Source organism: Paraburkholderia adhaesiva (assembly GCF_021390575.1).
Classification (GTDB): domain Bacteria; phylum Pseudomonadota; class Gammaproteobacteria; order Burkholderiales; family Burkholderiaceae; genus Paraburkholderia; species Paraburkholderia adhaesiva.
In genome coordinates, this window is the sequence record NZ_JAJEJQ010000002.1 from 1,029,911 (window position 1) to 1,087,581 (window position 57,671).

Sequence of the window (57,671 nt, forward strand, 5' to 3'; positions counted from 1 at the left end):
GCTGGGCGCAGGTTGTTGTGCGATGACATGTAGGGGGACCCTGTGTTGGATGTATTGACAACCGTTTTTTTGTAGAGCGCGACATTGCGACGCACACGAATGATAGGAAGGGTCTATGTAAGAAATGTGTCGGTTTGGGCTAAGAATTGACAGGTGGGCCCTGCGCTTGGCTGTTCGCGTTGTTAGGGAAAATCCCGAGTGCACCGGCAAGCAGGGCCAACACGGGCTGGTCTCCAGCGAGACTCACCTAACGGTTTCGGGCGCAACAAAAAACGCGCTGCTCGTCGATGAAACGCTCGAAGCATTTGTGCGTGCGACGCGGTATCCGGCTGTGGCGGGAAGCCGCGGATCGAGTGCGGAGGGACGGCGCTTGTCGCGTCATGATTGGGGAACGCGCATTTGCACGAGGCGAGTCCGGATCGATTCCGCTAGCGGGTGGTAACACGGACTAACGGTGCGGGGCGACCCGGGCGTCGTTGCCGAGCCGGTTTATCCGGCGCGTGGCGAATGCGGGTGTGGCAGATCCAGGGGACTTCGGTGATTCGTTCGGATGAAGCGCTGGCAGCCGGTTTAACGTTTGCTCAGTGGGGGAGGACTGAGGCTCGTTCGCCCGCGATTGCAGAGACGCCGGGGTACGGTTATCGATGTGCTGAGTGCCTGACGCGACGCGATGGGAAGACTAGCGTAGCGCCCGCCGCGTCACGACATGCATCGAAAGGTGACTAGACGCTGCGTCAGCCGCGCCTGCCCCGTTTCTATCGCGCCGTTACGCCTTCTCGCTCGCGAGACGGATCGTCACGATCAGCGAGGCGTCGTCGAGCGCCTCCAGCGCGTGCGGCGTGCCCGCTTCGAGCAGCAGCATGTCGCCCGCGTGAATCGTCCGCGGCTCGCCGTTCACGGTGAAGCGCACCACGCCTTCCACGCATTGCACGGTGATCTCGCCCGGCGTGTGGTGTTCGGCGAGCTGCTTGCCCGCGGGCAGCACGATACGGATCACTTCAAGCTGTTTCGAGCGGATCAGCGTCGTAGACTTTGCGACCTTCAGCGCGCTGCCTAGCGGCCTGACGTCGAACGGCTCGCCGGGTGACGCATGGGGAATGGCCATAAAAATCTCTCATCCGGTGACACCGGCCGCGCGCCGGTCATGCACGATGTGCACCCCGCACCGATGGCCGGCAAGCAACGCGGCGCTCCGCACGCTCACGAAGCAAGCGTTGCTTTCAGCGTGATCTTCGCGTTGTTGGCGAATAGCTTCGACAGCGGGCAATTTTCCTTCGCAGCCGTCGCGAGCTTTTCGAAATTGGCCTGATCGATGCCCGGGATTTTCGCCGTCATGTCGAGATCGCACGCCGTGATCGCGAAGCCTTCGCCCACCTTGTCGAGCGTAACGGTCGATTTGGTTTCGATGCTGTCGGCCTTGAAACCCGCATTGGTCAGGAAGAGCGAGAACGCCATCGTGAAGCAGCCCGCATGCGCGGCGCCGATGAGTTCCTCGGGGTTGGTGCCCGGCCCGCCTTCGAAGCGCGATGCGAAGCCATACGGCGCGTCTTTGAGCACGCCGGTCTGCGTGGAGATCGTACCTTGTCCGTCTTTGATGCCACCGTGCCATCTGGCCGATGCCGTCTTCTGCATGATGTTTCTCCGCTGTATCGGGAAGGGATGCGCTTGCCGCATCGACTCAAGGCCGCGGCTGCCCGGCAAACCAGGCCGCTGCTGCATCGATCTCCGCGAGTGTCATGTTGCGCGCGATATTGCGCATCTGCTCTGAGTAGTCGTTGTGCCGGGAGCCGTCCGCAAACGCAAGCATCTGTGCCTTCGTATAGGCCGCGGGCAGACCGTCGAGCGACGGGGCGCCCGTCATGAGCTCGATACCGCCGTGGCACGAAGCGCACGCCGGAATGTTACGCAGGGGCGAGCCGTGCGCCACGATCGGGGGTGGCGCGCCGTTCACGTGCACGGGGCGCGGCAGCGACGAGTAGTAGGCCGCGAGGTCGACTATGTCCTGGTCGGAGAGGTTGCGCGCCATCGGCGACATCACCGCGCTCACGCGCACGCCACTGCGGAAGTCCTGCAGTTGCTTGTAGATCGAGGTCGCGGGTTGTCCCGCGAGATTCGGCGAATTCGCCTCGCTGATGCCCTGCGGTCCATGGCACATCGTGCAGCGCAGCGCGAGCGTCGCGCCGCGGCCGATCGAGAGTTGCGTGGGATTGTCGAGCAAGTGCGGCGTGAGCTGGACCGTGCTGACCCTGTTGCCTGGCGGGACAGCCGATTCGACCGGATGCCACTGGCGCGGCACGCCCGCGGCGCTGCAGATCGCGTTCCAGATGCCCGTGAAGTACGGATCGGTTTTCACGGAAGGCAGCCACACGAACCCAATCAACACCGACACGATGAACGCCACAATCGTCGCGCCCACCCCGGCGCGGAACCACGGATTGCGTAACGAGAACAGCGTATCGTCGTTCATCGCAGCGCTCCAATGGGGATCGCGGGTACGGACGTGTTGTTGTTCGCGATTGCCTGCGCGATCGGATAGGCGTAATTGGTGACCGTGAGTGCGATCATGAGCACGATCCACAAGGCGAAACTGTTGAGCGCGACGGGCAGTGTGTGCGGCTCATGGACCGGCGTGCTGAAGCGGTATTCCTCGAGCGCGATGTGCTCGCCGCGATGGCCTTGAAGCAGCACGATGATGAACAGGATCCCCGAAATGACCAGTATCAGCCCGCCAAACACCGAGATCACGACGAGCATGGCCTGCGGCGCGATCGCGGGATCGGTGAAGTCGAAATAGGCCATGCGGCGCGGCATGCCCATGATGCCGACGAAGTGCCACGGAATCGTCGTGACCATCATGCCGATGAACCACAGCCACAGTTGCCAGCGCATGAGCCGCCAGTTGTTGAGCGCGCGGCCCGTGAGATGCGGCCACAGATCGTAGGCAATGGCGAAATACATGATGACGATCGCGCCGCCGAAAATCAGGTGGAAGTGGCCCGTGATCCACTGCGTGTTGTGGATCGTCTGGTCGAGCTGGTAGCTCATGTTGATGAGGCCGCCCGCGCCGCCGAGGCCGAGCATGACGAACGAGAACGCGACGGCGAGCATCTGCGGATTGTCCCACGGCAGCTTCGCAATCCAGCCGAACGTGCCCGTGCCGCCGCGAAGGCGGCCCGCGATTTCGATCGAGGCGCAAATCGTGAAGACGGTGAGCAGCGTCGGCACCGATACGAGCGCCGTGAACACGGTCTGCACGAACTTGAAGCCGGAACCCACGTGCGGATCGGTGAAGAGGTGATGCAGGCCGATCGGCATCGCGACAACGAGGAACAGGATGAATGAGATACGCGCCATCGCATCGCTGTAGAGCCGCCCGCCGATCGCGCGCGGCACGATCGTGTAGTAGGCGACATACGCGGGTATCAGCCAGAAGTAGACGATTGCGTGCAGCGTCCACGAGAAGAACACACGCGCGAGGCCGGCGTCGATGGTCGTGCGCAGGCCGAGCGCCACCGGCAGGATCTGGAACAATACCTCGATCGCGGCACCCACGGCGGTCCAGCCCCACAGGTAGGCGCCCGCGGTGATGGAGAACATGGCGAGCGGTACTGGCTTTCCCGGGTTATCCCGTTTCCAGCAGTGGCAGTTGACGGCCATGAGCGCGACCCAGACCCACGAGCCCACCACGACTAGCACGACACCGATGTAATAGAACACGTTGCCGATCATCGGCGGATAGAACGTGAAGAGCACGGAAGCGAGTCCGAGCAACACAGTCACGGACGCGGTGACCCCGCCGAGCGCGACCAGGATGAAGCCGGTCCATGCCCAGCGCACGCCGATGAGCGGCCGCTTGAGCGCGAGTTCGCTGACCGCGTAGCCAAAACCCATCGCGACCAGTGTGGGCAGCGCGTAACCCATCACGGTGCCGTGCTCGGTGACCGACCGGTAATACAACTCGGGGTTCTGCAGCCACGGATGCAGCGGGCTGCGCACCAGCATCTGCCACGCGCCGAGCAGCAGCGCGACGCCGAACAGGATGAACGCGAGCCAGAAGTGAGCCAGGACGAGTCGCTTGTTATTTAACACAGCTGAGTCTCCCCGCGTTGCCGGCCTGTGTGGCCATCTGCATGAACGAGTCCTTGTCGATGACCTTCACGTGTGCCCACATGCCCTGGTGGCCTGGGCCACAGTACTCGTGGCAGGGCATGAGGTGGTCGCCCGTGCGATCGAAGGTCGTGCGGAACGTCGATACATAGCCCGGTTCGAGCATCGTATTCAGGTTGGTGTCGGTGATGAGGAAGCCGTGTATGACGTCGGCACTAGTCGCGCGAAACGTGATCGGCACGCCTGCGGGCACGAGCAGGCACTGCGGCGTGAACGAGTATTCCTGAGCAATCAGGCGCACTGTCACCGAGCCGTCGGTCTCGACAACGCTGCCGAGGTTCGGTTCGACGAATTCGCCGCTCATGTGCAGCGAGGTGACGTCGACAGTCTCGACGCGTGACGGCGGCATCATCGCCCAGTGCAGGCCGGTGAAGACGACCATCGCGACCAGTACGGACACAAGAAGGACCATCGCCACTGCCCAGCGGCGCTCTACGCGGGCGGCGACGTCGGCACTGGCATGGGGATCGGTTGGGCTCGACATGGGATCGGACCGTTTTATTTATTGAATGACGCCGCGAGGCAGGAACACCAGGAAATAGAACGCGAACCAGATGATCGTCACGATGGCCGTTGAGACGGTCGCCAGCGCGAGCGCGCCACCCGGCCCGTGCTGCACGATCTCGTCGACGCGCTCAGCCAGCGGGCGTTCGCCTGGTTTTTCGGGAACAGGGGACTCGATCATCGTGAGCGCCTCAGAAGAGCGGCGCCGCGCGCAGTGCGTTCACTTCGCGCACGGACACCGGCGTGCCGTGATTGCCCCACGCCGTGCGGATATAAGTCACCACGGCCGCCACTTCCTCGTCGGACAGCAGCTGGGCGAACGGCGGCATGCCATAGGGCGTGGGATTCTTGATCGTGCCCGGCGGATAGCCGCCGTTGAGCACCATGCGGATCGGGTTGACCGCGGAATTCATCTGGATCGACTGGTTGTTCGCGAGCGGCGGGAAGGCGGGCGGCATGCCCTGGCCTTCTGCCGCGTGACAGACCGCGCATTGCGCCGCGTAGATTTTCCTGCCGAGCGGCACGAGACGGGCCGCTTCTTCGGCGTTGTAGGTGCTGCGCGGCGAAGTGTCGACTTCGTTTGCGTGGCCTGGCAACGCCTTCAGATAGACCGCCATCGCACGGATGTCTTCGTCGCTGAGGTACTGGAGGCTGTTCTTGACGACTTCGGCCATCGGCCCATAGACGGCGCCGCGCGTGCACACGCCCGTTTGCAGCAGATCGACGATCTCTTCGATGCTCCACTCGCCGAGACCGGCTTCCTTGTTCGACGTGAGCGACGGTGCGTACCAGTCCTGCATCGGAATCAGCCCGCCCTGGAACTGCTTCGACGTCGAAACGCCGCCGAGCGCATTGATCGGCGTGTGGCACATCACGCAGTGGCCGAGCCCCTGGACGAGGTAGGCACCGCGGTTCCATTCCGCCGACTGGGCAGGATCCGGTTTGAATTCACCGGGCCGGAAGAACAACGTGCGCCAGCCGATCAGGAGCGAGCGCTGGTTGTACGGGAAGCGCAGGTTGTGCTCGCGATTCGGCTGGTGGATCGGCGGCGTCGAGAGCAGGAATGCAAAGATCGCATCGGAGTCGGCGCGCGTGACGTTCGTGTACGACGCGAACGGCATGACGGGATAGAGCAGCGTGCCATCGCGCGACTTGCCTTCGTGCAGCATGCGATAGAACTGGTCAGCGGTCCAGGCGCCGATGCCGGTCGCCTTGTCCGACGAGATGTTCGGCGAATAGAACGTGCCGAATGGCGTCTCCATGGCGCGGCCGCCTGCGAACGGCTTGCCGCCGGGGTTCGTATGGCAGGCGATGCAATCGCCCGCGCGCGCGAGGTATTCGCCCTGCGCGATTTTTTCGGCCGCGCTGCCGGGCGCGGGCGGCGTGGCCGTCTGGGCGCGCACGAGCGCGCCGGCCGCGCACAGCGTCGCGACGAGGAGCGGGATACCGAATTTGAGGGATCGAAGTTTGCGCACGTCGAGGCCTCGGCTAGTTGGGGACGCTGCCGCAGGCGATCGGCAGTGGCGCGGGCGCCGCAGGCGTCGGATCCGCGGGCGCGGGCTGCACGGCGAGCCACGCGGCGATCGCCGTGATCTCGCGGTCAGCAAGGCGCGAGGAGATGTCGTGCATACAGTTGGGGCTTGCCGTGTGACGCGTGCCGTAGCGGAACGCGCCCAGTTGCGCGCTGATGTAATCGGCGTGCAGGCCGACGAGGCCCGGAATGGCGGGGCGCATGCCCGTGAGCTCGGCGCCGTGGCAGGCCGCGCAGGCCGGCACTTTGCGCTGCGGCGCGCCGTGCAGGACGAGCTGCTTGCCAAGATCGAGCGTGGCGGCGTCGACCCGCGGCGCGGCGGGCGCGGGATAGGGCGGGTGCAACTGCGCGAAGTGCTCGGCCATTTGCTTGAGGTACGCGTCGGGCAGATAAGCGAGCAGATAGTTCATCGGCGGATAACTGCGTCCGCCGTCGCGGAACGCAATCAGCTGATTGAACAGGTAGCCGGCGGGCTTGCCGGCGAGACGCGGGAAGTAGTCGTTGTCGGTGCCTTCGCCGTGTACACCGTGGCAGGCGGCGCAGGCGAGCAGGCGTGCCTGCATGGTGTCAGGCGCGCGCTCTGTGGCGGGCGGTGCCGCGAAGAGCGGCGCCCACGGTCCGAGGAGCACAAGGACGAACAGGACGATTCGCTTTCTCAAAGACGCCCTCTTGCGGTTGTGACAGCACACACCCGATGCAATCCGGTATCGATGAGGTGCCGGGTCGTGCCGTGCTATGGGCTAGCTGGCGTTCCCGTAAGCATCCTCTCGGGGGACATTATGGGAGAAAAATCGAGGCAAGCGGTGCGAAGGTGTACAAAAAAAGAGAACGACGCCGGGTTTGTACCCGGCGTCGGTATCACGTTAGCTAACGACGCCGGCATGCGGGTGCCGGACGACGCGCGAGCTCTGCCGAGGCAAAGGCCAGGCGCGATCGTTGCAGAGGGGAGGAGCCGCAAGACGAGGGGCGGCACAACTAAACAGCGCGATACAACGACGTGCAGCCATTTGCCTGACTTTACGTAGCGCGCTCGGCTTTTGCACTCAGACTATGTCGACGACGATCTTGCCGCGCGCGCTCGCGTCAACGAGGGCTTCGTAGCCCGCTGCGGCCGTGCGCAGATCAAAGCGGCGAGGGTCCACGCGCGGCGTGAGCTTGCCGGCCTCGGCCAATTGCGTCGCTTGCGCGAGTATTTCGCCGTGATGCGCCCGATGCTGTCCGCTCAGCAGCGGGTAGAGCGTAAACACGCCCGAGTAGGTGGCCTCGCGAAACGAAAGCGGCGCCAGTGCGTGCGAGCCCCAGCCGAGCGCGCTTACCACGTGCCCGAAGTGCCGGACTGCCGCGAACGACGCGTCGAGCGTCACGCCGCCTACCGTATCGACCACAAGATCGAAGCCCGTGCCGCCTGTGTGCAATTGCACATACTCTTCTACGCCTGTCGCTGAGTAATCGATCGGTGTGGCGCCCAGTTCTTTCAGGATCGCCTGGTTGCGCGTACTGGCCGTCGCGAAGACTTGTGCGCCGAGTGCGAGCGCCAGTTGAACGCTAACGTTCCCGACACCGCCCGCACCGCCCTGAACAAGCACTGTTTGCCCGGCTTTCAACCCGGCGCGATCGACGATGCCGGACCACGACGTGATGAACGCGAGCGGCAATGCAGCAGCTTCGCGTATCGACAACCTGGCGGGTTTGTGCGCGAGCAGGTCGGCATCGACCGCCGCATATTCGGCAAGCGTGCCCTGTATGCCGCCCACGCCGCCGGTCATGCCGTACACGGCATCGCCAGGTTTGAAGCGCGTTACGCCCGCGCCGACGGCTTCTATCACGCCCGCCATGTCGATGCCCAGCACGAGCGGCAACGGATGCTTCGCGTGGGCGGCTTTGCCGGCACGGATCTTCGTATCGAGTGGATTGAGTCCAGCCGCGTGGATCCGCACCAGCACTTCGCCTGGCAACGGGGCTGGACGTGGGAGTGTGGTGAGTTCGAGCGGGCCGTCGTAGCGGTCGAGGACAAGGGCTTGCATGGTCATGGGCGTGGCCTTTTCAGCTGATTCGGTGACATGGATGTGGACGCATGATGTCGAGCGGCAGCGCGCCTGAGGCGACTGACTCTCGACGCGACGCAAACAGTCTATGAATAGTGCCCCTGATGTTGAATGCCGTGCCGGCTCAAGTTCATGCGCGATCGTCTCATCGGCGAGACGGTGCACGGGGCGGCGGCATGGCGGTTTTTTCGGCGTGAATCTGTGCTGCGCTATGGCTTCACATCGACGAGATTCGCATCGCGCGCAAGCAGCCAGCGACCGCTAGCGTCGCGGCGCAAAAGCGTGAGCGTATAGCCCGCGCGCCGCACGGCTTGCACGGCGCCAGGCGGGGTCACGCTGATGTCGATGTAATTGCGGATGAAGGCCCAGTCGCCCAGTACCTGGAGCTCGACGATCCGCGCCGTGCCGTCGATGTGCATGCCCGCCTGCGACGCCGACGCGGCCGCGAATTCCGCCTTGCCGAACGGTTCCATGCCCGGGACCATGAACACCACGTCGTCGGTCATCAGGCTCAGGACTTTCGCGGTGTCGCCGGCGCGGCTGGCGGCCATCCAGGTGTTCACGAATTCGTGTATCGCGCGTTCGTCAGCGGTCATCGTGCGCTCCGTAGCGTGTGCCAATGTGCACGATTCTAGCCACGTATTCGCCTTGCGTTAGACTCGATCGGCCCATGCCGCGTCAGTCACCATAATCACACCGGTCACGACAAAAATGGACCGAATCGATGCGATGGACGTGTTCGTCGCCGCGCTGGACGAAAACAGTCTTGCGGGCGCGGGTCGGCGGCTTGGCCTTCGCGCAATTGCAGCGCATTACCGACCACGATTGAATCGCCAGGCGGAAGAATGACTTCCGCATGTCGTGGATTCTCTCTATTTGCTGACTAATCTAGAGTCGTTTCCATCGACCCGAGGCGCCGCGTGCGGCGCTGACGCATGGAGAGCAAAAAATGCAGCCCGCAGCCCTCAATCCCGCCGCGCAGGCGTCGTTCAACGTCTGGAGTGCCACCGTGTCCGGCGCGGGGGCGAGCCTGATCGGCATTGGCCTCGCGCGCTGGGTCTCGTGCCTTACATGATCCGAAATGGCTCGCCGCCCCCCCGATCGAACGCGTTTGGCGTGCCGGACGACGCTGCGCGCAACGCGGCTTGGTGTATTGGCCGACCGTATCGGCAGCAGGAATATCATGGTTAATTGATTGCCGCTGGCCGCGATGCTGGCGGTGTGTAGCATACTCGCGCATTGGGCGCGCGGATGGTAGCCGTTTCCGGCGACGCGCAGGAAGGGGGTGATTCATGGAGAAATCGAAATGACAGATTCATCAGGAAACCGAAGCTTGTTGACCCTGCTCGGCATCGAAAAGCCGATCATTCAGGCGCCCATGGCGGGCGTGAGCACGCCCGAACTGGCGGCGGCCGTGTCGAACGCGGGTGGGCTTGGGTCGCTCGGCCTCGGCGCGATGAATGCCGATGCCGCCCGCAAGGCTATCCGTGCGACGCGCGCGCTGACCAGCAAGCCGTTCAATGTCAACGTGTTCTGCCATCAGCCCGCGCGTGCGGATAGCGCGGTGGAACGCGCATGGTCGGACTGGGTTGCCGACGCGTTCGCGCAATACGGTGCGACGCCTCCGGCCGAGCCGCAGGAAATCTACACGAGCTTCCTCGTGGACCGCGCGATGCAGACGATGCTCGTGGAAGAGCGGCCCGCGGTGGTCAGCTTTCACTTCGGTCTGCCGTCGGCCGAAGTGATCGCCGAACTCAAGCAAGCGGGCTGCAAGCTGCTGGCAAGCGTGACGAGTCTCGACGAAGCGAAGCAGGCGGAAGCGGCCGGTGTCGATGCCATCGTCGCGCAGGGCATCGAAGCAGGTGGCCATCGCGGCGCCTTCGATCCGGATACCGACGATCGCCTCGGCACATTCGCGCTCACGCGCCTTCTGGTTCGCGCGAGCCCTCTGCCCGTGATCGCGGCGGGCGGCATCATGGACGGTGCGGGCATCGTCGCGGCGCTGGCACTCGGCGCTCAGGCCGCGCAACTTGGCACCGCGTTTGTCGCGTGCGCGGAAACGGCGATCGACGAGGGGTATCGCCGTGCGCTGCTCGGTGAATCCGCGCGCCGCACGACATTCACGAAGGCCATCTCAGGACGGCTTGCACGCAGCATGGTCAACCGCTTCACGCAACTCGGCGACGATCCTCGCGCGCCGCAAACGCCCGCTTATCCGATTGCGTACGACACCGGCAAGGCGCTCCATGCGGCGGCGAAGGCGAAGGGCGAGTTCGGCTACGGCGCTCAATGGGCCGGACAAGCCGCGGCGCTCGCGCGTGGCTTGCCGGCTGCGGAGCTGTTCGCGCAGCTCGAAGACGAGATGCGCGTGTGCCTGAAAGCCATGCGGGAAATCCAGATCTAGCGTGGGGAATTACCCGACTGCGGGCGTCCGCGCGTTCGAGACCGACGACGGTTTCGACGCGCGGATTTTGTTGAAACAGAAGCGAGGTGAATGAATGATGCAGTGTGAACTACACCGCTTCGTTCACCAGTTGCTCGCGGATCTTGAGCAGTTCGGCGCGCCGTTCCGCGGTCGTAATGGGATAGCTCAGCTTCAGCTTTTCCAGCGTGTCGACGATGATCTGCGAGACGATTAGCCGGGCGTCGTCCTTGTTGTCAGCCGGAACGATGTACCAGGGCGCCTGTTCCGTGCTGGTCGCCGAGATGCATTTCTCGTAGGCATTGGCGTAACCCTCCCAGTATTCCCGTTCCGCCATATCGGAAGCGCTGAATTTCCAGTTCTTGGACGGATCGTCGATGCGCTCGAGAAAACGCTTGCGCTGCTCTTCCTTCGATAAATGAAGGAAAAACTTCACGATACGCGTGTCGTTGCGGGAGAGATGGGCTTCGAATCCGGCAATCGACTGGTAGCGGCCATTCCATAGCGACTTGCCTGACCCGACTGCGGGCGACAGCCCCTCGCCGCCGAGTATCTCGGGATGGACACGCACGATGAGCACCTCCTCGTAGTACGAGCGGTTGAAGATGCCTATGCGGCCGCGCTCGGGCAGGTCGCGCGAAGTGCGCCAGAGGAAATCGTGCTGAAGCTCCTGTGCGCTCGGGTGCTTGAAGCTGTACACCTGACAGCCCTGCGGATTGACACCCGACATGACGTGCTTGATGCAACCGTCCTTGCCGCCGGCATCCATCGCCTGAAAGACGAACAGCGCGGCGAAGCGATTGTCCGCATAGAGCTTGTCCTGCAGTTCACTCAGCTTTTTGACGTGCTCGGCCAGTGCCGCGCGATACTCGTCCTTCGTCTTGCACAGGGGCTTCACGCGTGTCGGCCATTTCTTGAGGTCGACGGTTTGACCCTCGGGTGCGCGGAAATCATCGGAGTGTATTTTCATGGCGGCCGCTCAAATGGAAAATCGCTACCAGGTATGGAAACGTTTCGAGCGTAGCATCGTTCGACCGTGCCGGCGATCGTCGATCATTCGACGCGTCAATTTCATAGCGGAATGAACACGTTGAATTACGCCTCGTCAGGAAGTCGTGAACGATGGCTCTTGCCGACGGTGTCTTCTACGAGCACGACCGTGCCCGCCAGGGCGTCGAGCAGCAGACAGAACGAACGAAAGGGACGGCGGCTATTGTCGGTGCGTAGCGATCAGCTCCGTCCCGAACGCCTCAGTCGCTTGATCACAAGCACGCAAAGCGCAGGCACATGAACCACGCCGAGGCCGGTCACAAACACGGCCCACGGGGGCGCCGCCGTGCCGGCCAGCATGGCTGACAGCACGCCGAACACGATGCCGACCATCAGCAGCATCGCGTGCGCGATGAAGCGTTTCTGGCCTCTACCCGTGAAGCGAGGAATGTTCACGTGGACATAGGCGACGATAAGTAATGCCACAGTGGCGACCAACGCAGACATAGCGATACCTGTTGCCTTCTACAATGTTTTGTTCATGATCCGGAGGAGGCTGCATTGTAACGATACTCGCCAATGTTCGGATAAGGCCAGGTACGCCGCGTGCTTGCGAGGCGCGGCGATAGTCACGCAATAGTTACGCGATAGTCACGCAACCGTGGATGTCCCCGTGCGATGAACACCACCGAAATGTCCACCGTCATCGAGACTGACCTCCCTGCGCGCCTCGACCGTCTGCCATGGGGCCGCTTTCACGTGCTGATCGTCCTGGCGCTCGGCGTCACCTGGTTGCTCGACGGGCTCGAAGTGACGCTGGCGGGGGCGGTTGCGAGCGCGCTGAAGACGAGCCAAACGCTGCATTTCGATAACACGCAGGTGGGCCTCACCGGTAGTGCCTATATCACGGGCGCGGTGTGCGGTGCGCTCGGTTTCGGCTGGCTCACGGACCGGCTGGGGCGCCGCAAACTGTTCTTCGTCACGCTCGCGGTCTATCTGCTTGCCACCGCGGCTACCGCGTTTTCGTGGAGCTTCGCGAGTTTCATGGCGTTTCGCGCGTTGACCGGCGCGGGTATCGGCGGTGAGTACGCGGCCATCAATTCGACGATCCAGGAATTCACACCGGCGCGCGTGCGCGGATGGACCGATCTGGGCATCAATGGCACGTTCTGGGTGGGGGCGGGCATCGGAGCTGCGGGCTCGCTCGTCCTGCTCGACCCGCACTGGCTACCGGAGGACTGGGGCTGGCGCGCGTGCTTCTTCATTGGCGCGGTGCTTGCGCTGATCATCTTGCCGATGCGTACGTGGATACCCGAAAGCCCCCGCTGGTTGCTGACGCACGGCGAGCATGACAAGGCTCGCACTGTGGTCGAAGCGATCGAAGCGCGCTTTCGCGAGGCTGGCCATATCCTCGCTTCCACCACCACCAAGCCGCTACGTCTGCGCGCGCGGGGTCATACGTCGATACGCACGGTTTTACACGTGATCTTCGTAAGGCATCGCAGACGCGCGCTCGTCGGCCTCTCGCTGATGACCGCTCAAGCCTTCTTCTACAACGCGATATTTTTTACCTACGCGCTCGTGCTCACGGACTTTTATCACGTGCCAGGCGGCGACGTGGGGCTCTATCTTTTGCCGTTCGCGCTCGGCAACTTTCTCGGTCCGCTAGTGCTCGGCCGACTGTTCGACACGCTTGGCAGACGCACGATGATTTCCTCGACTTACGCGCTGTCGGGTCTGCTGTTGACGGCAAGCGGCTACCTGTTCGCGCAGGGCTGGCTTACCGTGACGACGCAAACGGTCGCGTGGATGGTGATCTTCTTCTTCGCGTCGGCGGCGGCGAGTTCGGCTTATTTGACCGTCAGCGAGTCTTTCCCACTTGAAATTCGCGCGCTCGCGATTGCGGTGTTCTACGCATTTGGTACTGGGCTCGGGGGGATTGCAGGCCCGGCCTTTTTCGGCCGGCTCGTCGATACGCATCAGCGCAGTGAAGTGTTCATCGGCTACCTCGTCGGCTCCGCGCTGATGCTCGCCGCAGCGCTGATCGCCGCGATATGGGGCGTGGACGCGGAGCGCAAACCGCTCGAGCATGTCGCTACACCGCTTTCGGCGTTGCCGGATGAGTGAGCGGTCGTGTAGCACGTAGGGTGCGTAACGGCACCCGGTGCACTCGCGTCAGCGTGTGAAAGTCAAAGATCGCGTTTACCCGAGGCTCGACGATAAATGGAAAGCCCTCGATAAATGCTTTTTCAGCCGAGCGATAAGTCAGGACCCGAATTGAAGTTTCTCGCCTGCATACAGAACGCTGACCAATTTAATTCAGAAAAGCACGCGTCAGCCATTCTGGATTGACGATAGCGTTATCAATGCCGGTATATACCGGGCATATAGCTCGGGAAATCGTAGCGTGTCGTTGTTGCGTAGCGAAGCACGGGCGGGCGAGGGACGCGCCGATGCACATGCTTCGTCATTCGCTTCGGTCCCGGAGGTGTGACAGAGACCGGAGGAATGTCTTGCGGCTGAACGGTTGGCGCCACGGCTGGTGCGTTCGCGGGGACCCATCCCCCGTTGATCATGGCCTGGGTAAGCAGCGCCCTGGTTTCGGGCGTACTGCCCCTTCGGGCGATGACGCCGCTAGTCGCTTCGATCACACAATCCCATTGAGCGACGGCTGCGCAGGCGCGCGCGCGCGCGAGCAGAATACCGGGCCCGTCGAACCGGGGCGCCGCCGCCTGGTCACTCGCGGCCACGGGCGCGTTCGCTACCGGACCCGAGAGTGTCGAGTGATCCGGTTCGGCAGGCTTCGCACGAGCATGGTGGTCGCTATCGTACTTCGCGCCGATCGCGAGCATGAGCAGGTAAAACGAAAGACTCAGGCCGAGGCTGAGCCATGCTCCTGCAGTGAGGCGCTCGGGATTGTCGACGCTATCAGCGGCGCGGGTGTCTGACACTTCTACATCGTCCGCCGGCGTGTCGTCTGGCTCTCGTTCGTGGTGTTTCGGCATCGCCATGGCCCGCGTTTCCCTCCGGTGCTGGGTCTCAAGCCGCAATGACGCTCAACGTCATGTCGCCCTGCGTATCACGCAGTTGCGCACGCGTAATGCCCGGTATGTGTCGCGGTCGCTCTACCACTTTATCCGGGCGTTCATGTTTCCAGTCTGCACGATCTCGAACTTCATTTCGCCACGATATGTGCCTTCTATACGGTAGTCGGCCTCCGGTACAGAGAACAGACAGTGAGGACCTGCTGCAACGAAATCCATCAGGACGCGGCCGTGTCGCCGAACCTTGACCGCGACGTCGGAGAGCAGTGCACCATCGGCGGCGGACACGAACGATATCGCCATGTTGAAAGGATGGTCCGGATCGGGCGAGGTGACGTGCGAATCGATCCCGGGTTTGCCGCACACGTAATAGAGCATCTGTTGCGGCGCGGGGTTTGCCGAGGGTGGACGCGGTGCCGCAGGTGCGGCGGTTTGCATGCTCTGCGGTTGCGCTGGCTGTGCGTACTGTGCTTTTACAGACGGCACGTCAGTGCACGCGATGAGCAGGATGCCAGAAAGCGCAAGCAGATCGCGTTTCTTGAAGACCACCATGATTGATCTCCCTGGCGGATGATCAAAAGGATAGGAATCGACGGAGCGAAATGCAACCTTGGCGGGCTTGAAGGAGTCTCCGGCGGTGCTTTCACTTTATAGCAGCAAGCTGCTCGCGTTGGCCCAGTCGCCGTACAGTTGGGATGTTGAACGGCTTAAAACGAAATAAATTCTCCATCGGCGTCAGACACGCAAAGACACGCAAAGGCGCGCCGCGGGCAAGCAGTTTCTTCAATCAGACAAAAGCCGGACGTCCGGCTCCATTGCGTGAATAAAGTCTCGTTACAGATTTTACTGAGCTGAGGTTAGCTTTCCCGTTCCCGTCGCGAGTACCTTGTTTACTGCATCCGATTGCGTATTCGTTCAACTGATTGATGTAACCATCCCGTCCAGTTTTTAAGCATTAGTGTGCCAATTGAGGCACATCGATTGCGCCAGGGGACTCGCATTTTCGCGTTTAACTTTCGGCAGGGAACTGGTGACATGAATGAGAACAAACATGTATATGCGGCGCCTTCGCAGCGGCAGCTGACAGGTTGCGCGCGCGCAGCCATCCTGCTTTTGTCCGCCTTTGCCGCGCTCGAAAGCGAAGACGTAGTGGCGATGGAGTCGCGTGGCGAGAAGCCGGTGGTGTACGTTGTCGCGCTGGCCGACGCACCTCTCGACGCGTCTCCGCCGAGTCGAGCCGTGATGTCCGATGCGTTCGGCACAACGATCTACGCGGTGGCCGTGGCGTCACCGTCTCCCGAGGAGAGGGCAGGCACCGCGCCCATACCGGTGACCGCCCCGGTTGCGCGTGAGTCTGAAGCGCCTGCGGAAGAAATCGTAGCGCAGGCGCCTAAGGAGCAGATGAGTACGCAGCCGCTCGCCCCGACGAGCGGGTTGAGTGCGGCACCCGCTGCCGGCACGCCAACACCTGCTAATCCACGGGATCAGGGACCCCAGCCTGGATCGCTAGGGCAGATCCCTCCAGCAGCTGCTGCTGGGCAGCAGAGCCTTCAACCTAACGACGCGCTGCGCCAAAGCGTCCTCGCACTTGCCACCAGTGGCGGCGCGATTCGCGCACTTGAACAGGCCAAGGCGAGACCCGATGTGTTCTCGCCGGTCGACATCGCGCAGATCGAGGAACTCAGCATCCGGCAGGAAGTGAGGGGTGGTCGGGACAAGGTTCGTTCGATGACGAGTTCCGATCGCTTCGATGCACTCGATGCGTCCATTCGCAAGGCGGATGAATTCGACTCGCGACTGCCCAAAACGCCGGAATACGCGCAAGTGCGTGCATCGCTTGCCGGCGACCGTACTGTCGCCTTCGCGGCGCGCGGGAGGATGGAGGATGCCGTCGCCGCGTTCGAATCGATCCCGCAGCAGTCCGAGGTTTCGGTCGAAGCCCTCGCAGCGGTGGGTGAGGCCTATTCCTATCTGCAGCAACCGGCGAAGGGGGAGCAGGTCTATCGCCGCGCGATCGAACAGTCAGCCTCGGTTCCCGCCGATGCGGCGACGCTCGGATATCAGTACGGCACGCACACGCGTCTGATTGATTTGCGCGAAGGTCTGTTTTACGCGCTCACTGACCAGAACAAATATGCGCAAGCCCAGCAGGTGCTCGACGACATCCAGCATTCGCTGCCACCGGCCAGTGAGGTTCATCCGTGGGACGTTGCGAACGACGACTATCTGCGCTACTACCGCCTGCTCGCGCAGTTTCAGATCTACGAGGGCCAGACGAGTGCGGGCATGGCCGGACTGCAACGTCTTGAGCAACAGGTGCCGTTCAACTCGGAAGTGCGCAACGCGCAAGCCGACGCGACGCTCGGCATGTCCCAGACGCGGCACGCGCGCGACATGTACTCCGCAACATTGACGGACCACCCGGACAACATCGAGAGCCTGGCGGGGCTGGGCCGGGCATCGCTTGCGCTGGGCGACTATGCAAGCGCACGCCGCATCAACGATGCCTTCGACGACACGTTTCCGGAGAACGGTTCCGTGCGCAGTTTCAAGCGCGACTTCGCGGCATACCGCGCGCCAGTGCTGTCTGTCGATGCAAGTGGCGAACATGGCAACTCGGTGTTGGCGGACAACCAGTTCAGCATCGACACGACGTTGTATTCGCCACCCATCTACGACTATTGGCGCGTTTTTGCCCATACGTTCTACGGTTATGCGGACACGGATATTGGCAACATCAGCCGTACGCGTGTCGGTGCCGGCGGCGACTATCGCAACGGACCGCTGACCGTGACCGGTGAGGTGACCCGTTCGATGGGCGGCAATGGACGAACCGGCGGCAACGGCGAAGTCAGCTTTGCGTTCAATGACTATGTGTCGGCCAGCGCGGGGGTCGACAGCGACTCCAATGCAATTCCCTGGAAGGCTTACGTCCAGCATCTGTGGGGGAAAACCGCACAGTTCAGCTTGAATTTCACTGACACCGAACGGCGTTCGGCGTCCGTATCGTACGGCGCCGCGCGCTATAGCGACTCCAACTTCAATCAGGAGATTGCGTTGAGTGGGACACAGCGTGTATTTACCGCTCCAAACCAGTTGGTGAATCTCACACTGAATCTCAACACGAGCAGCAACACGATCACCAACGCGGCGTACTTCGCGCCTTCGCGAGATTACACGGCCGAAGTGGTCGCGATGCACCAGTGGGCGATGTGGCGCAGCGGCGAAAAGGCCCTGGTGCAGCGCACCTATCTGATCGTGGGCGCGTATAACCAGCGCGGCTTCGGCACGAGTGCGGAATACGGTGGACGCATCGAACAGGCGTGGACATTCAGTCACGACATCTCGCTTCTCTATGGCGTCGGCGTACTCAGCCACGCCTACGACGGTTCGCGAGAAACGTCCGTTACTGCCTACGCCGCGCTCACGGTGCCGTTCTGACTTTGAATTGTGAAGGGAGGCCGGCGATGGATTCACGTCGACGTTTCGTATGCAGCTGCCTGGGGGCCATGGCGGGCTGCACGTTGTTTCCGTCGATCGCGCCGGCCAAACTGATCGACATCCTTCCGCCGGCTGATCCCGCGGATGGCAAGACGTTTCGCGTGCTCTGCTTTCATGACGTGCGCGACAATCTGCGAGCCGAATTCAATACGAACAACGTGCTCGATCCGTATGCGGTCGATACCGGCACGCTGACATCGCTGTTTTCGTGGCTGGAGTCGAATGCCTATCACCCCGTCACGTTCGGCGCGATCGTAGCGTCGCGCCATGGCGGCAAGCCCTTGCCACCGCGCGCGGTGCTGCTGACTTTCGATGACGGCTTCAAGAGCCACCATGACAAGGTGCTTCCGCTTCTCAAGCAATTCGATTATCCGGCTGTCATGGGGATCGTGACAGCGTGGATAGACACGCCCGCGGACTCAAGCATTCGACTTTCGGACACGGTCGTCGTGCCGCGCAATACGTACATGTCGTGGGACGAGATTCGCGCGGTAGCCGCATCGGGGCTCGTCGAGTTGGCGTGTCATACACACGACCTGCATCACGGCGCCGTGGCCAATCCGCAAGGCAATCAATTGCCGGCGGCGACGTCGCATTTGTATCTGAAGGATCAGCAGCGCTATGAGACGGACGCCGAATTCGAGTCGCGCGTGCGAACTGATCTGGCCAGGTGCATGCGGCAGGTCAAGAATCAGACAGGCGTGTCGATTCGCTCTATGGTGTGGCCGTATGGCGCGCAGAATCTGACCGTGCGCAACGTGTCGTCGCGCCTTGGCATGCCTACGCAGTTCACGCTCGAGTCCGGGCCGAATACGAGCGACATTCCGCTCGACCGCCTGCGCCGGATTCTCGCGACGTATGACCTCGACGTCGGTGGTCTGGAGCGCTCGATGCGTGAGCCGGCGGAGAATCGCGGGCAGATCAATCCGGTGGAACGCGTTGTCGTGGTTTCGCTGGACGATGTCTATGATCCCGCGCCCGATGTGCAGGAGAAGAAACTCGGTGAGTTGATCGAGCGGATTTATCGTTTGCAGCCAAGTTCGGTTTACCTGCAGGCCTTCTCGGATCCCGCGCACACCGGCGTGGCTCAGGCGATGTATTTTCCGAACCGGCATTTGCCCGTGCGTTCCGATCTGTTCTCCCGTGCGGCGTGGCAGTTGAATACGCGCTCCAACGTGCAGGTTTATGCGTGGATGCCTATGCTCGCTTTCGCGGTGCCCGCGCAGCTTAACGGCCGCGTCGAGTTCGTGACCGCCTCAAGGGGCAGTACGGTACCGCCCGGAGTGTCGAACGTGCGGCGACTGAGTCCGTTCGACCCGACTGCACGCGCGTACGTGCGTGAGCTATACGAAGACCTTGGGAAATACGCTGCTTTTACCGGGCTGCTCTTCGGCGAAGACGCGACGCTCAGCGATTTCGAGGATGCCGGACAGCACGGTCGCCAGATGCTCGCGAGCTGGAATCTGCCGCACGACATTGATCAGATTCGGGCGAATCCTGAACTCGCGAAGCGTTGGGGTAACCTGAAAACCCGCCATCTTCTGGAATTCTCGAAGGAATTGCAGCGCATCGTCCTCGACAGTCAGAACAGCGACGAGGTGCTGACCGTGCGCACGATCTTTCCCGATGTCGTGCTCGACCCGGACGCCGGGCAGCACTATGCGCAGGACTATCAGGCGTTCCTGAACAACTACGATTTCGTTGGCCTGCTCGCCATGCCGTCGCGACAGGGCGTCTCGTCCGTGGACAACTGGCTCGACACGCTCGGCCAGCACATACGTGCCGTGCCGCATGGACCCCGTAGAACGGTCTTTCTCCTGGAAGCGATCGATTTCCGCACGGGTGAGAACATACCGGCCGACCGTCTGACCCAGCAGATGGGTCATCTTCGGGAATCCGGCATGGTGAGTTTCGGCTACTACCCCGACAACTACGCACGCGACTTACCGAACGCGCTCGTGATGCGCGACGTCATGTCGATGCGATCGCGGCTCGATCCAACTGCGATTAATGCGCTGCTCAAGAGCACACCAGGGGGGATGAATCAATGATGCATATCGTGATCAACCGGCTTCAGGATTTCATCTTCTTCTACCCGTTTTTTATGTCCTATCTTTGGATGATCGGCGGGACCGTTCATTTTCTTGCGCTGGAGCACGGGCGAACCCGCTCGCCGCGCGCATTGAGAATGGCAGGGATGCCGAAGGTGGCGATCATCGTGCCGTGCTACAACGAGGAGTCCAACGCGCGCCGCGTATTGCGTCATCTGGCGACGCTCAAGTACGCCAATTACGAAATCATCGCGGTCAACGACGGTAGCCGCGACCACACGGGTGACGTGCTGAACGAACTGTCGGCCGAGATTCCGCATTTGACCGTGGTTCATCACTCGAAGAACGAGGGCAAGGCGATTGGGCTGACGACGGCCGCCGTGGTGACCGACGCGCCGTTCCTGATGTGCATCGATGGTGACTCGCTGCTTGGCGACGACGCTATCGAATGGATGCTGGAGCACTTCATTTCCGATCCGAACGTGGGAGCGGTGACCGGCAACCCGCGTATCCGCACACGTACTTCACTGCTCGGGCGGATGCAGGTCGGTGAATTTTCGTCGATTGTCGGACTCATCAAGCGCACGCAGCAGGTTTATGGCCGGATCTTCACGGTGTCCGGTGTCATCACGATGTTCCGCAAGAGCGCGCTTGCCGATGTTGGATACTGGAGCTCGGACATGCTGACCGAGGACATCGATATCAGCTGGAAGCTCCAGTGCAACGACTGGCGCGTGGCGTACGAGCCACACGCACTCAGCTGGATCCTGATGCCCGAGACGCTGAAAGGTCTCTACAAGCAGCGCCTGCGCTGGGCGAAAGGGGGCATTCAGGTGCTGTTCAAGTATTCGGGCACGCTCATGAGCGCGAGGCGGCTCATGATGTGGCCGCTGTTCATCGAGTATGTGCTCGGTATTGCGTGGGCATATTCGATGTCTTTTATTTTGCTGCTCGCGGCGATCGGCACCGTTTATTCATTGCCGGAGGACTGGAACGTCGCACTCGTGCCACACTGGCACGGCATGTTGCTGGTGGCGACCTGTGTCCTGCAGATCATTGTCGGCTGCCTGATCGACAGGCGGTACGACGAAAAGCTGCTGCTCTATATATTGGATACCGTCTGGTATCCGCTGGCGTTCTGGTTGATCAACATGGTCACCACCGTCGTCGCGCTGCCCGTCATCACCCTGCGTCGGCGTGGTGAGCGTGCAGTCTGGACTAGCCCCGATCGAGGTATTCAAAATGAACAACAGGCCCGTCATTGATCTCTCCCTGCGTTCCGCGCGTCAGATCATCGCCGAAAAGGGCAAGGCACGCGGGATTCTGCTCATTCTATGGTTCCGGCTCATCCGGCCCGCGTGTGTCGGTTCGATGTGGGGGGGCATCACCGTCTACGCGTACCGGTATCTGTTGCCGTTCGACGAGGGCGATCTGTCCATGCGCGAGCTGGTTTCGTATCTCGCCGCCATCGGCGCGATTGCATCGGTTTTGACGGTGTGGATGATTCTTGAGCGCGTGGCTCACCCGTTTGCGTCGAAGTCGCGTATGCAACGGCTGCTGCGGCGCAAGGCGGGCCTGACTCTCGAGCCGGGGCCTTTCGCATCGGAAACGCTGCGTGACTGGAAAACGATATCGCACGTGTTCTTCGCTTCGCACGACGCGAATGGGCTCATTGCGGCGCTGAATGCGCTCATCCTTCATGCACCGGCTGGGCACAGCGCGGCGGACGGCAGGGCTGAAACAAACGCCCATGACGAAGCGAAGCACGCACGCTATTCGATTGCCGAAGTGTCCGGCAGGCCGCCGCGCGCGCCGAGAGATTTCCGGCCGGGTCACAGGAATTACTGAGTGCCTGGATGGATCGCAATGGAGCCGCTATCCGGCACCTCGCACGGTTTGCGGCACCTGGCTGGACGAGGGCGAACGCGTGCGCTCACGCCGCTCGTTTTCTTTGCGTTGCTGAGTGCGAGTCCAGCATCCAGCCGTGGTGCCGGAGAGGATGCCGTGAGCGCATCGCGTGCGCCGGCGGGGGCCGTTGTTGCGGTGCCGTCGCCCGGGCTCGGCGACGAACGTCGCTTCATGCACGGCATTGGCTATGCGAGTGCCGGCGGCGACAAGAACTGGGTCTTCTTCAGCAGTTCGGGCCTGCCCCCGCGCGGCGCGAACAAGGACCGCAGCTGGCCGCACGATGTGTACGTGGCCGGGTGGTCGCCGCCATCGGCTCACGTTTCGCATCCTCACATCTTCATCAGCCGGCCGGAGGCACAGGAGCCCGTGTCTGTCGCGCAGAGCACGTCGGGCAATATTTTCGTCAGTTTTGAGGACGGCTGGAACACGCCGAACACGGTCAGTCAGCGTTACGGCGTCTATCGCGCCGACCTCGTGCCGATCAAGCCGTATCCGAACGATGTCGAATCCGGCGGCCACTCCGGACACGTCGCGGCCGTGGGGGACCGCTTTGTCGTGTTTTATTCCGAAGACTGGGTCGAGGGCGGCGGCGTCGACAATCTCGGCACAGGTAAAGGTGTCTACACAAGGGTCTATAGCGACCGGGGACAGCCTCTTTCGCACCAGGACGTCGCGCCCCATGTGCGCGAGTGGTGGCCGATGATTGCCGGCTCGCCCGATCGCGCACTGCTCGTCTGGCAAAAGTACATTCCCGGCGAGACCATCGCCGAACTCAAGTGTGCCGTGCTGGACCCCGTGTCCGGCAAGATCGTACGGCCTGAGTCCGGCGTGGATGACGCGAAGGTGGAGTACTACACTTACGCCGCGGCCTGGGTTCCGGCAGTCGGGCGTTTCGTGATCGAGGCCACGCTTGCAGCAGGACGCACCAAGGTGTGGCTGGTCGACGAAGATGGACGCGCGATTGCGCGGCTCGAATGTCTGCCGGCTTCCGTTCGCGAAGCGAGCATTGGCGTGAACGGCAACGTCGCCTACGTACCCACCCGCGATGGACGCCTGATGGCGCTGGCGCTGACCGAAAACACGATCGAATTGCGCGGCCTGCAACGTGCGCCATTTGCATGGGGAAACACGGGTGCAATCGGGATGCCGCGCGGAACCGACTCCATTCACTTTGTTTCGCTTTCGCCGACAGGCTTGCGCGAAGCGGATTTCAACGTGCGCGACGAGGTGGCGCCATCCGCGTCGGATCGCTGTGCCCCGGACGCCACGCAATGACAGTCGCCTTGAAGCGACGCTTCGATAGTGGGAGTCGAATAGGTGCGGAATCGTTGCTGGCGTGAGCCAACGAAATGTCGTGCTTTTTCGCTGGATTGCTTGAAACGACGCGATAACTGGGGATACGACTCATGTGGTGTGGAGGTACTCCAGCGCGGAACGGCAATGCCTTGCTCGTGAAAAACGCGCGGGATCGGCGATCTAGCTGAATCGCTTGCGAATGAACCGGCATGGATTCCCGCCGTACATGCCTTCTGCTTCGAGTGACCGGTAAACGACTGAGAGCGGCGTAACAAGCGCTGACCGTCCGATCGTGACGCCCTTCAGGACTACGCACTTCGACGTGATCCAGACGCCGTCCTCGATCGTGATCGACGCAACCTGAAGATCCATGTTCGCGACGGAATCGTGCGAACCGCACGTCAGGAACGTCCCCTGAGAAATGCACACGTTCGATCCGACGCGGACCATGTCCTGGTTGTGAATCCAGACGTCTTCGCCAAACCAGGCGTTGTCGCCCACCTCGAGATTCCACGGCGACTTCACCCGGATCGCGTGCAAAAAGCGGCAATTAACGCCGATCTTCGCACCGAACAGACGGAGCAGGCCGGTGCGCACTGCGGAGATCGGTATGAGCCGGTTGTTGATCACGCACGCTTCGATGACGAACCAGGCCAGTTGCGTAAGCTTGCCGCGCGCGCTCACGTAGTTTCCCTTGCCAGCTTGCGCAAGATCTATCGTTGCGCTCGTTGCGTTCAACCGTGTCATTTCACTAGTGCCTTGATGGCCAGTTTCTTGGCCATCTGAAATGTCTTCGGAAATGTGGTCTCGACGCCGAGCACGATCCGGTTGGACAGCTTTTCCATGTCCTTTGGGCAATGGAATGCCATGCCTTCGAACTCGCGCAGGCTCAGCGGTTTGATTCTGGCCTGGAATTGCAGGAACCGGTGTGACAGCGGAATGAAATGCGACGTCAGTGAGCTGCGGGAGAACTGTGGCCGCGTCGTACGCAGACTGCCGTGGATCGTCTTCGCGTTCCAGTAGAGCACGTCGCCTTTCTGCAGGAACGGCGCCCGGAATTCGAGCTGATTAACGGCCAGGATCTTCCTCACCAGTTCCTTGTACCGGTCGTGGTTAAACGCGACGTCGAAATTTTTTCCGTTCTTCGCCATGTCGATCAGGTGAGAGCGCGGGACCACGAAAAAGCGACCCGCACCCGCATCGATATCTTCGAGCGCATACCAGCATCCGGCCATCGCACCGATGTTTTCGCTGTCGAGGTAATACGTGTCCTGATGCGGCCAGGTTTCCGAATTGCCTTCGAAATACATACTCTGCACGAGCTTGCCATCTTCCGAGAAAATCTCCCGGTTGATGGCCTTGATCGTCTCGCTCGCGAACACCTTGACTGCAAGCTGCTTGAGCGTCGCAAAGCGCGTGTCGCCGAGCGACTGAAGATTGAGCAATGGATTCATCACGAAGCCGTACTCGTTGATCCGGTTTTTTTCCGGATTCGCGGTGGCTTGCCGGTAGATGTACCCCGGGTAGCGCTTTACCGTTTCCTCGAATGCCGCTCTGAGGGAGTCGCAGAGCACCGGCTCCACCGCGTGGCGTACCACCATGTAGCCGTGCTCATCGTAGTAGCGTCCCGCGCTATGGAGATCGCTCATGTCGAACGTCGTCGAGTTCTGACCGGCAAATTCAGGAATCTCGATCTCGGTTCCAATCGGACTCAAAATCTTGTACATGTTCGCTGCAACCTCGCGTCAAAAGTTTATTTAACGGCAACGTTCAAACCAGACAGTCCGGATTGCATGCGACGAGCACCAGAAAATTCTGTGTGCCAGACAGGGCACTGTCAATTTGGGTTGGCGGCTAGTGGCTAGGGATTGTCGCAATGTGCCGAGCCCTGCGGAGCGGTGTCGTGTGGTGTGAACGTTTTTTCAAACGCCTGGAATCGATTCTTGGCTTGCCGGGCACGATGTTTCAGCCGCCCAGATGTTCAGTGCCGCGACCGGATCCTCAAACCGCCAGCTTCGTTTGCCTCGTGAGTTGACGCCGTTTTCCGGTCGAATGTGCGCGTCGCGATCAACTCGGACTCGAACGCGGCCAGTTCGGTGTCGCGGGCGAACATGGCGACTGCATAGTCGCGTCCCGCGCGGCCGAGTCTCTCGCGTAGCGGCGCGTCGTCCGCAAGGCGCCGGATCGCCTCTGCCAGCGATGCCGCGTCACCCGGCGGCACTATCACACCGCGTGGCGCAACGGTCTCGTAGAGTTCGGTCCCGGGACGCGCCATTGCAACCACCGTGCGTCCGCTCGCGAACATGCCAGTCAGTTTCGATGGCATGACCAGATCCGCGGCGTCGGCACGCTGAGGTAACACGTGGATATCGGCGAGATTGAGCAGCTCGTTTAGCTCTTCGGCGGGGCGCAAATCGATGATGCGGCAGTTCGGCAGCGAACCGCAGGCGGCCTCGATGCCTGCCCGTGCGGGTCCAGCACCGCAGAGCACGAACGCAAGATCGGCACAGTTGCCCAACTGGAGGATCGCGTCCGTGAGCACATCCAGTCCCTGCTTGCCGCCCATGTTGCCGGAGTAGAGGATGACGATCGCCTCGGCGGGCAAGCCGAGCACCGCTTTGAGCGTGCCCGGTTGCGCCAGTGGGAATATGGCGTCGGTGTCGACCCAGTTCGGAAAGTATGCGAGCCGCGCGGGCGACACGCCTTTCGCAATCGCCCGAGTGATCATCCTGCTGGAAAGCGTCGAAACGCTATCGAAGTGCGTGAGTAGTACACGTTCGGCAAAGAGGGCGAGGCGTTTGAACCACAAGCCCTGCAGAATGCCCAGTTTGAACGCGGCATCTACTTCGAAATCCTGAATATGAAGCCAGGCATGGGCGCCAGTCAGGCGTGCGACGATCCAGCCAGTCGGCGCATTGAGCAGGCTTGGCGCGACGCAGAACACCACGTCGGGCCGCCACGCCATGAGAGAAAGCATGACCGGGAGGCTCGAAAGCGCGAAGCTGGCGAGATGTAACAGCCGCCCGAGCGCCTTCGGTCGCGTCGGTACCCAAAGCGGCGCGCGTGATACGGTCACGCCGTTGCGTTTTTCGCGTGTGTAGCGTTTTGCGTTGAAGTCCGGCGCAACGCGCCACTCGGGGTAATACGGCGGCGCGCAGACGACGTGGACATCGTGGCCCCGAGCCGCGAGCCAGACCGCCATTTCGCCGGTGTACTTGCCTATCCCGGTCATTTCAGGCGCGTAGTTGATGCCGTAGATCAGGATCTTCACAGGCCCTCCGTTCGCGGCACGTCAGTGGGCGATCGCTGAGACGATTATCAGCGCGGCGAAATAACGGAAACCGCCATCGTTTCGTGACGATCGGCCATCGTGTGATGCGCCGGACCGTCGATTCGCGACGATGGGTGTGGTGGATTCTCGACGAGCGGTTATTGCTATCGCGGCGTGACTCGAACCGGAAATCCTGACATGGTGCAGTTCGTTACCTGCGCTACGGCGTTTGTTTCATACCGATTTGTATTTTTTATATGGTGCGGCGCGGAAAATTTTACCCGAATTTGATTTACTCGTCCGTGCTATTGCCGATTATTTACGATTTGCTAACCGAATTTTTTCGCTTGAATCTCTTTTAACTTAAGTGTTCTTAAGCTTTAATCGCGATTCAGGTTCAATGTGCTGGCATATAAGATGCAACCGAAAATTCAGAAACCATACCCAATAGATCAGATGAATATTTGAACCACCAAATTTATGAACTTGTTATGCAAAAACGTCAGGTTTTTATATACATAATCGGCTGCAACGCATTGATTGCGCTCATACAAAGCAACAATGATGTTGCGGGTGTGCACCAGAAATGGACCAGATTGCACCAAACGGAATTTCCACTTCGATCCGGATGCGCAACAAGCCCGCAAGACAAATATGCTTGCACGCTATATATGATGCGACTCAATTTAGAGAAAACAATTGCAGGGTCCTGACATCCGCCAACATCTCGTCTATTTCCGTCACGACACACATTCGCAATTTCAGCGACCTATGATGCAGTGCACATGGGCCGATATATAAAACGGGAATCAATACCGTAAAAAAAGGGAGGCGAACCGAACACTCAATAACGGGATGGGAAACTGTCATGGCATACGCCAGTTTTGAGGATCGAGACTTGCCCACAAGGCATTCGGCGAAAAAGTTCGCACCTGGGTTGGCACGTCAGGTCGGGCTCGTTCTCTTCGATGGTTTTTCTCTGCTCGGCACCGGCATGGTGGCCGAAGTGCTCCAGCTTGCCAACGAAATCGCGGCTGTCGATGAGGGCGGCGAGCCTACCTATCGCGTCTGGCTGCTCTCCGTGAGAGGAGGGGGCATCGCGTGTTCATCTTCGCTCGAACTTGCCACGGTCGCCATCGACGCAGCCAGTCAGCTGCGCTTCGACGCGCTCTACATCGGCGGCGGCCGCTCGGCCATGCAGGCGATCGAGGACATCCGCCTGATCGCGTGGTTGCGTCGCGTGGTGGCGACCACCACCGAGGTGCGCGCGATCGGGAACGGGCAACGACTGCTCGAAGCAGCCGGGATAGAGACCGCGCGAGCGGCGCCCGAGCTGCCCGCGCACGTCGCGAGCGCCTCCGACGAACCGCTCGGTGACGACCACCACGAAGCGTTGAAGTCCGCATTGACGATGATACGGCGCGATCTTGGAGTCGAAATCGCGCGCAAGGTCGGCGAGCGGGCGTTGCCGAGCATCTCGACGCGATTGTCGGCATTGTTCGCCGATGCCACGCGTGCGACGCCCGGCGAAAAGGTGTGGGCGTCTGCGCGTTGGCTCCAGGAGAACTGCGAGCGACCCATTTCAGTCAGCGACGCAGCGCAGACCTTCGCGATGAGCGAACGCAATTATCTTCGGTGCTTCAAGCTCGAACTCGGTGTGACGCCCTCGGACTATCTGCTCCAGGTGCGTCTGGAATTGACATGTCAATTGCTCGTCAACACGGACCTGCCGGTCGACAAGGTGGCGCGCCGTTGCGGCATGCGTGACGGCGACCGTCTCTCGAAGATTTTCCGCAGCCGGCTCGGTGTATCGCCAACCGAATATCGCAATCGTCACCGCGTCCACGTGGACAACGTGATAGGCCAATAGCGAGACCTGGCCGGCGCAGCACCGGCCAGGAATCTATGGCGTAGCGCAATGCCCGCCGGTTTCAATTGCCAATAGAGCATTGGACGAATGAGCGCTGGCCGCCGACGGCCTCAGCGTAAGGGGACGTAGTTCGTGCAGTTTCAACTCTTTTGTAAAAAAGGAGTACGAAGCGATGAGCCTTGATTCCGGAAAAAGCAACAAATCGGAAACTGTGTCGCTGGATGCAGCGCACTCGGCGCTGGTGAGCGTCGATGTCGCCAGCGGAAGTACGTCCGTCGCTTTGCCGTCGACGCTGCGCCTCCTGCCCGTCGTCCTGGCGGGCGGTGCGGGTACGCGCTTGTGGCCAATGTCGCGTGAGCAGTATCCGAAGCAACTGATCGGCGTTATCGGCGAAGACTCGCTGCTGCAAGCCACGATGCGACGTCTAGCGAGATTCCCCGCACCGTGGGAGGTTATGCGCGAGCCGATCGTCGTCTGCGGTGAGGAGCATCGTTTTCTGACCGCCGACCAGATGCATGCGTGCGGTGTCGATGTGCGCATGATCGTCGAACCGGAACGGCGTGACACGGCCCCTGCGCTGACGCTTGCTGCGGCAGCTGCCTGCGCCGAAGGCGGCGATGCGATCATCGTCGCTATGCCGGCCGACCATGCCATCGCAGACGTCGCCGCTTTCCAGCACGCAATCAGCGTGGCGGCGAACCATGCGCAAAGAGGCGCGATCGCGACGCTCGGCGTTCCGCCAACGCACGTGGATACCGCGTTTGGTTACATCCGCCTCGGCAGGCCGCTGCAGGGCGACGGCGACGTGCGCGAGATCGCCAGCTTCGTCGAGAAACCGGCGCCCGAACTTGCTGCACAGTATGTCGAAACCGGCGACTACTGGTGGAACAGCGGAATCTTCGTCGTGCGCGCAACGGTCTGGCTCGACACATTGCAGCGCCTGCAACCCGACATGCACGACGCCTGTGTGGCCGCTTACGCGTCGGGGCAGCGTGACGGCGCGTTTTACAGGCCGCAGCGGGACTGCTTCAAGGCTTCGCCGTCCGACTCGATCGACTATGCCGTGATGGAGCGGCTCGGCACGGACGCGGCGCTCGCGCCTGGTGTGGTGGTGCCGCTCGATGCGGGCTGGTCCGATCTCGGCTCATGGGATGCCGTGTGGGATGCGCTCGACAAGGACTGCGACGGCAACGTAGCGCGCGGGCGCGTGGTGTTCGAGAACGCGACGTCGAGTTACGCGCACTCGGAAGGGCGGCTCGTCGCTTGCGTGGGCGTCAACAACGTCGTCGTGGTCGAGACCGATGACGCCGTGCTCGTCGCCGATCGCTCGCATGTGAAAGACGTCAAGGGGCTCGTGGCGAAAATCAAGGCGCAGCAGGCACCCGAGGCCAACCTGCACCGCAAGGTGCGGCGGCCGTGGGGCTATTACGACTCGATCGATCACGGCGGCCGCTTTCAGGTCAAGCGCATCGTCGTGAATTGCGGTGCGCAGTTGTCGCTGCAATTGCACCACCATCGGGCCGAGCACTGGGTCGTCGTCAGCGGCACGGCGCTCGTCACGCGCGGCGATGAGCACTTCATGCTCACCGAAAACGAGTCCACCTACATTCCCATCGGCGTGCGCCATCGACTGGAGAATCCCGGCAAGCTGCCGCTTGAAATCATCGAAGTGCAGTCGGGCGCCTATCTCGGCGAGGACGACATCGTCCGCTTCGATGACACCTATGGCCGTATCTGAGCGTAACCGATCGTTCCAACCGGAGTGCGTCGATGAGTGCGGTCGAGTTCGTGCCGGAGTCACCGGCTGCGTTTGGCGGCATCCAGGGATTGCTTGCGCGCCTCCTGGATCTCTCGCTGATCGTCGCCTGTGCGCGTCTTGCGATCTGGCTGCATCCGCCGACGCAGGTCTCGCCCGCGGTCGTGAGCGCGTTCGTGCTGTTCGCGTGCGCGTTCGCGATGGCCGGGTTTCCGGTGTTCGGCGTCTATCAGTCATGGCGCGGCCGCTCCGTCGTGCGCTTTCTCTCCCATGTCACGCTCGCGTGGGCGAGCGTCGCGGCACTGACGCTTGTGATGGCTTTTGCGGCCCATATTACCGATCTCGTGTCGCGTCTGTGGTTCACCTCGTGGGTCAGCTCGACGGCCGCCGCGATGATCGGCGCGAGACTCATCGTGCGCGCGGCCCTCTCGCGTGCACGCAATGCCGGCATGAACCTGCGTCATGTCGCGGTCGTCGGTTGCGGCGAGCATTGTCAGGACATCGTCGAGACGATTCGACGTGCGCCCGCCACGGGCTTTCGCGCCTCGGTCGCGTTCGACGCCCGCCCGAGCGATGGCGTGAAGATCAGCGGCGTGCCGGCGTTCAGGACGATCGAGCCTTTCGTCGATTTCGTGCGGCGCAACGGCATTCAGGAGATCTGGCTCGCACTGCCGCTTTGCGAGGAGCGGACGCTGCTGCGTTTTGTGAATGCGTTTCGCGACGATCTCGTGAACGTGCGCTTCATTCCGGACGTACGCAGCCTCGCGCTGTTCGGCAGCGCGATGATCGACCTCGTCGGCATGCCTGCCATCAACCTGGTCGCTTCGCCATTACCGGCTCACGCGATGGTCAAAAAGGAAGTCTTCGACCGCGTGTTTGCAGCCATCGCGCTCATTGCGCTGACGCCGCTTTTCATCGTCATCGCGATTGCCGTGAAGTGCTCGTCGCCGGGGCCCGTGTTCTTTACGCAGAAGCGCATGGGTGCGGACGGGCGCGTTTTTCGCATCCACAAGTTCCGCACGATGCGCGTGCATGCCGAAGCCGCAGGTCAGGTGCGGCAGGCGACGCGCGGCGATCCGCGCATCACGCGAGTGGGGGCGCTCTTGCGCCGCACGAGCCTCGACGAGCTTCCGCAGTTCTACAACGTGTTGCGCGGCGAGATGTCCGTGGTCGGACCGCGCCCGCACGCAATCGAGCATGACGAGCTGTATCGCAAGATCGTCAGTGGCTATATCCATCGCTATCGCATCAAACCCGGCATCACCGGCTGGGCGCAGGTGAATGGCTTTCGTGGCGAGACGGACCGCGTCGAAAAGATGGTGAGCCGCGTCGAACACGATCTCTATTACCTGCATCACTGGTCGTTCGCGCTCGACATGCGGATCGTCGCCGCGACCATCGTGAAAGGGCTTGTCAATCGCAACGCGTATTGAGCGCTGCGGGATCTGTTTTACAGGGAAGGTTGCACATGAACATGACCATGTCGTGCGCATTCCGGAAGACCGCCATGGCGCCTGCCGCCCGCGCGCTGCGCTACGCAATGCCGGGCGTGGCTGCTGCAACGCTGCTGGCCGCGTGCTCATCCGTCGCCCCCGGGATGCGCATGGACACGCCGCCCACCTTGCCGACCGGCGAGAGCGCACCCGGCGGCGCGGGTGGCGAGAATGCAGCAGCGCAGGGGCAGCAGGAGATCCCCGTCACCGAGATCACGTTGAAGCTGATCCGCGACCTGAACACGACACCGGGCCCGGACCAGATCTACACCGAACTTCAATCGGGTACAAAACCCGGGCCGTATACGCTCGGGCCCGGCGACGTCGTCGATATCACGGTCTGGGATCATCCGGAGCTGATCCAGTCGCAAGGCCAGGCGAACGCACCGGCCGTGTCACATCCGTCCGATCCCGCGCCGGGCTTCGTCGTCGATCAGGATGGCTATCTGCAGTTTCCGTACATTGGACGCGAGCACGTCGCGGGTCTGACGATCGAGGACGTGCAGCGTATCGTCTACAGGAAGCTCGCCGAGTACTACACCAACCCGCAGGTGACAGTGCGCATCGTTTCGTACCGCGCGAAACAGGTCTTCGTGGACGGCGAAGTGACGACGCCTGGCGCGTTCGCCATCACCGACGTGCCAATGACGCTGTACCAGGCCATCACGCGAGCAGGCGGCTTCACAAAGAACGCGGATCAGAGCCAGGTCGTGCTCGTGCGCGAGGGCAAGTCGTATCGGCTGAACCTGCCCGAAATGCTCGCGCGCGGCGAGAATCCGTCCAGCATCCGCCTGCGTAACGGCGACATGCTCCGCATCGTGGCGCGCGAGGAGCATGGCGTCTACGTGATGGGTGAAGTGTCGAAGCCTGTGACGGCCGTGCCGCTGCGCGACGGCAAGCTGAACCTGAGCGACGCGATTTCGCAGGCAGGCAGCATCAGCCGCGACACGTCCAGCCCGCGGCAACTTTATGTGATCCGGGGCTCGACGACGGCCAAGCCGCAAGTGTTCCATCTCGACGCCGGCTCGCCCGTGTCGATGATTCTCGCCAACCAGTTTCCACTTCAGCCGGAAGATGTCGTGTACGTCGACAGCAACGGGCTCGTGCGTCTCAGTCGCGTGCTGAACCTTCTCCTTCCCGGAATCAACGCGGCCTTGACCGCAGCGGTGTTGTCGAAATGAATTCACCCATTCCCCGACTCGTCCACAATGCATCGGCCGATGCGCTCGGCGTCGATGTCGTGACCGAAATGTCCTCGGATGGCATGCAGACCGAGACGCCGCTCACGGTCTGGCTCTCGCGCATTGCCGACAGCTGGCGCCTGATTCTCGCGATGACGCTGTTCGTCACGCTGCTTGGCGGCTTTTATGCGTTCGTCGCGACGCCCGTGTACGAGGTCGAGTCGATGATCCAGATCCTCGACAACGACATGTCGTCGAAGGACAAGGACTCGTTGGGCCAGCTCGCCGCGATCTTCGACAAGGGTGGCACGGCCGCCGGCGAAATCGAGCTGATCCGCTCCGATCTGGTGGTGGGCCAGGCGGTGCAGCAACTGCATCTCGATGTCGAAGCGACGCCACGCTATTTCCCGCTGATCGGCGCAGCGCTCGCGCGGCGCGTGCCACCGGGGCAGCTCGCACCGCCGCGCTTCGGGCTCGCGCAGTACGCGTGGGGCGGCGAGCAGATTTCGGTCAGCGCGCTTACCTTGCCGGAAAAACTCGCGCACAAAGGCGTATTGCTCATCGCACAGCCGGACGACACGTATAACCTCGTGACGAAAGACGGGCAGCCGATTCTGCTCGGACGCGTCGGCGAACCAGAGACGGCTGCGTTCGGCGACGGCACGGTCTCGATTCAGGTCGATCAGCTTGTTGCACGTCCTGAGACGCAATTCGTGCTGAAGAAGTATTCGATGCTGTACGCGACGGGCGATCTGGAAAGTCATCTGACCGTGGCGGAAAAGGCCCGGCAGTCGGGAATGATCGGCGTGACCTTGCGCGGCGACGATGCCGCTCACACAGCCGAGATTCTCAACACGATCACCGCGCAGTACGTGAAGCAGAATGTGGACAGCAAGTCGAGCGAGGCCGAGCACACGCTGGCCTTTCTCGAACAGCAGTTGCCGCAACTGAGGGCCGAACTCGACAACGCCGAGGAAAAATACAACCGCTTTCGCAACGAGAACGGCTCGGTCGATCTGAACGAGGAGAGCCGTTTGCTCCTCGAACAGGTTGCCGCCGACAAGGCCAAGCTCGTCGACCTCAAACAGCAGCGCGACGAGATGATCCAGCGCTTCACGCCGAAGCATCCTGTCGTGGCCGCGCTCGACGCGCAGATCGGCACGCTGCAGTCCGAGCTTGGCCAGCTCACCGGGCGCGTGGCCAAAATGCCGGACACCGAGCAGAACGCGCTGCGGCTCATGCGCAATGTCCGCGTCGACACGGAGCTTTACACGAACCTGCTCAACAATGCCCAGCAGTTGCGGATCGTGAAGGCGGGGCAGGTCGGGAACGTGCGTGTCGTCGATCATGCCATGGTGCCCGAATATCCGATCCGTCCGAACCGCCCGCTCGTGCTGGGCTTTTCGGCGATCCTCGGCATGCTGCTCGGTATCGGCATCGCGCTGTGCCGCAAGGCGGCATTCGGCGGCGTCGAGCATTCGAAGGAAATCGAATTCGCGCTCGGCGTGCCAGTTTATGCCGTCGTGCCGCGCAGCACCGCGCAATTGCGGCTCTACGAGTCGATGGAGCGCGGCACGCGCGAGCAGCATGTGCTGGCCGCCGTCGCCGCCGACGACGTGGCGATCGAAGGCATCCGCAATCTTCGTACGGCGATGCAGTTCGGCTCGCTAGGCGCGAGCAACAACATCATCGCGATCACAGGGCCGCGCAACAAGATCGGCAAGTCGTTCGTGTCGGTGAACTTCGCGGCCGTGGAAGCGCTTGGCGGCAAACGAGTGGTGCTCGTCGATGGTGACATGCGTCGCGGCGACCTCCACGAATATCTGAACATCCGCCGTCGCCCGGGACTTTCCGATGCGATCGCAGGCGCCAGTCTCGACAGTGTGCTGATCCGCGATGCGCTACCGGGGCTCGACGTGCTGCCGCAAGGCATGGTGCCGCCCAATCCGGCCGAACTTCTGATGAGCGAGCGTTTTCGTTCGCTGCTCGAAGAGCTGTCTTCGCGCTACGACCTTGTGATCGTCGATACGCCGCCGGTCCTCGCGGTGACCGATGCCGTGCTGATTTCACGCCATGCAGGCGCGACGTTGCTCATCGTGCGCTACGGCCACGACGCAATGTCGGGAATCGCCGAGACGGTGCGCCGCTTGCGCCACGGCGGCATTGCGGTGAAGGGCGTCGTGATGACCGACGTGCCGCGCGCGCCGTTCGGTTATAGCTCTAAATTCCCGACTTATTCGTCGGATACGGTGGAGTTGCATTAGTTGCGGATCGGAAACCTTCAGGAGGAAACAGATCGCATGTCCTGCTATCGCATCGTCCAGCCGCAAATCAAGGCGCACGGATGCGGCGTTTCCGATCACTCGGGCGTGCTCGTGCGTTTGCTGAAAGAAAGCGCGAAGCACGCCGAGCGCTACGCCGTGCCGAACCGGCACGCGTGCGACGCGGTGCCAGTCGTTGCCGGCGATGTCTGGATCCTCCAGGTGTCGATCTACGGGTTCAGTGGAAAAGGGGTGCCGCTGTGGTTGCCCACGTTCATCGAGGCGGCGCGCGCACGCGGCGTGCGGGTAATCGCGTGCTTCCATGAGCTATGGGTGCTGGTCGCGCCAGGTCTGTCGACGGCGTACTGGCTCGCGCCGTTGCAGCGGCGTATCTGCGAGCGTCTTGCGTCGCTTGCCGACTACGCGTTTTTTAACTGCGACTGGGCGTATAGCTGGGGCGTCGAGCGGCTAGGCGCGCGGGCGTTCTACGCGCCGACCTTTTCTAACGTGGGCGAACCGCCGATGGTGACGCCGTGGCGCGAACGCGAGAATCTCGCCGTGGTGTTCGGTTCGCCGCTCACGCGCGCACGCGTGTACGCGCAAGCCGTGCCCGCGCTTGCGAAACAACTGGACTGCGCTCGCATCGAGCGGGTGATCGATATCGGATCGCCTGGGCCGTGGATTGATGAGGTGGTCAACGCCTTCAAACCACACGCGTTTGAATCGGCCGGGCCGCTGCCGGCCGAGGACGTTTCGCGTTTATTGATGCGCGCGAAGTGGGGGCTGTTCAACACGCCGTGGGGGCAGGCGTCGAAGTCCGGCGTTTTCGCAGCGTATGCGAGTCACGGCGTCGCGCCGGTGTCGATTTTCGACGATGCGCTCGGCTACCCGGCACCGTCGCAGTATCCGCTGCCGGAGCGCCATTTTATGACGCACGGCGCGTTTGCCGACGCAGACGATTCACTCGATACGCTGTCCTCGGAAATCGGTGCGCGTGTGTACGTCGAGCATGCCCGAAGCCGCCAGCTAGTCGAAAAGATCGTGGAGCTGACATCATGAGCGTCGCCGGGGGGACCAGCCCATGAAACGCGTCGCCGTCTTTCACCCGGGCCTGCAGCATTCGCATCAACTGGCATGGGGACTCTACGAGCGCGACATGCTTGGCGCGTACTGGTCGGGCGTACCGGTACGCGAGCTCGATGGGCAAGCGCCGACGCTCTTGCCCGCACAATGGCGCATGAAGGTGCGCGCGACCGCCATACCGCGCACGCTGCGGCGACATCCGGTGTGGTGGCAGTTGCTGCTGCGTACACGAACGCTGGCGCGCTCCGCCGGCACACGCCACGACTACACGCATCGCGTGTTCCACTGGTTCGACTGGTGGGTCGCACAGCAAGTCCGTACGCTACGCCCTGATGCCGTGGTGGCCTACGAAAACTCCGCGTGGCACACCTTCATCGCTGCGCGCAAGGTGGGGGCCGTCTGCATTCTCGACGCGCCTTCGCTGCATCACGACGACGCGAGACGCCTGATCGATCTGCCGTCGAACGGCTACATCGCGGAGATCAACCGGCGCAAGGACGCAGAAGTACGTCTTGCCGACCTCGTCATCACCTGCTCGGACATGGCACGCGACTCCTATTTGCGCGCGGGTGTGCCCGACGCGAAGGTGCGTTCGGTGATGCTCGGCGCCGAACTGCCCGCAGGCGTCGCGCGCAACGTCGACGAAAAGCGCCCGGTGCGGTTCATCTTCGCGGGCACGCTCTCGTCGCGCAAGTCGATCGATCTGATTCTTGACGCGTTCGAGCGCCTCAACGCAGGGGGCCATTGCGCCGATCTCATGCTCGTCGGCGGTTACGAGGAGGAGAAGTGGCTGACGCGCGCGAAGCAGGTGCCGCACGTGAATTACCTGGGCGGCGTGCCGCAGTCGCAGCTTTACGCGCTTTTTGCTACCGCCGACTGCCTGCTGCTGCCGTCTCGCTTCGACGCGTTCGGCATGGTCGTCGTCGAAGCCATGGCGGCGGGAACGCCGGCCATCGTCTCGACCATGACGGGCGCGCGCGAGGTGATTTCCCGTTTTCCCGAAAGCGGCTGGGTGGTGGAGCCGACCGGCGAGGCGATCTACCGCATGATGCGCGAGAAGGTGAGGGACCGCGCATCGATCCAGGCGGCGTCGGTGCACGCGCTGAGAGCCGCCGATTATTTCACGTGGCGTGCCTACCGCAAGCGCGTCGCCGATCTCATTGCCGATACGCTGGGGTGAGCGATGCGTAGAGCCACTTACAGCCGAGTGAAGCCGATCGCGAAACCTCGAATGCAGGTGCGGTTCGACTTCCTTCTCGTGGTCACGGTGATCCTCATCGCCGTGTTCGAGGGGGCCGTGCGCAAGTGGCTCGCACCGGAGCTGACGACGCCGCTGCTGTTGCTGCGCGACGCGGCAGCGTTCACGCTTGTGCTGCGCGCGGCGTGGGGCCGTGCGTTCCGCGTCATGCCGGGTGTCACGCTGTGTCTGGTCGCGTGGACGTTCTGTGTGACGTGCTGGGGCGTGTTTCAGATCGTCGTGCTGCAAGGCCCGCCTGTGCTGTTCGCGCTCGGATTGCGATTCTGGCTGCTTTACTTCTGGTTCGCGCTGGCGATGGCCTGCTCGCTCTCCACGAAGGAGGTCGTCAGTGTGATGCGGCTCATGATCGTGCTCGGCGTTGCGATGACGCCGCTCGTCGTGCTGCAGCACTTTCTGCCGCCGTCCTCCGTGCTCAACGTGCAGCCCGACACGGACGAGGATCAGATATTCCTCGTCATCGCGAACGTCGTGCGCGTCTCCGGCACCTTCACGTTCACGCTCGGCTTTGCGTGCTTCATTGCGGTCGTGACGCCGATCGCGATCAGCACGACGTGGTCCGGCGTGCGGCTTTATCCGCGCCGGTGGATGGCGCTCGCAGGGTACGTCGCGGTCGCCATTTCGACGCTCGTCAGCGGTTCTCGCGCGTCGATCATGTTCTTCGCCGGGATGCTGGCGCTGCAGACGCTCGCCGGTTTCGGTGCCGCGCGCACGGGCGGTGCGGTGATGCGCTCGGCAGCGAAGGTCATGGTCGGGCTCATCGCCGTCGCGATCACGCTGAACGTGTTCAGCGACGCCGTGCAGGACACGATCCAGCGCTTCGTATCGGCCGGCCAGGGTGAGGACATTGTCGAGCGTATCGAAACCGAGCTTATTGGCGAGCCCGCCGCACGCAAGGATATCGATTTCATCGGCCACGGACTCGGCGCGGGCACGAATGCTGGCTCCGTGCTCCTGACCGGCGAGAACGCGTTCGCGCTGGCCGAATCGGAGCCCGCGCGCGTCATGCTCGAAATGGGCGCGGCCGGATTCGTCTGGCTCGTCATCAAGTGCGTGATGTTCGCGGCGGGGTTGGCGAGGAGCGCCATGATGCTGACGCACACTGGCGAGTCGCTGCCGCTCCTGATGTGGGCCGCCACGGCCTATGGCATGTCGTCGTGGCCGGTGAGCGGACAGGTCAGCGCCAATGCGTTCGGTTTCCTCGCGCTCGGGCTCGCGCTTTGCTCGATCCGCACGCGGCCAGTCGCCGCCGAAATGGGCGAGCGTGTGTGGCCGCTTGGAGCAACGCCATGAGACTCCTGCTGGTTGGGAACTATCCGGCTGACGGCCAGAAGAGCATGCTGGCCTACGCGCAAATGCTGCTGCGCGGGCTGCGCGCGGCAGGCGTGGAGGTCGAACTGACCGCGCCGCGCGCCGTGCTGCTGCCGAGAGGCATCGTGCCGGCTGGATTGGCGAAGTGGATCGCGTATATCGACAAATTCGTCATCTTCCCGATCTATCTCGTGCTCGCGGCGCGGCGATTCGATCGAACGCACATCTGCGATCACTCGAACGGCATGTATCTCTTGTGGCTGCCGCGCACGCGCAGCAGTGTGACGTGTCATGACGTGATCGCGATCCAGGCCGCGCGCGGCCTCGTGACGGGCTGGCATACGGGCTTCACGGGCAAGGTGCTGCAGGCGTTGAATCTGCGCGGCGTCGCGCGTGCGCGCCGGATCGTCTGCGTTTCCGATCTTACGCGCACGCAACTGCTCGATCTGCGGAACGATCTGGCGGCGCGCACGACTGTGATCCGGAATGGACTGCATGGCGACTTCCGAATGGACCACGCGTGGCGCGAGGTGCTTGCCGCGAGCGGGCTCGGTGCGCTCGCGGATGCCCCGTTTTTCCTGCACGTCGGCTCGAATCATCCGCGCAAGAACCGTGTGGCGGTAGCACGGGTATTCGCAGCGCTGCTGCGCGGGATGCGTTTTGCGAACGCGCGGCTCGTCTTCGTCGGCCCGCCGCCCGATGCGCCCACGCGTGAGGTAATCGCGGAAGGCGGTTTCGCATCGCGCGTGCGTACCGTCGAGGACGCGTCCCATGCACTGCTCGTCGCGTTGTATTCGGGGGCGCAGGCGTTGATCTTTCCGTCGCTGAACGAGGGATTTGGCTGGCCCATCGTCGAAGCGCAAGCCTGTGGCTGCCCGGTGTTCGCATCGAATCGGGCGCCGTTTCCCGAGGTCGGCGCAGATGCCGCTGTCTACTTCGATCCTGGCGACTGCGCCGCAGCTGCCGCAGCGATCGAGACAGCCGACTTCGAAGCGATGCGCCGTGCGGGTTTCGGCAACGCCGCGCGTTTCAGCACGGACGAAATGATCCGCAAGCTCATTGCAGTGGTCGGATCATGACTGGCCAACGCCCGACGCCGTTGAGACGGCCTTCGACAGGAACGATCTGCGCATGAAGTTATTGCACGTCCTGCCTTCGACCGATCCCCGCCTCGGCGGCACCGTGGAGGCGGTGCGTCAGACGGGGGCCTGGCTATGTGCGGCCGGTCACGCGGTCGAAGTGCTGTCGCTCGACGACCCGCGCGAGGCCCATGTCGCGGAATTTTCTCTGCGAGTTCACGCGCTCGGGCCGTCGGTGGGCCACTATCGCTATAACGAGCACCTCGTGCCGTGGCTGCACTTGCATGCGCGCGAGTACGACGCCGTGTTCGTGAACGGACTCTGGCAATACCACAGTTTCGGAACCTGGCGAGCGCTGCGCACGCTGCGCGTGCCGTATTTCGTGTTCACGCACGGCATGCTCGATCCGTGGTTCAAGCGCACCTATCCGCTCAAGCATCTGAAGAAATGGTTGTATTGGCCGTGGACCGAATACCGGCTCTTGCGCGACGCCAACGCAGTGCTCTTCACGAGCGAAGAGGAGCGGCGGCTTTCGCACGATTCGTTCTGGCTCTATCGCGCGAACGAGCATGTCGTGACTTGCGGCACTGCGAGTCCGCCAGTGGAAAGCGAGATCTTGCGAAACACCTTTCTCGACGCGTGGCCGCGTCTGCGTGACAAGCACATCATCCTGTTTCTGAGCCGCGTGCATCCAAAGAAAGGGTGCGATTTGCTGATCGAGGCGTTCGCGCGCCGCGCGGCGGAGCACCCGGACTGGCAACTCGTCGTCGCGGGGCCGGAGAGCGACGACCTCGGCGAGCGCCTGCGTGCACGGGCCAGCGAGTTAGGCGTGACGGAGCGTATAACGTGGACCGGCATGCTCGAAGGCAACGAGAAGTGGGCCGCGTTCTATGCGAGCGATGTGTTCGTGCTGCCCTCGCATCAGGAAAACTTCGGCATGGTGATTGCGGAAGCGCTCGCATGCCAGTTGCCGGTGCTCATCACGAACAAGGTCAATATCTGGCGGGAGGTCGAAAGGGGACAGGCGGGTTTCGTCTGCGACGACACGATTGATGGCGTCGAGCGAGGGCTCGATTGGTGGCTAAGCCTGAAGCAAGTCGACCGGCAGCGTATGAAGGCGCGCGCACAAGCGCTCTACGAAGAGCGCTTCACCATCAAGGCAATGGCGCAGGGCCTCATCGATGCGGTCGATCGTTATGCGGTCGAGCGCCTGGCGTGGCATTAGCTTTGCTGCAAGCGCATGCGGCACGTTCACCACGGGTTGCGGTAAGCCGGCCGGCCGCTCGTGGACGACCAGGCGGGTGGCCAGGGGTTGGGCAAGACGTCGTGACGATGAGGCGGCGTCGTGGCGACGATGGGTTTGGTGCGCCGTGTTGTATCACGCGTCGTGTTGTCGTTGTCGTCGTCGGGCGCTGAGGCGCCGACTTCACTCGGCGCGCCGAGCAGCTTTGCTTCGTCGGGCATGGGGTTTTCACGCGGAAGCTGGTAGCCCGGTACTTCCGGCACGCTGGCCGGAGCGGGAGCGGGTGCAGGCACACGAGCGTAGTCGCTGGTGCCGCCCGTGTCGCTACCAGCCGCGAGCGCGTGGCTCTGACACGCCGCGGCGACGAAAAGCAGTGTGAGGGGCCTGATGATCTGCATGAGCGTTGGGTAATGGAGCGAATTACTTCGTTTAACGAAGCATTGAATCGACGATTCGATTATAGGCACAGGTGATCGACTCACCAAACTGAACGAGGAGCATCAGCCGATGAGCCGCACTCGCTACGCGATGTCGGACGCCGCCGCGCAAAAACGTACTGCCGGGGTGTGGGCGTTGCTGCGCGTAAAGCCCAGCCTGTATGTGTTCGTCGCCAGGTTTCTGTCGCGCGAAGCGGTTGTGCAGGGACTCAACTTCGTCGGTGGCATTTGTGTCGTGCGCGCCCTTTCGATGCACGAATACGCGTGGTACACGATCGCCGTGACGATGATGGGCGCTGGCAGCGTGCTCAGCGACATGGGGGTGAGCGCAGCGCTGATGAGCGTGGCGGGCCGTCTGTGGCCCGATCGCGCAAAGATCAACCGCGTGTTTACTGTGGCGTTCGAAGCACGCGCGAAATTTTTCGCCCTGTTCGGCGTGGCGATTTTCATCGCTGGGATATTGCTGCTCGCGCGGGCGCAGGCGTCGTGGCCACTCGCTGTCGCGATCATGCTGCTGGTCGCGGCGGTGTCCTTTTTCCAGTTGAATTTCGATCTCACGGCCGTGCTGCCGAAGCTCGAACAGAATCTCAAGCAGTTGCAGAAAATCACGATCTCGGGTGCGCTGCTGCGCCTCGTGCTGCTTGCCGCGCTCCTCGTGTGGCCGCACGTGCTCACCGCGCTTGCGGCCGCGCTCGTCGCGATCGGGCTGCAAGCGCACGCTATTCGCCGGCGTTACAGCGTGCGGGCACAGGACACCGACTTCGCGCTCGACGAGGCCAAGCAGGAGTTCGCGAAGGTCGCGCGCCGCCAGGCTCCCGCGTCGATCTATTTTTGCATCCAGGGCCAGCTCAATGTGCTGCTGCTCGGCTATTTCGGCAATGCGCCCCAGATTGCGCAACTCGGTGCGCTGGGCCGGATCTCGGTGCTGCTCGTCGTCATGCAGTCGGTGTTTTCGAGCATCGTGATGCCGCGCTTCGCGGTGCTCAAGGATCGACGCGAGATGCTGCGCAGGTATTGCGCCGTCGTGGCGCTATTTGTCAGCCTCGTCGCCATGTTTCTCGGTGTTGCCGCCTTGTTTCCGGGCACTGTGCTCGCGGTCCTCGGCGACAAGTACGCCGGCCTGCACGGCGAGCTGCTGCTGATTCTGAGCTCGGCTGCGCTGTGGGGGATCGAGGCGTTGCTGTTCTCGTTGAACATGTCGCGTGCGTGGATCATGCCGTCGTGGATCCAGGTCGTCATCACGCTCGTGCTGCAGGGCGTGCTGCTGTGCTTCATGCGCGTCGATTCGATCGCAAGCGTCGTGATTTTCTCTTCGATCAGCCCGGTGGTGTCGATCGCCGTCTATGTGGCGGCGGCCTGCGCTAATTTCCGCAAGATGCCATGAAATATTTCATCAGCGAGTTGGTTCTCTATGCCAACAATGTTTTCGCCAACCACGTGCCGTCTCATTTCATGCGGCGTGTCTGGTATCGCCGTGTCATGGGCTTCGATATCGCGTCGTCCTCGGCGATCCTGATGGGCGTGACGTTCGACGCGCGGCACGGATTTTCGATTGGCGAAAACTCCGTCGTCAACGAGGACGCGCGCATGGACACGCGCGGCGGCATCGTGCTCGGGCGCAACGTATCGATCAGCTCGCGCGCGACCATCCTCACCGCCTCACACGATCCCGAAAGCGAGAGCTTCGCGGGCTACGAGCGCGGCGTCGTGATCGGTGACTACGTCTGGATCGGTCTGAACGCGGTCATCATGCCTGGCGTAACGATCGGCGAAGGCGCGGTCGTCGCCACGGGCGCCGTCGTGACAAATCCAGTCGAACCGTATGCGATTGTCGCTGGCGTACCCGCACTGCCGATCGGACGGCGTAGCAACGGACTGAACTACAGCACGCGCTACCAGCGCTTGTTCAAATGAAGCGACGCATGCCAACAGGCCGAAATATGCGGCTGTCACGACATCCTTTGCTGCTCAGCTGTGTGGTGGCCGGTCTCGCACTCGGTGTCGCGTACGCGGCGTGGGTTGCGCGCGATCTATGGGGCTCGACGCGCGCGATCGACGCCGCGTCCGCTGCGAACACGCAGAGCGCCGCGAATGCGGCCCAATCGGGGCATCCGCCGATCCCGATTCATTTCAGACTCGCACAGCCCGGCTATGTGACGCTCGTGATCGAGAAGCCGGACGGCACGCGTGTGCGCAATCTCGTGAGCGAGACGCAGTTTCCGGCGGGCGAAAACACCGCGTGGTGGGACGGCCTCGACGATCTGGGCCGCGATGCCGATGCCGCGATTCACGGCCAGTACGGCATTCCAGGCCGGCTCGTGTCGCCGGGGACGTACCGCGTGCGCGGGCTGGTGCGGCCCGCGTTGAGGGCGCTTTACGAGTTCAGTCCGTACGATCCTGGCCAGCCGCCGTGGAAGACCGCCGATCGTCGCAGCGAATGGCTGGCGAATCACTCGGCGCCTTCGGCCGTGCTGTTCGTGCCGTCCAGCGACGCACCCGTGCGAGCGCATGCGCCGGCTACGACGGCTGGGCAGGTGCTGGTCGGCAGCTATGTCTCAGAGGGCGGCAGCGGGCTGGCGTGGCTCGCGCCCGATGGGCGCAAGCTGTGGGGGCAAATGTGGGTGGGCGGTGTGTGGACCGGCGCGACACAACTGGCGCGAGATACGGGCCCCCAGCGAGCGCCGGACGCTTACGCGTATGCGGCCTCGTCGTGGCGCGGCGATCAACCTGGCGATCACTACAGCGAGCTGCGCCTTAACGCGTTGCTCTCGCCACAGGCGCAGCGCTCGGTGCCGGCCGATGCGCGTCTCGGCACCGGCGACGACGCGCCGGTACTCTCGCCGCCATTGCGCATCGACGAGCCGCCGGGCCTCGCGAAACCGGCAGCCGACGATCCGTATCCGGAGCGACACGCGCTCGTTGCAGGACTCGCTGTGCGCGACTCGCTCGTGGCCGTCGCGCTGCGCAGCGTCAATCAACTCCTGTTCGTGGATGCCGCACGGCATCGCGTGCTGGGTCGCGCGCCGCTCGACGATCCGCGCGGGCTGGCGTTTGACGCACAGGGACATCTACTGGCGCTGTCCGGGCATCAATTGCTGCGACTCGACCTCTCGCGCGACGCAGCGGGGCAGGTTCATATCGCGGGCCGCCAGACCGTAATCGCGGACGGACTCGACGACCCGCAAGCGCTCTGTGTCGACGCGGCTGGCGCAATTTACGTGAGCGACTGGGGCAACAGCCACCAGGTCAAGGTGTTCGCGCCTGATGGACGGCCCGCACGCACGATCGGGAAGAAAGGAGCGCCTGCGCCCGGTGTCTACGATCCAGCGCACATGAATCATCCAGCCGGGATCACGATAGACGGTCAAGGGCGCCTGTGGGTCGCGGAAAACGACAAGACACCCAAACGCGTGAGTGTATGGGACAGCCCGACGGGACGCTTCGTTGACGCGTTCTACGGGCCGCCGCGCTATGGCGGCGGCGGCACGCTCGATCCACGCGACAAGACGCGCTTCTACTATGCCGACGAAGCGGGCGGCACGACGTTCAAGCTCGACTGGAACGCACATACGAGCACGCCGCTTGCGGTCTACTATCGCGCCGATGCCGACGACACCGGTTTTGCCGCCACCGATACGGGTGGCGCGCCAGACTATCCGCTCTACCGCGACAAAGAACGCTATCTTACGAATGCGTTCAGCGCGCAGGTGACGGGGCGCCCGAGCGTCATCCTTTGGCACCTCGGCGCCGACGAAATCGCACGGCCCGTCGCCGCGGCGGGCAGCACGTCCGACGCGACCGGCAAGCTACTGCCGGTTTTCGCCGATCCCGCGATGAAGGCACGCATGCCGCCGGGCAGCGATCCGGCGCATCGCGCGCTGCTGTTCCTGTGGCGCGACGCGAACGGCGATCACCGTGTTCAACCGAACGAGGTCACTTTCTGGCAGCCGCAGGGCGAAGCGCGCGGCAACGCGGCGATGCTCGGCAACGTGACGGTGCTGGACGATCTCTCGTTCGCTTTTGCCTACGCCGGGCAATCGGCGATTGTGGTGCCGGCCACCGGCATCGCGGCGGATGGCGTGCCGGTTTACGACACCGATCACCCACGCACGCTGGCAACCGGCGTGCAGGCACCCGTGAGTACGGGTGGCGGCCAGGTGCTGGTGGGCCGTAATGACTGGACTGTGTTCACGACGCCGCCTGCGCCATTCGCGCCGCAGGGCGTGGCCGGCGTGCAGGGCAGCCATGGCGCGCGCTGGTCGTATCCGAGCCTGTGGCCGGGCCTGCATGCATCGCATGCGGCACCGGTGCCGTCGCGGCCCGGCGAAATGATCGGCACAACGCGCGTGCTGGGTAACCCGATCGATGCACCGCCGCCCTCGGATGTGGGGCAGCTGTGGGCCATCAACGGCAACGAAGGCGACGTCTATCTGTTCACGACGGATGGTCTGTTCGTCGCGACGCTGTTCAAGGACGCGCGCCTCGACACCGCGCCACCACCGCCCGACGCTGCGCACGGACTCGACCTCGGCGCGACGAGCCTCGGCTTCGAGTGCTTCCATCCCACGCTCACACGCGGCCCGGACGGGCACGTCTACATGCAGGCCGGTTCGACGTCGCCGCTCTTGCGCATTACCGGGCTCGAAGACGTGCGACGCCTGCCGGACCAGACCATCACGGTGACCGCTGCGGATCTGGTAGCCGCGCAGCAGCAAAAACGCGCCAACGCCGAGCGCGAAGCAGCCGCGGGAAATGGGGAGCGCGTGCTTACCGTGGCCGTGCACCCGGACGAAACCGCGCAGGACTGGCCGAACGGCTCGACGCAATGGGCGAAGATCGACACGCGCAGTAGCCAGGTGGGCGACTGGGGTCATAAGGATTCCGTAACAAGTGGCGCACTCGCGGTATTCGGCGAGCAGCTCGTGATCACGGTCCGCACCGACAATCCCGATCTTCTCGCCAACAGCGGGGAATCGCTGCAGAACCTCTTCGCGACCGGTGGTGGCATCGACCTGATGCTCGGCGTCGATCCGGGCGCGAGTGCAGGCCGCACAGACGCGGTGCGCGGCGACGAACGGCTGGTGGTCTCGCGCGTGAATGGCGCGACGGTCGCGATGCTCTACCGTCCTGTGGCCACGACGGGGGGGCTTGCGCCGGTGAGCTACAGCTCCCCGCTGCGCACGATTCGTTTCGATCGCGTGGACAACCTCAGCAACCGTGTTGTGCTGGACATCCAGCGCGGCGGCGATGGCACGGTGACTTACAAGGTCGCTGTTCCGTTGAAGCTGCTCGATCTGAACGTCTCGCCAGGTACGACGATCGCCGGGGATATCGGCGTGCTTCGGGGCAATGGCTTCGAGACGCTGCAACGCGTGTACTGGTCGAACAAGGCGGGCGGACTGGTCAGCGATCTGCCGGGCGAAGCCGAGTTGACGCCGAATCTGTGGGGGCGCTTCCGGTTTGTCTCGGCGTATGACTAGTGTCCCGGCGATTCCGCGGCAATCTCGTAGCCCGGTGCCGTTGCGCGCTTCGCGCGGCGCAGCGCCACGAAGTGCTCGCGCACGTGGCCGCACGGGCGATCGACGCACAGCGTCAACCCGAAAGCGGTCGCATACGCGAGCAAGATGAGGGGCGCGGTAACCAGCGCGCGGGTGGCGTACGGCAGGCCTGCAATCTGCGAAACGTAATGGGATATGAACAGCAGCGGCAGCCAGTGGACCAGATAGAGCGAATAGGAAGCGTCGGAGAGCAGCCGGTCGAACGTATTGCTGCGCAAGCTCAGTGAGCCGATTGCGAAGGGCAGCGCGATAGCCGCGAGCGCGATGTTGAATGGAGGATTCCAGGCCAGATAAGCGGCGCTGCGATGCGCGCCGCCGAACAGCACGGGCCGCAGCGCAGGCGCGGCCGCAAACACGCCAATCACGGCGAGCGTCAGCGCGGCTGAACCGAGCGCCATGCTGCGGGAGGGCCGCAGCACCGGATAGCGTGCAGCGAGCATCCCGGCGACAAACCACGGCAGATACGAGGTAAACGCGCGGTCGTAGAACAACGCGAACGACACTGCGCTCACGACTGCGCATGCGAAGAGGGCCACGCGCGGCCTGTGTTGCATCAGCAGGATGATGAGCGGCGCGACGACATAGAACTCCATCTCGATGTCGAGCGACCACGCGGGCACCAGCGGGGCACCGCCAGCCGTGTTGTAGCCGAAGATCAGGAAACTCGCGACGAGCGCCCGCACGTCCAGCGGCGTGACGGGCACACGCGGCGACATGAAACGCGGGAGAACGTCCACGATGGCCAGGGCGAGCAGACTGCACAGCAGAAACACGGGTGCGAGCCGCCAGGCGCGCGAGACGACGAACGTGACGTAGGGATCGCGCGTGGCCGCGTATTTATGCTGCCACATCACGTGGACCCAGTACCCGCTCAGCGCGAAAAACAGATAGACGGGCGCGTGGCCGATCCCGAAGCTCGTGTAATGGAACACGACGACAACGGACGCGAGCAGGAATCGGAATGCGCCTGGCGCCATGCTGCTCTCCTGGTCGTTTGAACCCGCTTGTGGTTCAGGTCTTCGGCGCGGGTGCGCCGGCCGGTTCGACGCTCCGTTGCCGTTGCACTTGTGCGCGCAGGTGTGCATCGAGCCAATGACGCACGCGCGCCGTGTGCCGCTCGGTTAGCAACGAGGCCGCAAAACAGTACGCGTAGACGAGGGCGACAGCCACACCGAAGCAAACCAGGCCGCGCGCGTCGGGCGGCTGCGAAAAACGCAGGCCGAAAGTCTGGCATGCGAATGCGCAAAGCAACAGCAACGCGGGAAAGTGGAACAGGTAAGTCGAATACGAAAAATCGGCGAGGCGCCTATGCATCGCGGCGAGCGGCAGTGCATGCGAGAGACGGCTCGCACTCGCCAGTGCAACCATATACGCAATGCCGAGCACGAAGTCTCGCGTGAACGAGCCAGCGAGGCTCGCGTCGATTGCAGCGATGCCATGGGTGAGGCGCGACGCAAGAAGCGCCGCCGCGAATAGCGCGCCGCCGAACGCGGGAGCGGGGCGCCACACCGTCGAGTAGACCCAGCGATGGGCGATGATGCCTAGCATCCAGACGAAACCCCAGAGCGTGAGCGCCAGCGGCAGCGCAACGACGAGCGCCAGCGCGGCGACGACCCAGCCAACGCGCCAGGCGCGTTCGCTCGTGAGCGCAGCGATCGCCAGCGCGAAAAGGCAGTAGTACCACCACTCGTATGAGAGCGACCAGAGCGGGCCATTGCTGCCGAGCGTCGGTGTTAGCACGCCTTGCAGCATGAAGAGATTGCCGAAGAACGCAGTGACGTTCATACCGGTGACGAACGGCGTCGCGATCGATGCAATCGCGGGCGTGGGCAGTGTCGTGTAGATGCGGGTCGCGTCGAACCAGTGCAGACCCGTGAAATCGAGGACGATTCCGATCACGAGCGCAGGAACGAGCGTTGTGTAAATACGGCTCGTACGCGCGCATGCATACGCGCGTAGATCCGGGCCGCGCATCAGCCAGCGATCGAGCGTGACGCCGCCCACCAGAAAACCGCTGATCACGAAGAAGATCACGACGGCCTCATGGCCGAGGCCCGTGACGAGGTAAAAGGCGCGATCGGCGCTGCTGTGCTGCGCGAGCGCGCCGAAGTCGGCGAGCACGAGCGCACGCGCGTGATTGATCACGACGAGAAACGCAGCGACCCAGCGCGACAGATCGAGAAACGTCGAAACGCCTGCTTTCATCGTTTCGCCTTGCGGGCGGAAGGGGACAGGACAGTGGCGGCCGCACGCCAACAGCCTGACTCATGCTACGTCCTCGCAATGTCCGGTGCGTGCGCGTGGCGGGAATCGGCGAGGCTTTGTCGTATGGGCGCAGTGGCGCGGCCACAGGCTCCCGGGGAAGGGGGAAGGCATCTGAGCAGCGGGTCAACAGGCAAGGGGAAAAGCGCGCCTCGCGAAGGGGGCTTTATCGACTTCGTGCGACTTTGTGCGGCTGACGCAGGTCGTGGTGATTCATGTGTTCGCCGCGACTCAACCGGGCGCGAACGCCTCATACCCTCCGTGAAGGTGTCCCAGTCGCTTTCCCAACGCGCCGCGAAGCATCGGCTTCACCGGACAACCATTCGTGAAACGCGACCATCCCCGGCGACAGTGCCCTCGACTTCAACGAAACGAGCCAGTACGCCCCGATCTGCACCTCGGCTGCGAACGGCTGCACGAGCAGGCGTTGGCGGAGTTCACGCGCGAACATCGCGGACGGGGCAAGTGCGATTCCGGCTTCCTGCATGGCCGCTTCGACCATCAACCGCGATGAATCGAACACTGGCCCATTCACCGGCCACGGCTCGATCCCGGCGGCCGCGAACCACAAAGGCCACTCATCCTCGCGATACGACCGCAGCAGCGTTTCCTTACCCAGATCGGCCGGCGTCGTTAGCCGCTTCGCAACCTCCGGAGCGCAGAGCACGGTCAGCGGCGCGTCCATCAGCCAGACGTTGTCGGTTGCGGGCCAGCTACCGTCGCCGAAACGGATCGCGAAATCGAGTCCTTCCGCCGCAAGATCGACGAGGTTGTTATTCGTCAGCAGCCGCAGCTCGATAAACGGATGGCCTTCGTTAAATGACTTCAGACGCGGCATCAACCAGCCCACGGCGAACGTGCCAACGACGCCGATCGTCAGCACCTCGCGCACGCGCCCGCCCTCGAACTGGCGGACGACTGCCTCGATCCGGTTGAAGGCGTCCGTCAACACCGGAAGCAGTGCGCGCGCCTCGTCGGTCATGCCTAGCCCGCGCGGCAGGCGCTTGAACAACGGCGTGCCGAGCCGCTCCTCGAGCATGCGCACCTGCTGGCTGACGGCCGCCTGCGTGACCTTCAGCTCCAGACCAGCAAGACGGAAATTCAGATGGCGGGCGGACGCTTCGAATGCGCGCAACGCATTGAGGGGCAGGTGAGGTCGCATGGTTGTGAAGAAAGAAAAACTTTTGGGTACGTCAAATTATCCTCGCTTGTTCGTGGTACGCCAAACCTTGAGAATTGACGTCGCACGCGGCACGGGACCTGGCCTGCGGGGCCGTGACACGGGACAGGCAGCGATGCCTCGAACAACAAGATTTCGTTGACCATCAGGTACGCGATAACTCTCGCAAAGGACATGAAGCAATGAAGTTCACCCGCAGGCGCATCGCCTTGGCGGCATTCACCTCATGCCTGATGGCGCCCGTCCTGGCAGCCGGGGTCGTTGCCGGGGATCGCATTTCGCGCGCGACACCTGACCGGCGCATCGAAGTCCAGCACATCGTCGACTCGGCAATCCGGCCGATGATGCGTGAGTACGGGATTCCGGGAGCGGCAGTGGGCGTCACCGTCGACGGGCACTCGTACGTGTTCGATTACGGCGTCGCGTCGAAGGAGACGGGCAAGCCAGTGAATAGCGATACGCTGTTCGAACTCGGCTCGGTCAGCAAAACATTCACGGCAACGCTCGCGTCGTGGGCCGGTGAAGAGGGCAAGCTGTCACTTGCGGATCCGGTCGCGCGCCACTGGCCAGCGCTCGACGGTACGGCATTCGGCGCGGTCACGCTACTTGAGCTCGGCACGCACACGCCGGGCGGCATGCCGCTGCAAGTCCCCGACGAGATCCACGGCGAGTCGGACCTGCTCGCGTATCTGAAAGCGTGGCGGCCGGCGTATCCCGCCGGCACGGAACGCACCTATTCGAACGTTTCGGTCGGCACGCTCGGATTCGTGACTGCGAAGGTGCTGGAGAAGCCATTTCCCGAACTGATGGAGCATCGGCTTTTTCCGGCGCTCCGTCTCTCGCAGAGTTACATCGTCGTGCCGCCTGCGAGAATGGGCGACTACGCAGAGGGCTATACGAAAAACGGCGAGCCGGTCCGGATGAAAGGCGACGTGCTCTCCAGCGAGTCGTACGGTGTGCGCGCAACGGCCGCCGACGTGCTTCGTTTCGTCGAGGTAAACCTCGGCGTGCGCCCGGTCGAGCCGGGCTTACGTCAGGCGATCGCAGCGACACATACCGGCTATTTCCGCGCAGGACCGATGACGCAGGATCTGATCTGGGAGCAATACGCCTGGCCGGTCGCACTGGATACGCTGCTTGAGGGCAATGCGCCGAAAGCGATCGATCCAACGCCATCCGCAAAGATCGATCCGCCGTTGGCGCCGAGCGACGCTACGTGGATCAACAAAACCGGTTCAACGAACGGCTTTGGCTCGTATGTCGCGTTCGTGCCTGCGCGGCGGATCGGAATCGTGATTCTCTCGAACCGCAATTACCCGATCGCTGCGCGCGTGACGGCGGCCTATAAAATATTCACCGCGCTCGATAGCGGGCGGTGAGGGCGTCGGCATCGGGGCGGAGAGGGTGCATAGAATTGCCCCGGTAGTATCGCGGCAGAATCAGCATCCAGTACGAGTTATGAGTGTTTTCCCTTTTAAGCTGGACGGATTTTGGCCGGCTTCTCTGATAGCGATTGCAATCGGTTCGCTGTGCATGACGTACGAGCAAACGGCTGAATCGGCGGAACATACGACGTCGATCGAAGGGCAACGACCGGCTTACTACGCTCGAATTCGTGATGATGGCTCTGTGAAGTCCGTATCCATGTCGCCTGGCGCGTTGCGGCTCGACATGAACAGCGGGAATTCGATCAAGGCAGAGGCGGCTGACTTCAAGCCTGTCACGTACTGGTTCGGCAAATCGGTGCTGAACCGGAAAATGCTTGCAAGGATCAGCAGCGTCTACGCCGTGCCGAGGGTCCGGACGGTTCCGATCGTTATCCAGTGGCGGCGATTGGGTGGTGGCCGAATTCTTCGGCGCTGGATCGCATATTCCCAAATGCCGGTACGAAATGTTGCGCAAGACCGTCCTGATCGAGTATGTGCTGGATCCGTATGGACGAGTGATGCGCATCGCGGATATCGGCTGGCAAACTGACTCCGCCGATCCGCGACGCACCGGTAAGCAAGTTATGTACGTCGGGAAATATCGGACGTGGATTCGCGTGTATGACGTGGACAGTCGGGGCGTTTTACGACTCGTGGCCGCCGCGTGGTCCACGCGATCACAGGAGCACAGATCGGATGATCTTCCACCCGCTGAAAACGAACTCGTATTTGGGAATGTGCGGGGTAAACGGCTGTGGGCGAACAGGAGGAATTTCGAAGCGGCCTTGGGTCTTGATCTGACGGCGAGGGCGATATTGGACGGTTACGGTAGGGACTGACGTTGCAGCAAGCAACGGCCAACACGGGTTCGGCGAGTGAAGGCGCTGTGCGCCCGAGTTTGCCTCGGGCGCACAATCGCGGCATCAAATTACGAGTGTGCGTGCAGACGGTTCCGTCTCCGCAATACTTCGCATCGCGCCACGAAGCAGGCGGATCTTCGACGCAATGAAGTCCGTAGATCGCGTCGAATTGCGTATGTCGTCGTCTTCAGTCCCTGTCTGACGCGAGCGTTGAATCAAAAATTGCTGAAGAAGCCGCGCGCCGCGACCATGCAGAACGGCGCGACGATACTGCCGTGGTACGCCTGGAGGATCGCGGAAAACCCGTTATCCGTGGCACCGGCCTGAACGGCCTGCGCGGCGACCGCCGCTTCGGCCTGCGCGAACCCTGTCTTCACCGCGGCGAACGGATCGTTCACGCCAGGGGCGGAATCGACATCAAGAACGCTCGTCAGGCCCGGCGCGACTTTGGCGTTTTTCCAGTAGGCCTGCTCGATCACCGCATTGAAGAAGAAGACGGTCGGGTCGAAATGGCCGCCGCACAGGAGCACCGGCGCACGAGGGACCCAGTTCCGCAGATCATTGCGCTTGAATGCCTGGCGCAGCGGCTGAGCAGGACTGGCGGCGGGGGCCATCGCGACAGTCGATGTGGGATAGGCACCATCCGGATTGACGACCTGGTCCTGGAGCACGCTCAGGCGATAGGCATTGCGCACCAGATTCGACATGCCGAATCCCAACGCGAACAGCGGCGCCAACTGAATAGGTTCGAGAGGCGGCACAGCGAGCGGCGTCACCGAAGCGAACTGGAGTGCAGGCGCCTGAATGCTGAAGAGCTGCGTTGTGGGGAGCTTGCCTTCGGCGAACAGAGTATTCAACGGAACGACACTCGGCAGCAGGCTCTCTATGCCAGTGGCGTAGGCCGCCTCATAAAAATCGCCTGGCTGGCTGTAGATGTTGCCGTACGCGTGCTGGTAGCTCGTGGTCACCAGCACCGAAAAGATCGTCGAGCCGAGATCGACCTCGCCCCCGACCAGTGCATCGCCCATGGCGCCCAGCGCATACGGACCCGAGCCAGGCGCGGATGCCGTCACCTTGATTCCGGCCGCCTGCAGCGCGCGGTGCGTGGCGAGCGCCACGTAGCCGCCTTGGGAGTATCCAGTGACGAACAGCTTCCCGTTTTCGCGCGTCTTGTTTCCCGGGTCCGGAAGGAGCATCGAAATGCGGGCTGCGTGCAGTGAATCGATCACGTCGGCCGATTGCTGGTCGCCGTTCAGATAGGGGTGGTACGGCAAGGGGGAGCCCGAGTAGCCGGCATAGTTGCTCGCCACCACGATGTAGCCTTGCGCGGCGTAGATCGCGGCCACGGCCGTCCCTTCGCCCGCGCCAGCGCCGTTGGCCGGGTCTGTTTGGGTAATATCGGCGATGTTGTAGTTGCGGTAGGTCGTCGTTCCGTGGGCATACAACATGAGCGGCCGGAAACCTGTGCAGGATGCGGCTCCACCAGGAATCATCAGCGCCGCGCTCGATTCCGTGGGTTCGCCCGCGCCACCTATTGTGAGGTAGCGGAGATACCTGATTTCGATGTCGCAGCGCGGTGTGCCGGCAACTTTCAGCAATTGTTGCCCCGACGCGCTGGTGCTCAGCAGTTTTGCGAAGTCACCCGCGCTTATGCGAAGGGTCGTTCTCTGCTCGACCAACTGACCTCGGAAAAAGCAGCTCAAACCGCTGCAGGTCGAACCCGCCTGCACAAGAACGCTGGCACTCGTCAAAAAGAAAGTCAGCAGTGCCAAGCCTATATTACGCATCGTTTCTCGCATTTCACGCTCCGCAATTGTTGGTATTCGGAAAATGTGACTGCATTGACGAGTCAAACGAGTATAGGTGAACGATCGCGCAGGTTTCCAGTTGTTGTGAATGCAATTTTTCCTATGAAGCGTTTTATGAGTAACCGTTGCGGCGTCTATTGATGTGATCAATGCGCCAGCGTGAACGTGGCGCTCCGGCACCGGAAGAGCGGTGGGTGTCCCAGTTCCGGCAGCGACTCATTTTCGTGGGGCAGCAGCGCAACGTCCAATCGCAGGTCGAACACAAAAGCATGTCTCTGGACACCGTGAATCGTACATTCAGGCGCAGGGTCAATGCCTTACGAATGCTAAAACCGCAAGCAGCACGGCGATGAGTGCGGCGAGCCATTTCACCAGAATCACGAGACTTCCCACTTTCTCATCAAGCACGCGAACCGCCTCGGTTTGCTGATGGGCCTCGCGGGTGGGTAGCGCATCATTGTTGCCTGAACGTGCATCATCAGGATCGCGGAGCCTGATGCTGGCCTGCTCGAATTCCATATGGGTCACATATCCCGTCGCAACTTCGGGCAAGCCGGTGATATTTACGCTGTCTGGTCTGAGAAACACACAGGCGCCGCCACGCGCATCGGAGACTTCCGGCGTAATCGAATAAAGATTCCTCAGGCACAGCGCGAGTTTGACGTCTTTGAGTCGTGCAGCGTCGATACCCTCGATGAGACCCTGCATACTACTTGCTGGAACGTGGAGCGATGCCCACCATCGGCCGGCGTCCTGAATCTCATGATCATCGGCGTTGTAGCCAAGCCTGGCCGTACCTAGCGGGACGTCCGAAAACGTGGTGCCCAATACATCTTGCCATTCGCGAAGGCCGTGACGATCGCCTTCATTGAGTTCCCGGATCCCAAACGTGACGCTGACGACGTGCTGCCTGGTCCAGGGTTCTCCGATCACGCACAGATTTCCGTCGTCCAGATGCGCGGTTCCTTGTATGTATGTCGCAAGGATCGATTGCCTGTCTGGTCCTGCGGATTCCGCCTGCTGCACTATCCGAAGGTCCTGGAGTGTCAGCCATATCGATCGGGCAGGGCCGTACCGCGTTTGCACGCCGTCGGGTGCTGTGCTGACAACTGTGTGGCGCCCACTTTCGGAAACGTTGATCCTGGTGCCCGGCTTATCCCACTCGAACATTTCAGGCGCCGCATGAGCATTGTCTCGCCGTTCGTCCGCTGCATTGTCGCGCGACGGAAGCCGACTCCTTGCAGCGGAGCCGACCCGATCCAGAATGTCCCTGCGATGGATGTCTCTGCCGGCAACACGGTCGCGCTCTCGCAAACGTTGTTGGTCCGCAATCAGGGGCTCGCCTGGATCGGCCTCAATGCGAAATGACAGACGCATTGCAGAATCGTATGCGTCCCGCAGCGCTGGCGTAGCAGTCTGATCGCCATGAACGGATCCTGGCGGGGTGCTAACCTTTACGAGCGCGGGCATCAGATGGCTGAGGAGGTTGCCGTACGGGGACAGCAGTGGCAGGAACAACACGGCCAGGACGACATTGAACAGCATGTGGAAGTTCGCGACCACACGCCAGTTGTCAGGTTCCATGATGACCATGAATTCCCCGATCGGCCCTAATGCAGCAAGCACCAGCGCAGTCCCGGTCACGAGAACGAGCAGGTTTCCAACCGGAAGACGCCTGGCTGCGGGATCATCGGGAACAGGCGATTCGAGCACCGGTTTGATCGCGGCACCCAGATTCGCACCGAGCACCAGTGCGAATGCGGTGGAAGGCGGCACGACGTTTCTGGAGCAGAGGGATGCGACCAGCAACACCGCAGCGACGCTTGAATCTGCGGCCCAACTGAGGCTTGCAGCAAGGAGCACATCCACCAGCGGTACGGTCGACGCGACGCCCAGCAGCACGCGCAGACTTGGTGCGTCTTCGTAGTCGGTCATCAGATCGAGCAGCTCGTGCAGCGCAATCAGCATAAGGCCCAGCCCGACTAACGCGCGGCCGAGATCATGAGCTCGTGTTTTCGATGCCTTGCGAAACATCAGCACACCGACCAGTATCAGTGCCGGCGAGACAGCCGCTACATCGAACGACAGCACCTGCACAATCAACGTCGCACCGACGTTCGCCCCCAACATGATGGCCAGCGCTGGAACAAGGTCAGCGCGCCCCGTTGCAGCAAGGCCGGCTGTCATTGAACGGGTTGCCGTGCCGCTCTGCAATACGGCTGCCGTGCCCATCCCGGCGACGAAAGCGTGCCCCCGGTCGGATAGCGAGCGTGCAAGAAGCGACTGAAGCCCCGCCCCGAATGCCCTCTGCATGCCTGTCTGGACCATCTGCGTGCCCAGCAGCAAAAGCGCGACGGACCCGGCAAGATCGATCAACGTGAATGTCGTCGGCATGCCCATGCTCCTGATGTGCCATTGTTTTGCTGGTTTTCCCGACACGCTCCGGCGTAGCGAGGGCTTCCATGTTCACGAGCGCCGCCGGCACCATAGTGAACACATGCCATTGTCGACAGATCTTCCGGCCGCATTGGTGCGTAAGCGCACAGTCAGTCTGTCAACTTGTCGGACTTGGGGGGATGCGGCACAGGACGTGATGTGGGTGCTCAGTAACGTTCGCGTCGTGGCGTCAATTTGAGCCGAATAACATCGAAAGCCACTTGCGACGAGTCGACATGAACCGGTGTGCGGCATGGTGGCTCGAATAGTCGGGGAAACGGCACTGGATAGTCCGCGTAGAAGGGTACCGACTTGATTCAGTGTTTCAATTGCAGCTGTCCATTTGCCGTTATCGCGAAGTAGTTCGACGCACGTTCTTTTGTCTTAGGGTGCGCGTGTTTGCGAAATAGGCGTGGCAAGCTGGAGTTCACGGCGGACCAT

General features: G+C 62.4%; 47 protein-coding genes (1 of these 47 cut by a window edge). 23 read left to right on the forward strand and 24 right to left on the reverse strand.

What is annotated here, in order from left to right; genetic code table 11:
- From L0U80_RS20245 to L0U80_RS20295, 11 genes are all read right to left on the reverse strand, one after another.
- Nucleotides 1-29, reverse strand: the beginning of a protein-coding gene (locus tag L0U80_RS20245) for an alkaline phosphatase family protein (protein ID WP_233869061.1). The gene continues 2,371 nt to the left of window position 1, outside the view; 29 of the gene's 2,400 nt are visible here — the first part of the coding sequence; its start codon is at nucleotides 27-29; its stop codon lies off the left edge, out of view.
- A gap of 737 nt (nucleotides 30-766) precedes the next feature.
- Complete coding sequence (locus L0U80_RS20250; protein ID WP_233869064.1) at nucleotides 767-1,105, reverse strand: cupin domain-containing protein; 339 nt, start codon at nucleotides 1,103-1,105, stop codon at nucleotides 767-769.
- Between the two features lie 95 nt (nucleotides 1,106-1,200).
- Nucleotides 1,201-1,632, reverse strand: a complete 432-nt coding sequence (locus tag L0U80_RS20255; RefSeq protein ID WP_233869067.1) for an OsmC family protein — start codon at nucleotides 1,630-1,632, stop codon at nucleotides 1,201-1,203.
- A gap of 46 nt (nucleotides 1,633-1,678) precedes the next feature.
- Nucleotides 1,679-2,467 carry a c-type cytochrome gene (locus L0U80_RS20260; protein WP_233869071.1) on the reverse strand — a complete coding sequence of 263 codons (789 nt, stop codon included), beginning with the start codon at nucleotides 2,465-2,467 and terminating at the stop codon, nucleotides 1,679-1,681.
- Entirely contained in the window at nucleotides 2,464-4,089 is a 1,626-nt protein-coding gene (locus L0U80_RS20265; RefSeq protein WP_233869074.1) for a cbb3-type cytochrome c oxidase subunit I, read from the reverse strand. Before L0U80_RS20265 ends, L0U80_RS20260 begins: the two co-directional genes overlap by 4 nt.
- Nucleotides 4,079-4,651, reverse strand: a complete 573-nt coding sequence (locus L0U80_RS20270) for a cupredoxin domain-containing protein (protein ID WP_233869077.1) — start codon at nucleotides 4,649-4,651, stop codon at nucleotides 4,079-4,081. Before L0U80_RS20270 ends, L0U80_RS20265 begins: the two co-directional genes overlap by 11 nt.
- Before the next feature lie 18 nt (nucleotides 4,652-4,669).
- Nucleotides 4,670-4,852, reverse strand: a complete 183-nt coding sequence (locus tag L0U80_RS20275; protein ID WP_233869080.1) for a hypothetical protein — start codon at nucleotides 4,850-4,852, stop codon at nucleotides 4,670-4,672.
- A gap of 10 nt (nucleotides 4,853-4,862) precedes the next feature.
- A complete protein-coding gene (locus L0U80_RS20280; protein ID WP_373322236.1) occupies nucleotides 4,863-6,146 on the reverse strand; it encodes a c-type cytochrome in 1,284 nt (427 codons plus the stop codon).
- Nucleotides 6,147-6,159: 13 nt separating this feature from the next.
- The gene (locus L0U80_RS20285; RefSeq protein WP_505880159.1) at nucleotides 6,160-6,843 is read right to left on the reverse strand and encodes a c-type cytochrome; all 684 of its coding nucleotides are present in this window, start codon (nucleotides 6,841-6,843) and stop codon (nucleotides 6,160-6,162) included.
- Between the two features lie 402 nt (nucleotides 6,844-7,245).
- Nucleotides 7,246-8,232: a zinc-dependent alcohol dehydrogenase family protein gene (locus L0U80_RS20290; RefSeq protein ID WP_233869083.1), complete on the reverse strand. Its 987-nt coding sequence runs from the start codon at nucleotides 8,230-8,232 to the stop codon at nucleotides 7,246-7,248.
- A gap of 224 nt (nucleotides 8,233-8,456) precedes the next feature.
- Nucleotides 8,457-8,843: a YybH family protein gene (locus L0U80_RS20295; RefSeq protein WP_233869086.1), complete on the reverse strand. Its 387-nt coding sequence runs from the start codon at nucleotides 8,841-8,843 to the stop codon at nucleotides 8,457-8,459.
- A 353-nt stretch (nucleotides 8,844-9,196) separates the two neighbouring features.
- Between L0U80_RS20295 and L0U80_RS31550 the strand changes: the two genes are divergently transcribed.
- The gene (locus tag L0U80_RS31550; protein WP_267954851.1) at nucleotides 9,197-9,322 is read left to right on the forward strand and encodes a hypothetical protein; all 126 of its coding nucleotides are present in this window, start codon (nucleotides 9,197-9,199) and stop codon (nucleotides 9,320-9,322) included.
- Nucleotides 9,323-9,553: 231 nt separating this feature from the next.
- Nucleotides 9,554-10,651: an NAD(P)H-dependent flavin oxidoreductase gene (locus L0U80_RS20300; protein ID WP_233869089.1), complete on the forward strand. Its 1,098-nt coding sequence runs from the start codon at nucleotides 9,554-9,556 to the stop codon at nucleotides 10,649-10,651.
- A gap of 109 nt (nucleotides 10,652-10,760) precedes the next feature.
- Here L0U80_RS20300 and L0U80_RS20305 read toward each other — a convergent pair whose 3' ends face one another.
- A complete protein-coding gene (locus tag L0U80_RS20305; RefSeq protein WP_233869092.1) occupies nucleotides 10,761-11,639 on the reverse strand; it encodes an ADP-polyphosphate phosphotransferase in 879 nt (292 codons plus the stop codon).
- Between the two features lie 260 nt (nucleotides 11,640-11,899).
- Nucleotides 11,900-12,166 carry a hypothetical protein gene (locus L0U80_RS20310; RefSeq protein WP_233869095.1) on the reverse strand — a complete coding sequence of 89 codons (267 nt, stop codon included), beginning with the start codon at nucleotides 12,164-12,166 and terminating at the stop codon, nucleotides 11,900-11,902.
- 171 nt (nucleotides 12,167-12,337) lie between these two features.
- Here L0U80_RS20310 and L0U80_RS20315 point away from each other — a divergent pair, with 171 nt between their 5' ends.
- Nucleotides 12,338-13,786, forward strand: coding sequence for an MFS transporter (locus tag L0U80_RS20315; protein WP_233869098.1), 1,449 nt, complete (start codon nucleotides 12,338-12,340; stop codon nucleotides 13,784-13,786).
- Between the two features lie 236 nt (nucleotides 13,787-14,022).
- On the opposite strand, the gene L0U80_RS20320 is transcribed toward L0U80_RS20315, so the two are convergent.
- Nucleotides 14,023-14,610, reverse strand: coding sequence for a hypothetical protein (locus tag L0U80_RS20320; RefSeq protein ID WP_233869101.1), 588 nt, complete (start codon nucleotides 14,608-14,610; stop codon nucleotides 14,023-14,025).
- Between the two features lie 174 nt (nucleotides 14,611-14,784).
- Nucleotides 14,785-15,255, reverse strand: a complete 471-nt coding sequence (locus tag L0U80_RS20325; protein WP_233869104.1) for a hypothetical protein — start codon at nucleotides 15,253-15,255, stop codon at nucleotides 14,785-14,787.
- A 483-nt stretch (nucleotides 15,256-15,738) separates the two neighbouring features.
- Here L0U80_RS20325 and L0U80_RS20330 point away from each other — a divergent pair, with 483 nt between their 5' ends.
- The 5 genes from L0U80_RS20330 to L0U80_RS20350 all read left to right on the forward strand — a co-directional run bounded on the left by L0U80_RS20330 (nucleotide 15,739) and on the right by L0U80_RS20350 (nucleotide 23,438).
- Complete coding sequence (locus L0U80_RS20330; protein ID WP_233869106.1) at nucleotides 15,739-18,144, forward strand: poly-beta-1,6 N-acetyl-D-glucosamine export porin PgaA; 2,406 nt, start codon at nucleotides 15,739-15,741, stop codon at nucleotides 18,142-18,144.
- A gap of 26 nt (nucleotides 18,145-18,170) precedes the next feature.
- Complete coding sequence (pgaB, locus tag L0U80_RS20335) at nucleotides 18,171-20,255, forward strand: poly-beta-1,6-N-acetyl-D-glucosamine N-deacetylase PgaB (RefSeq protein ID WP_233869108.1); 2,085 nt, start codon at nucleotides 18,171-18,173, stop codon at nucleotides 20,253-20,255.
- On the forward strand, nucleotides 20,252-21,520 hold the full coding sequence (pgaC, locus tag L0U80_RS20340; protein WP_233869110.1) for a poly-beta-1,6-N-acetyl-D-glucosamine synthase: 1,269 nt from the start codon (nucleotides 20,252-20,254) through the stop codon (nucleotides 21,518-21,520). Before pgaB ends, pgaC begins: the two co-directional genes overlap by 4 nt.
- On the forward strand, nucleotides 21,498-22,103 hold the full coding sequence (locus L0U80_RS20345; RefSeq protein WP_233869112.1) for a Biofilm PGA synthesis auxiliary protein PgaD: 606 nt from the start codon (nucleotides 21,498-21,500) through the stop codon (nucleotides 22,101-22,103). The genes pgaC and L0U80_RS20345 overlap by 23 nt, the downstream gene beginning before the upstream one ends.
- Nucleotides 22,104-22,259: 156 nt before the next feature.
- On the forward strand, nucleotides 22,260-23,438 hold the full coding sequence (locus L0U80_RS20350) for a hypothetical protein (protein WP_233869114.1): 1,179 nt from the start codon (nucleotides 22,260-22,262) through the stop codon (nucleotides 23,436-23,438).
- Nucleotides 23,439-23,639: 201 nt separating this feature from the next.
- Here L0U80_RS20350 and L0U80_RS20355 read toward each other — a convergent pair whose 3' ends face one another.
- From L0U80_RS20355 to L0U80_RS20365, 3 genes are all read right to left on the reverse strand, one after another.
- Nucleotides 23,640-24,206, reverse strand: coding sequence for an LbetaH domain-containing protein (locus L0U80_RS20355; RefSeq protein WP_233869116.1), 567 nt, complete (start codon nucleotides 24,204-24,206; stop codon nucleotides 23,640-23,642).
- On the reverse strand, nucleotides 24,203-25,186 hold the full coding sequence (locus L0U80_RS20360; protein WP_233869118.1) for a phytanoyl-CoA dioxygenase family protein: 984 nt from the start codon (nucleotides 25,184-25,186) through the stop codon (nucleotides 24,203-24,205). Before L0U80_RS20360 ends, L0U80_RS20355 begins: the two co-directional genes overlap by 4 nt.
- A 254-nt stretch (nucleotides 25,187-25,440) precedes the next feature.
- Nucleotides 25,441-26,730: a glycosyltransferase WbuB gene (locus L0U80_RS20365; RefSeq protein WP_233869120.1), complete on the reverse strand. Its 1,290-nt coding sequence runs from the start codon at nucleotides 26,728-26,730 to the stop codon at nucleotides 25,441-25,443.
- An 898-nt stretch (nucleotides 26,731-27,628) separates the two neighbouring features.
- On the opposite strand from L0U80_RS20365, the gene L0U80_RS20370 reads away from it, so the two are divergent.
- From L0U80_RS20370 to L0U80_RS20415, 10 genes are all read left to right on the forward strand, one after another.
- The gene (locus tag L0U80_RS20370; RefSeq protein WP_233869121.1) at nucleotides 27,629-28,600 is read left to right on the forward strand and encodes a GlxA family transcriptional regulator; all 972 of its coding nucleotides are present in this window, start codon (nucleotides 27,629-27,631) and stop codon (nucleotides 28,598-28,600) included.
- Between the two features lie 172 nt (nucleotides 28,601-28,772).
- The gene (locus tag L0U80_RS20375) at nucleotides 28,773-30,338 is read left to right on the forward strand and encodes a mannose-1-phosphate guanylyltransferase/mannose-6-phosphate isomerase (protein WP_233869123.1); all 1,566 of its coding nucleotides are present in this window, start codon (nucleotides 28,773-28,775) and stop codon (nucleotides 30,336-30,338) included.
- Between the two features lie 32 nt (nucleotides 30,339-30,370).
- On the forward strand, nucleotides 30,371-31,789 hold the full coding sequence (locus L0U80_RS20380) for an undecaprenyl-phosphate glucose phosphotransferase (RefSeq protein ID WP_233869125.1): 1,419 nt from the start codon (nucleotides 30,371-30,373) through the stop codon (nucleotides 31,787-31,789).
- Between the two features lie 35 nt (nucleotides 31,790-31,824).
- Entirely contained in the window at nucleotides 31,825-33,030 is a 1,206-nt protein-coding gene (locus L0U80_RS20385; protein ID WP_308444874.1) for a polysaccharide biosynthesis/export family protein, read from the forward strand.
- Complete coding sequence (locus L0U80_RS20390; RefSeq protein ID WP_233869126.1) at nucleotides 33,027-35,294, forward strand: polysaccharide biosynthesis tyrosine autokinase; 2,268 nt, start codon at nucleotides 33,027-33,029, stop codon at nucleotides 35,292-35,294. Before L0U80_RS20385 ends, L0U80_RS20390 begins: the two co-directional genes overlap by 4 nt.
- A 36-nt stretch (nucleotides 35,295-35,330) precedes the next feature.
- The gene (locus L0U80_RS20395) at nucleotides 35,331-36,350 is read left to right on the forward strand and encodes a hypothetical protein (protein WP_233869128.1); all 1,020 of its coding nucleotides are present in this window, start codon (nucleotides 35,331-35,333) and stop codon (nucleotides 36,348-36,350) included.
- A gap of 22 nt (nucleotides 36,351-36,372) precedes the next feature.
- Nucleotides 36,373-37,554 carry a glycosyltransferase family 4 protein gene (locus tag L0U80_RS20400; protein WP_233869130.1) on the forward strand — a complete coding sequence of 394 codons (1,182 nt, stop codon included), beginning with the start codon at nucleotides 36,373-36,375 and terminating at the stop codon, nucleotides 37,552-37,554.
- Nucleotides 37,555-37,605: 51 nt separating this feature from the next.
- Complete coding sequence (locus L0U80_RS20405; protein WP_233869132.1) at nucleotides 37,606-38,922, forward strand: hypothetical protein; 1,317 nt, start codon at nucleotides 37,606-37,608, stop codon at nucleotides 38,920-38,922.
- Nucleotides 38,919-40,019, forward strand: a complete 1,101-nt coding sequence (locus L0U80_RS20410) for a glycosyltransferase family 4 protein (protein ID WP_233869136.1) — start codon at nucleotides 38,919-38,921, stop codon at nucleotides 40,017-40,019. The genes L0U80_RS20405 and L0U80_RS20410 overlap by 4 nt, the downstream gene beginning before the upstream one ends.
- Before the next feature lie 52 nt (nucleotides 40,020-40,071).
- The gene (locus L0U80_RS20415) at nucleotides 40,072-41,244 is read left to right on the forward strand and encodes a glycosyltransferase (protein WP_233869139.1); all 1,173 of its coding nucleotides are present in this window, start codon (nucleotides 40,072-40,074) and stop codon (nucleotides 41,242-41,244) included.
- Between the two features lie 26 nt (nucleotides 41,245-41,270).
- Here L0U80_RS20415 and L0U80_RS20420 read toward each other — a convergent pair whose 3' ends face one another.
- Nucleotides 41,271-41,660 carry a hypothetical protein gene (locus L0U80_RS20420; protein WP_233869142.1) on the reverse strand — a complete coding sequence of 130 codons (390 nt, stop codon included), beginning with the start codon at nucleotides 41,658-41,660 and terminating at the stop codon, nucleotides 41,271-41,273.
- A gap of 109 nt (nucleotides 41,661-41,769) precedes the next feature.
- On the opposite strand from L0U80_RS20420, the gene L0U80_RS20425 reads away from it, so the two are divergent.
- From L0U80_RS20425 to L0U80_RS20435, 3 genes are read left to right on the forward strand one after another with little or no spacing between them, the layout of a single operon-like run.
- Entirely contained in the window at nucleotides 41,770-43,083 is a 1,314-nt protein-coding gene (locus tag L0U80_RS20425) for an oligosaccharide flippase family protein (RefSeq protein WP_233869144.1), read from the forward strand.
- Nucleotides 43,080-43,613, forward strand: a complete 534-nt coding sequence (locus tag L0U80_RS31925) for an acyltransferase (RefSeq protein WP_444544283.1) — start codon at nucleotides 43,080-43,082, stop codon at nucleotides 43,611-43,613. The genes L0U80_RS20425 and L0U80_RS31925 overlap by 4 nt, the downstream gene beginning before the upstream one ends.
- A gap of 47 nt (nucleotides 43,614-43,660) precedes the next feature.
- Entirely contained in the window at nucleotides 43,661-47,179 is a 3,519-nt protein-coding gene (locus tag L0U80_RS20435; protein WP_233869147.1) for an NHL repeat-containing protein, read from the forward strand.
- Here L0U80_RS20435 and L0U80_RS20440 read toward each other — a convergent pair.
- From L0U80_RS20440 to L0U80_RS20450, 3 genes are all read right to left on the reverse strand, one after another.
- A complete protein-coding gene (locus L0U80_RS20440) occupies nucleotides 47,176-48,234 on the reverse strand; it encodes an acyltransferase family protein (RefSeq protein ID WP_233869150.1) in 1,059 nt (352 codons plus the stop codon). The genes L0U80_RS20435 and L0U80_RS20440 overlap by 4 nt on opposite strands.
- A 34-nt stretch (nucleotides 48,235-48,268) precedes the next feature.
- Nucleotides 48,269-49,462 carry an acyltransferase family protein gene (locus L0U80_RS20445; RefSeq protein WP_233869154.1) on the reverse strand — a complete coding sequence of 398 codons (1,194 nt, stop codon included), beginning with the start codon at nucleotides 49,460-49,462 and terminating at the stop codon, nucleotides 48,269-48,271.
- A 307-nt stretch (nucleotides 49,463-49,769) separates the two neighbouring features.
- A complete protein-coding gene (locus tag L0U80_RS20450) occupies nucleotides 49,770-50,681 on the reverse strand; it encodes a LysR family transcriptional regulator (RefSeq protein ID WP_233869157.1) in 912 nt (303 codons plus the stop codon).
- A 200-nt stretch (nucleotides 50,682-50,881) separates the two neighbouring features.
- Between L0U80_RS20450 and ampC the strand changes: the two genes are divergently transcribed.
- The gene (gene ampC / locus L0U80_RS20455) at nucleotides 50,882-52,078 is read left to right on the forward strand and encodes a class C beta-lactamase (RefSeq protein WP_233869159.1); all 1,197 of its coding nucleotides are present in this window, start codon (nucleotides 50,882-50,884) and stop codon (nucleotides 52,076-52,078) included.
- A 461-nt stretch (nucleotides 52,079-52,539) separates the two neighbouring features.
- Nucleotides 52,540-52,965, forward strand: a complete 426-nt coding sequence (locus L0U80_RS20460; protein WP_233869162.1) for a hypothetical protein — start codon at nucleotides 52,540-52,542, stop codon at nucleotides 52,963-52,965.
- 236 nt (nucleotides 52,966-53,201) lie between these two features.
- Here L0U80_RS20460 and L0U80_RS20465 read toward each other — a convergent pair whose 3' ends face one another.
- Entirely contained in the window at nucleotides 53,202-54,785 is a 1,584-nt protein-coding gene (locus tag L0U80_RS20465) for an alpha/beta hydrolase family protein (protein WP_233869165.1), read from the reverse strand.
- 318 nt (nucleotides 54,786-55,103) lie between these two features.
- Nucleotides 55,104-57,188: a Na/Pi cotransporter family protein gene (locus L0U80_RS20470; protein WP_233869168.1), complete on the reverse strand. Its 2,085-nt coding sequence runs from the start codon at nucleotides 57,186-57,188 to the stop codon at nucleotides 55,104-55,106.
- Between the last annotated feature and the right edge of the window lie 483 nt (nucleotides 57,189-57,671).

Coding starts and splice junctions, on each gene's coding strand:
- L0U80_RS20250 (WP_233869064.1), bottom strand. CDS start 1,105: ATGGCCATTCCCCATGCGTCACCCGGCGAGCCGTTCGACGTCAGGCCG.
- L0U80_RS20255 (WP_233869067.1), bottom strand. CDS start 1,632: ATGCAGAAGACGGCATCGGCCAGATGGCACGGTGGCATCAAAGACGGA.
- L0U80_RS20260 (WP_233869071.1), bottom strand. CDS start 2,467: ATGAACGACGATACGCTGTTCTCGTTACGCAATCCGTGGTTCCGCGCC.
- L0U80_RS20270 (WP_233869077.1), bottom strand. CDS start 4,651: ATGTCGAGCCCAACCGATCCCCATGCCAGTGCCGACGTCGCCGCCCGC.
- L0U80_RS20275 (WP_233869080.1), bottom strand. CDS start 4,852: ATGATCGAGTCCCCTGTTCCCGAAAAACCAGGCGAACGCCCGCTGGCT.
- L0U80_RS20290 (WP_233869083.1), bottom strand. CDS start 8,232: ATGACCATGCAAGCCCTTGTCCTCGACCGCTACGACGGCCCGCTCGAA.
- L0U80_RS20295 (WP_233869086.1), bottom strand. CDS start 8,843: ATGACCGCTGACGAACGCGCGATACACGAATTCGTGAACACCTGGATG.
- L0U80_RS31550 (WP_267954851.1), top strand. CDS start 9,197: ATGCAGCCCGCAGCCCTCAATCCCGCCGCGCAGGCGTCGTTCAACGTC.
- L0U80_RS20300 (WP_233869089.1), top strand. CDS start 9,554: ATGACAGATTCATCAGGAAACCGAAGCTTGTTGACCCTGCTCGGCATC.
- L0U80_RS20305 (WP_233869092.1), bottom strand. CDS start 11,639: ATGAAAATACACTCCGATGATTTCCGCGCACCCGAGGGTCAAACCGTC.
- L0U80_RS20310 (WP_233869095.1), bottom strand. CDS start 12,166: ATGTCTGCGTTGGTCGCCACTGTGGCATTACTTATCGTCGCCTATGTC.
- L0U80_RS20315 (WP_233869098.1), top strand. CDS start 12,338: ATGAACACCACCGAAATGTCCACCGTCATCGAGACTGACCTCCCTGCG.
- L0U80_RS20325 (WP_233869104.1), bottom strand. CDS start 15,255: ATGGTGGTCTTCAAGAAACGCGATCTGCTTGCGCTTTCTGGCATCCTG.
- L0U80_RS20330 (WP_233869106.1), top strand. CDS start 15,739: ATGAATGAGAACAAACATGTATATGCGGCGCCTTCGCAGCGGCAGCTG.
- pgaB (WP_233869108.1), top strand. CDS start 18,171: ATGGATTCACGTCGACGTTTCGTATGCAGCTGCCTGGGGGCCATGGCG.
- pgaC (WP_233869110.1), top strand. CDS start 20,252: ATGATGCATATCGTGATCAACCGGCTTCAGGATTTCATCTTCTTCTAC.
- L0U80_RS20345 (WP_233869112.1), top strand. CDS start 21,498: ATGAACAACAGGCCCGTCATTGATCTCTCCCTGCGTTCCGCGCGTCAG.
- L0U80_RS20355 (WP_233869116.1), bottom strand. CDS start 24,206: ATGACACGGTTGAACGCAACGAGCGCAACGATAGATCTTGCGCAAGCT.
- L0U80_RS20360 (WP_233869118.1), bottom strand. CDS start 25,186: ATGTACAAGATTTTGAGTCCGATTGGAACCGAGATCGAGATTCCTGAA.
- L0U80_RS20375 (WP_233869123.1), top strand. CDS start 28,773: ATGAGCCTTGATTCCGGAAAAAGCAACAAATCGGAAACTGTGTCGCTG.
- L0U80_RS20380 (WP_233869125.1), top strand. CDS start 30,371: ATGAGTGCGGTCGAGTTCGTGCCGGAGTCACCGGCTGCGTTTGGCGGC.
- L0U80_RS20385 (WP_308444874.1), top strand. CDS start 31,825: ATGAACATGACCATGTCGTGCGCATTCCGGAAGACCGCCATGGCGCCT.
- L0U80_RS20390 (WP_233869126.1), top strand. CDS start 33,027: ATGAATTCACCCATTCCCCGACTCGTCCACAATGCATCGGCCGATGCG.
- L0U80_RS20395 (WP_233869128.1), top strand. CDS start 35,331: ATGTCCTGCTATCGCATCGTCCAGCCGCAAATCAAGGCGCACGGATGC.
- L0U80_RS20400 (WP_233869130.1), top strand. CDS start 36,373: ATGAAACGCGTCGCCGTCTTTCACCCGGGCCTGCAGCATTCGCATCAA.
- L0U80_RS20405 (WP_233869132.1), top strand. CDS start 37,606: ATGCAGGTGCGGTTCGACTTCCTTCTCGTGGTCACGGTGATCCTCATC.
- L0U80_RS20410 (WP_233869136.1), top strand. CDS start 38,919: ATGAGACTCCTGCTGGTTGGGAACTATCCGGCTGACGGCCAGAAGAGC.
- L0U80_RS20415 (WP_233869139.1), top strand. CDS start 40,072: ATGAAGTTATTGCACGTCCTGCCTTCGACCGATCCCCGCCTCGGCGGC.
- L0U80_RS20420 (WP_233869142.1), bottom strand. CDS start 41,660: ATGCAGATCATCAGGCCCCTCACACTGCTTTTCGTCGCCGCGGCGTGT.
- L0U80_RS20425 (WP_233869144.1), top strand. CDS start 41,770: ATGAGCCGCACTCGCTACGCGATGTCGGACGCCGCCGCGCAAAAACGT.
- L0U80_RS31925 (WP_444544283.1), top strand. CDS start 43,080: ATGAAATATTTCATCAGCGAGTTGGTTCTCTATGCCAACAATGTTTTC.
- L0U80_RS20440 (WP_233869150.1), bottom strand. CDS start 48,234: ATGGCGCCAGGCGCATTCCGATTCCTGCTCGCGTCCGTTGTCGTCGTG.
- L0U80_RS20445 (WP_233869154.1), bottom strand. CDS start 49,462: ATGAAAGCAGGCGTTTCGACGTTTCTCGATCTGTCGCGCTGGGTCGCT.
- L0U80_RS20450 (WP_233869157.1), bottom strand. CDS start 50,681: ATGCGACCTCACCTGCCCCTCAATGCGTTGCGCGCATTCGAAGCGTCC.
- ampC (WP_233869159.1), top strand. CDS start 50,882: ATGAAGTTCACCCGCAGGCGCATCGCCTTGGCGGCATTCACCTCATGC.
- L0U80_RS20465 (WP_233869165.1), bottom strand. CDS start 54,785: ATGCGAGAAACGATGCGTAATATAGGCTTGGCACTGCTGACTTTCTTT.
- L0U80_RS20470 (WP_233869168.1), bottom strand. CDS start 57,188: ATGCCGACGACATTCACGTTGATCGATCTTGCCGGGTCCGTCGCGCTT.